Source organism: Streptomyces sp. ITFR-16 (assembly GCF_031844705.1).
GTDB lineage: Bacteria > Actinomycetota > Actinomycetes > Streptomycetales > Streptomycetaceae > Streptomyces.
This window is the reverse complement of the sequence record NZ_CP134609.1, coordinates 2,973,297-3,029,428: the sequence shown is the minus strand read 5'-3', so window position 1 is coordinate 3,029,428 and position 56,132 is coordinate 2,973,297. Positions and strand designations below refer to the sequence as shown.

Sequence of the window (56,132 nt, the reverse complement as noted above, 5' to 3'; positions counted from 1 at the left end):
CGTTGGCGATGACGATGTCGGGGTCCGTACGGCGCGCGGTGGCGAACGCGAGATCCATCGCGCCGGGCTCCTCCGGATTGGGGAAGGCCACGGTGGGGAACGCGGGGTCCGGCTCGGCCTGCTCGGCGACCAGGACCGGGGCGGGGAAGCCCGCCCGCTCGAAGGCGGCGGTCAGCACGGACGTGCCGACGCCGTGCATCGCCGTGTACGCGACGCGGGCGGTACGCGGCGAGTCCGCGTCCAGCACGGCGTCCGTACGCGCCAGATAGGCGTCCAGCACCTCGTCGCCGAGGGTCTCCCAGCCGTCCTCGGGACGGGGCACGCTCTCCAGCGGGCCGACCGCGTCGATGGCGGCGGCGATCTCGCCGTCCGCCGGCGGCACGATCTGCGAGCCGTCGCCGAGGTAGACCTTGTAGCCGTTGTCGCGCGGCGGGTTGTGGCTGGCGGTGACCTCGACGCCGGCGACGGCTCCCAGATGCCGTATGGCGTAGGCGAGTACGGGCGTGGGGAGCGGGCGGGGGAGTACCGCCGCCCGGAGGCCGGCGCCGGTCATCACGGCCGCCGTGTCCCGGGCGAAGTCGGTGGACTTGTAGCGGGCGTCGTACCCGATGACGACGAGGCCGCCCGCCCGGCCCTGGTCCTTGAGGTACGCGGCGAGCCCGGCGGCGGCGCGGATGACGACGGCGCGGTTCATGCGCATCGGTCCCGCGCCGATCTCGCCGCGGAGTCCGGCGGTGCCGAACTGGAGCGTGCCGGCGAAGCGGGCGGCGAGCTCGTCGAGGTCCTCGGACTCGATGAGCTTGGCCAGCTCTTCACGGGTCTCGGGGTCCGGATCCTCCGCGAGCCAGGTCCTGGCCCGGCCGATGAGCTCCTGCGTCGTCACGGTGTCCGCCTTTCCGGGGGTGTGGTGGTGGTACGGGGCAGGCCCCGGGGCGGAGCCCCGGGGGAGGGGCCGTCAGATGCGTTCCAGGACGCGGGCCAGCAGCGCGCCCATCCGCGTCGCCGAGTCCCGCCCCGCCTGCAACACCTCTTCGTGGTTCAGCGGCTCCCCGCTCAGCCCCGCCGCCAGGTTCGTCACCAGGGACAGGCCCAGCACCTCGGCGCCCGCCTCGCGCGCCGCGATCGCCTCCAGCACGGTGGACATGCCGACCAGGTCGCCGCCCATCACACGGACCATGTTGATCTCGGCCGGCGTCTCGTAGTGCGGGCCGGGGAACTGCACGTACACCCCCTCTTCGAGGGTCTCGTCGATCTCCTTGCACAGTGCGCGCAGCCGCGGCGAGTACAGGTCGGTGAGGTCGACGAAGTTGGCGCCGATGATCGGCGACGCCGCCGTGAGGTTGATGTGGTCGCTGATCAGGACCGGCTGACCGGGGCGCATGCCCTCGCGCAGACCGCCGCAGCCGTTCGTCAGGATGACGGTCTTGCAGCCCGCGGCGGCGGCGGTACGCACCCCGTGCGCCACGGCGGCCACGCCGCGGCCCTCGTAGAAGTGCGTACGGCCCAGGAAGACCAGGGCGCGCTTCTCGCCGATGCGGTACGAGCGGATCGTGCCGCCGTGGCCCTCGACGGCGGGGGCGGGGAAGCCCGGCAGGTCGGTCACCGGGAACTCGGCCTCCGGAGTGCCGAGCGCATCGCCGGCGGGCGCCCAGCCGGAGCCCATCACGAGGGCGACGTCGTGGGTCTCGGCACCGGTCAGCTCGCGCAGGCGGGCGGCGGCGTCGGCGGCGGCGGCGTGCGGGTCGCCCTGGATGTGGTCCGGAATAACTGATGCGTTCACGCGGATGAGCGTAACCGCTGATTCCCTACGCGCGTAGATGCTCCCGTACAGAGTCTCCGTGCGTCCGTTCGTGTGTTCCCACAACGGCCGCCGGGCGCGGGCGCGAAACGGCAGATCAGCGCCGTTCCCGGACGCTCAGCAGGGGCGCTTGCGGAGTTCCATCACATAGTCGTGCGGCGCGCCCGCGGAGTCGGCCGCGTCCGCGATCTCGCCGAGGTAGCGGGCGGAGGGCAGCCCGCCCTCGTACCCGTTCAGCACATACATCCAGGCCGGCTCCTCGCCGTCCAGGGTGTGCACCCGGACCCGCATGCGCCGGTAGATGTCCAGGCCGACGCCCTCCCAGCGGTCCATGGAGTCCTCGTCCATGGGGGCCAGGTCGTACAGGGCCACGAAGACCTGGGAGCGCGGCGCCTCGACCACGGTGGCCAGCGCGCCCTCCCAGCCCATCTGCTCCCCGCCGAAGGTCAGCCGCCAGCCGTTCAGCCAGCCCGTGCCGCGCAGCGGGGAGTGCGGTGCGCGGCGCGTCATCAGCCTCGCGTCGAGGTTGCCGGCGTACGCGGCGTAGAGCGACATGGGGTCGAGGGTACGGGAGGTGGCCCCGGGAGCGGCGATTCCTGTGAGGAAGGCCCCGTGAAGGGGGCGCGTTCGAGGCCCGCCGGCCGCGCCTCGGGCGCCCCGGCGCACGTATGGAGGGCCCCGGCGGGAAGCAGCTTGGCGCGTGCGGGACAATGAAGTACGTACTGCATTCCCCCGGGGCGTCCCCCCGGACCCCCGGCCGGGGCAGCAGACGGCCGCGGGACGAGAAACGCGAGGCGGACTTTTCGTGACCCGGATCGTGATCATCGGCGGCGGACCCGGCGGGTACGAGGCGGCATTGGTGGGCGCCCAGCTCGGCGCGGAGGTGACCGTCGTCGACTGTGACGGCCTCGGCGGCGCGTCCGTGCTCACCGACTGCGTGCCCTCGAAGACCCTGATCGCGACGGCAGAGGTGATGACCACCTTCGACTCCTCGTACGAGGAGCTCGGCATCATCGTCGCGGACGACACCCCGCACATAGAGCAGGCGGCGCGGGTGGTCGGCGTCGACCTCGGCAAGGTCAACCGGCGGGTGAAGCGCCTGGCGCTCGCCCAGTCCCACGACATCACCGCCTCCGTCACCCGTGCGGGCGCACGCGTGATGCGCGGACGCGGCCGGCTGGAGGGCCTCCAGGCCGCCGACGGCTCGCGCCAGGTCGTCGTCACGGCGGCCGACGGTACGGAGGAGACGCTCACCGCTGACGCCGTACTGATCGCGACCGGCGGCCACCCCCGGGAGATCCCGGACGCGCTGCCCGACGGCAAGCGCATCCTGAACTGGACCCAGGTCTACGACCTCGACGAGCTCCCCGAGGAGCTCATCGTGGTCGGCTCGGGTGTGACGGGCGCGGAGTTCGCCGGCGCCTACCAGGCGCTCGGCTCGCGCGTCACCCTCGTCTCCTCGCGCGACCGGGTGCTGCCGGGCGAGGACCCGGACGCGGCCGCCGTGCTGGAGGACGTCTTCCGGCGGCGCGGCATGAACGTGATGGCCCGCTCCCGCGCCCAGTCCGCCAAGCGGGTCGGCGACCGGGTCGAGGTGACGCTGGCCGACGGCCGCGTCATCACCGGCTCGCACTGCCTGATGGCGGTCGGCGCGATCCCCAACAGCGCCGGGATGGGCCTGGAGGAGGCCGGTGTCCGCCTCAAGGACTCCGGCCACATCTGGACCGACAAGGTCTCCCGCACCAGCGCGCCGGGCGTCTACGCGGCCGGTGACGTCACCGGGATCTTCGCGCTCGCCTCCGTCGCCGCGATGCAGGGCCGGATCGCGATGTACCACTTCCTCGGCGACGCGGTGGCCCCGCTGGACCTCAAGACGGTCTCATCGAACGTCTTCACCGACCCGGAGATCGCCACGGTCGGCTACAGCCAGGCCGACGTGGACGGCGGCAAGATCGACGCCCGGGTCGTCAAGCTGCCGCTGCTGCGCAACCCGCGCGCCAAGATGCAGGGCATCCGGGACGGCTTCGTCAAGATCTTCTGCCGGCCCGGCACCGGCATCGTGGTCGGCGGCTGTGTCGTCGCGCCCCGGGCGAGCGAGCTGATCCACCCCATCTCGATCGCGGTCGACAACAATCTGACGGTCGAGCAGATCGCAAACGCCTTCACTGTGTATCCGTCCCTGTCGGGTTCGATCGCGGAAGTGGCCCGTCAGTTGCACACCCGTAAGCGCGCGGGCGAGGCCTAGGCCCCCTCCAGGGCGGGGTTCCAACCCGGCATTCCCCGGCAACTCCCGGCAACTCCGGCGGTCCCGCGACCGCCGTTCGATCAGGACGGGACAACAACGGGGCCGCCTATACCACTTGGCGGCCCCTTGTATGTACAACTTCTGCTATTCGGCGCAAACTGCTGAAAACTCTCGGGCGGTCACGTTACTGTCAGTTTCGTGTTCGCTGCAGAACGTCGTCAGTTGATCCTCGAAATGGTGCGTGCCAACGGGGCGGTATCGCTCCGTGAGCTCGCCCGCGTCGTCCAGACCTCCGAAGTGACCGTACGGCGGGACGTGCGGGCACTGGAGGCAGAAGGACTCCTCGACCGCCGGCACGGCGGTGCGGTTTTGCCGGGCGGTTTTACGCGGGAGTCCGGCTTTCCGCAGAAATCCCATCTCGCCACCGCGGAGAAAACGGCCATCGCCGATCTGGCCGCAGGGCTCGTCGAAGAGGGCGAGGCCATTGTGGTCGGCGCCGGTACGACCACGCAGGAGCTGGCCCGCCGGCTCGCGCGGGTCCCCGGTCTGACCGTGGTCACCAACTCGCTGCTGGTCGCCCAGGCGTTGGCCCATGCCAACCGGGTGGAAGTGGTGATGACCGGGGGCACCCTGCGCGGTTCCAACTACGCCCTGGTGGGCAGTGGAGCCGAGCAGTCCCTCCAGGGGCTGCGGGTCTCGCGTGCCTTCCTGTCCGGGAGCGGTCTCACCGCCGAGCGCGGGCTCTCCACGTCCAACATGCTCTCCGCGAGCGTGGACCGGGCGCTGGTGCAGGCCGCGGCGGAGGTGGTGGTCCTCGCGGACCACACCAAGCTGGGCTCCGACACCATGTTCCAGACGGTGCCGACCGATCTCATCACGCGCCTCGTCACGGACGAACCTGCCGCGCACGACGACCGTGCGGCGGCGGAGCTGCAGGCTCTGGCGGACCAGGGTGTGCAGATCGCGGTGGCGGGTGCGGGGGGCGGGACTGCTGCCCCGGCCTCGTCCACCGAACCGGGGTCGGGCCGCTCGGGGCGCCGCGAGATGCCCTTGCCGGGGCAGCGGCGTACGCATGGGCAGGTGCGGGGGTCGGCGGTCCTGGCCGAGCCGGGCCCGGACCGAGCGAGAGTCGCAGACCTCCGCCGCCGCTGACCCTGCGGGGCGCGCCACCCCGGCTTGGCCGCAGCCGGTCCGGTTCGGGGGCAAGCCCCGAACCCGGCTTCGCCGCAGTCAATCCTGGCTCGGGGGCAAACCCGGCCTCGCCGCAGTCAATCCAGGCTCGGGGGCACACCCAGCCCCGCCGGCGTTTGAGGCGCGGGGTCCGGGGCGGAGCCCCGGGCGCTGCCCCCGAACCCCCGCTCCTCAATCGCCGGAGGGGCTGGGTGTGCGCCTCTCGTCCCTCAAACGCCTGAGGGGCTGGGTGTCGCCTCTCGCTCCTCAAACGCCGGAGGAGCTGGGTATGAGCGGGCGTTCTCGCGGGAGGAGCTGGATGTGGGCGTCGCTTCTCGGGGGCGAGGCGGATGTGGCCGTCGGCCGTTACGGGCGCAGGCCGCGCAGGGTCAGGGTCAGGAGGCGGTTTGCCAGGGCCGGGTCCTTGGGGGACTGTTCCGCGGCCAGGGCGATCGCGTTCGTCAGCTGCATCAGGTCGTCGATCGACACATCCCCCCGCACCGACCCGCTCGCCTGCGCCCGCGCCAACAACACCGAACCCGCCTCGCGCAACGGCACATTGCACGGTGCCAGTGCCGAATTCTCGTCCCGGCAGGTCGACATGAGCGCCTGGGCGAGCCCCCGGTACTCACCCGCATGAGTGACGATCGCGCCGAGCCACTCCATCAGCCCGGCGCACGGCCGCTCTGCGGCGGCCAGTTCGCGGGAGCGGGTGATCAGGGAGGCCACCGCCTCCTGGAAGACGGCGCTCATCAGCGCGTGCCGGGTCGGGAAGTGGCGGTACAGCGTGCCGATGCCCACCCCCGCACGCCGTGCGACGTCCTCCAGGGACGCGTCCGTGCCGTGCTCCGCGAAGGCGCCGCGCGCCTCGGTCAGCAGCCGGTCGTAGTTGCGGCGCGCGTCGGCTCGCATGGGCCGGGCCGGTGTCCGTGCCGTGCTCGTCGCCATGACGCTGTCCTCCCTGTTCTCCCCGGGAGTCCCAGGATGCCACCGCGCCACCGGAGCGACGGCGCCCCGGTCACGTCCGAGGACATGACCGGGGCGCCGGCGGTACGTACAGCGGGTGCGGGATCAGTCCTTGATCTCGCAGATGGCCGCGCCGGAGGAGACCGAGCTGCCGACCTCGGCGGCCAGGCCCTTGATCGTGCCCGCCCGGTGGGCGTTCAGCGGCTGTTCCATCTTCATGGCCTCCAGGACGACGATCAGGTCGCCCTCCTTGACCTCCTGGCCCTCCTCCACGGCGATCTTCACGATCGTGCCCTGCATCGGGGAGGCGAGCGTGTCGCCGGAGGCGGCCGAGCCGGACTTCTTCGCCGCGCGGCGCTTCGGCTTGGCACCGGCCGCGAGGCCCGTACGGGCCAGGCTCATGCCCAGCGAGGAGGGCAGCGAGACCTCCAGGCGCTTGCCGCCGACCTCGACGACGACCGTCTCGCGACCGGCCTCCTCGTCCGCGTCCGCCTCGGCGGGAGCGGCGAACGGCTTGATCTCGTTGACGAACTCCGTCTCGATCCAGCGGGTGTGGACGCGGAACGGGTCGGCCGTGAACGCCGGGTCCGTCACGACCGCGCGGTGGAACGGGATGGCGGTGGCCATGCCCTCGACGTGGAACTCGGCCAGGGCGCGGGCCGCGCGCTGGAGCGCCTGCTCACGCGTCGCACCGGTCACGATGAGCTTCGCCAGCAGCGAGTCCCAGGCGGGGCCGATGACCGAGCCGGACTCGACGCCCGCGTCGAGCCGGACGCCGGGGCCGGTGGGCGGGTCGAAGCGGGTGACGGTGCCCGGGGCCGGCAGGAAGCCGCGGCCCGGGTCCTCGCCGTTGATCCGGAACTCGATCGAGTGACCGCGCCCGGCGGGGTCGTCGTACCCCAGCTCCTCGCCGTCGGCGATGCGGAACATCTCGCGGACCAGGTCGATGCCGGAGACCTCCTCGGTCACCGGGTGCTCCACCTGGAGGCGGGTGTTGACCTCCAGGAAGGAGATCGTGCCGTCCAGGCCCACCAGGAACTCGACCGTGCCGGCGCCGACGTAGCCGGCCTCCTTCAGGATCGCCTTGGAGGCCGCGTACAGCTCCGCGTTCTGCGCCTCGGACAGGAAGGGGGCCGGGGCCTCCTCCACGAGCTTCTGGTGGCGGCGCTGGAGCGAGCAGTCACGGGTGGAGACGACGACCACGTTGCCGTGGGTGTCGGCCAGGCACTGGGTCTCCACGTGCCGGGGCTTGTCGAGGTAGCGCTCCACGAAGCACTCCCCGCGCCCGAACGCGGCCACGGCCTCGCGGACGGCGGAGTCGTACAGCTCCGGGATCTCCTCCAGCGTGCGCGCGACCTTCAGACCGCGGCCGCCACCACCGAAGGCGGCCTTGATCGCGATCGGCAGCCCGTGCTCCTCGGCGAAGGCGACGACCTCGGCGGAACCCTCGACCGGGTCCGGCGTACCGGCCACGAGCGGGGCGCCGGCGCGCTGGGCGATGTGGCGGGCGGCGACCTTGTCACCGAGGTCCCGGATCGCCTGCGGCGGCGGGCCGATCCAGGTGAGACCGGCGTCCAGTACGGCCTGGGCGAACTCGGCGTTCTCCGAGAGGAAGCCGTAACCCGGGTGGATCGCGTCCGCCCCGGAGTCCTTGGCAGCCTGGAGCACCTTGGCCATGTCCAGATAGCTGGCGGCCGGGGTGTCACCGCCCAGGGCGAATGCCTCGTCGGCCGCACGCACATGCAGAGCGTCGCGGTCGGGGTCGGCGTAGACGGCCACGCTCCCGATTCCCGCGTCCCGGCAGGCCCGAGCAACACGGACAGCAATTTCGCCACGGTTGGCGATGAGCACCTTGCGCACGATGGCTCCCTCCTTGAAACAAGCTGAGTTTAGGGACAACCGACACGGTCCTACGACCCGTCCCCAATGGTGAGCTTGCCCACACGGAGTGTGATTCGAGGCTTGCTCGAGTCGCGAAATCCCTTGTGCCACCACGGTACGCCGGGTTCTACGACCGCACAGTAGCCACGAGGTGTGGTCCAGGTCTCTGTCGGTACGGGCAGCGACTCCCGGTAATTCTTTGTGGAGTTTCCACTAACGCGCGGGCAATTCTTTGCCCGACGCACCTGGGGGTGAACAAGGGGGTGCCGTAGGGGTGTGCGAGCCGGTGCCGCGCACGGTAAACCGTGTCGCACCCCTTGTCGTGAGCATTACCCATGAGTAGGGTCCGCCCTATCGCACGTACTGCAGGTAACGGGGCCGGGTGACAAGGGGTGGGCGTCATGGTGCGCATGACGGTGGCTTGCACGGCCGCGCTCGTGCTGTTCGCGGAAGCCGTGGGCATCGTGATCATCAACGTGGTCCTGGGCACGGTGGTCAAGAACCAGGACATGTCCCTCGCGGGCACGGACCCCAAGATGATGGCCAACGGCACCCTGGTGCTGGGCGCGGTCTCCGGGCTGTTCCTGGTGCTGTGCGGGGTGCTGCTCCTGCTGGCCGGCATCCGCGACCGGGGCCCCGGCCGTGTCGCCCGGATCGTGCTCATCTGCTGCGCCGTCGTGCACGGCGTCCTGGGCGCCCTGACGGTGGGTCTGGTCGGCTGGACCGCGTTCGTGGCCATGATGGTGGTGCTGGGCCTGATCGTGCTGAGCCTGGTGGCGTACGGCCCCGCCGACGAGAAGCCCGCCGCCGGTGCGGCCGAGCCGGAGCAGCCGGCCGCCCCGGCCCCGGCCTGACGGACTTCCCCCGGACCCGGAGGCCCCGGGCCCCTGAGCCTCAGACCCAGAGGTCGGTGACCGGGATCCCCAGCTCGCCCAGCAGCCGTCGCAGCAGCGGCAGCGAGAGGCCGATGACATTGCCCGGGTCGCCGTCGACGGAGTCCACGAACGGCGCGGAGCGCCCGTCGAGGGTGAAGGCGCCCGCCACGTGCAGCGGCTCGCCGGTCGCCACGTAGGCGGCGATCTCGGCGTCCGACGGCTCACCGAAGCGGACCGTGGTGGAGGCGGTCGCCGACACGGTGCGGCCGCTCGTGGTGTCGGTCAGGCTGTGCCCCGTCCGCAGCACCCCGGCCCGCCCGCGCATGGACTTCCAGCGGGCGGTGGCCTCCTCGGCGTCGGCCGGCTTGCCGAGCGCCTCGCCGTCCAGCTCCAGCACCGAGTCGCAGCCGATGACCAGGGCCCCGGCGGCCGCCGGCAGCGCGGCCACCACCGCGGCCTTGGCCTCGGCGAGGACCAGGGCGAGTTCGGCCGGTGTGGGGGCGCTCAGCGCGTCCTCGTCGACCCCGCTGACGATCACCTCGGGCGCGAAGCCCGCCTGCCGCAGCAGGCCGAGCCGGGCGGGCGAGGCGGAGGCGAGCACGAGGCGGCGGGGTGCGGGATCAGTCATGGGCGCCATCGTACAAAGGCGGCCGGGCGCGCGGTCCGCGTCACCGGGTGCCCAGGACGAGCATCGCGACCACCATGGCCAGCGCGAGGACCAGCCCCGCGCGACGCATCATGTCCTGGGCGTCGCGCAGTTCCTTCGGCGGCTTGTTCTCGGGATCGGACCACAGCATGCGTCCGATCCTGCTGGGCGGACGCCGGCGGCGCCTGAGTACGCGTACTCAACCGCCGCCCCACGCGTCCCTGGCTAACCGGGCCAGTACGTGCGCGCCCAGGCGCGCGGTCCCGGCAGATGGCGGCCGCGCCGGGCCAGCCGGCTCGGGTGGGACCACTGGGCGGGCAGCTCCGGCGCGCCCGAGGACACGGCGGACACCGCGGCGGCGCGCGCCTGGACCACCGCCAGCGCGGCGGCCAGCTCCTCCGGGGTCGGGTTGCCCCGTACGACCTTGATCATGGCCAGGACCCTTTCTAGAGGGGGATGTTGCCGTGCTTCTTCGGGGGCAGCGACTCACGCTTGGTGCGCAGCTGCCGCAGTCCCTTGACCACGTGGGCGCGGGTCTCGGACGGCATGATCACCGCGTCCACGTAGCCGCGCTCGGCCGCCACGTACGGGTTGAGCAGCGCGTCCTCGTAGTCCGCCATCAGCTCCGCGCGGGTCGCCTCCCTCTCGTCGGCGTCCTCGACGGCGGCGATCGTGCGGCGGTGCAGGATGTTCACCGCGCCCTGTGCGCCCATGACGGCGATCTGCGCGGTCGGCCAGGCGACGTTGATGTCGGCGCCCAGGTGCTTGGAGCCCATGACGTCGTAGGCCCCGCCGAACGCCTTGCGGGTGATCACCGTGATGAGCGGGACGGTCGCCTCCGCGTACGCGTAGATCAGCTTGGCGCCGCGCCGGATGATGCCGCCGTACTCCTGGTCGACACCCGGCAGGAAGCCCGGCACGTCCACGAACGTCAGCACGGGCACGTTGAAGGCGTCACACGTGCGGACGAACCGTGCGGCCTTCTCGCTCGCGTTGATGTCCAGACAGCCGGCGAACTGCATCGGCTGGTTGGCGACGATCCCGACCGGGTAGCCCTCGACGCGGCCGAAGCCGGTGATGATGTTCGGCGCGAACAGGGCCTGGGTCTCCAGGAACTCGCCGTCGTCCAGCACGTGCTCGATCGCGGTGTGCATGTCGTACGGCTGGTTCGCGGAGTCCGGGATGAGGGTGTCCAGCTCGCGGTCCTGGTCGGTGACCGCGAGGTCGGCCTCCTCCGGGAAGGCCGGGGCCTCCGAGAGATTGTTCGAAGGCAGGTACGACAGCAGCGACTTGACGTACTCGATGGCGTCCTTCTCGTCGCCCGCCATGTGGTGCGCGACACCGGAGGTGGTGTTGTGCGTACGGGCGCCGCCCAGCTCCTCGAAGCCGACGTCCTCGCCGGTGACCGTCTTGATGACGTCGGGCCCGGTGATGAACATGTGCGAGGTCTGGTCGACCATCACCGTGAAGTCGGTGATCGCGGGGGAGTAGACCGCGCCGCCCGCGCACGGGCCGACGATCAGCGAGATCTGCGGGACCACACCCGAGGCGTGCACATTGCGCCGGAAGATCTCCGCGAACAGCCCGAGGGCGGCCACGCCTTCCTGGATGCGGGCGCCACCGCCGTCGTTGATGCCGATGACCGGACAGCCGGTCTTCAGCGCGAAGTCCATCACCTTGACGATTTTCTCACCGTAGACCTCGCCGAGCGAGCCGCCGAAGATGGTGAAGTCCTGCGAGTACACGCAGACGGGGCGGCCGTCGACCGTGCCGTAGCCGGTGACGACACCGTCCCCGTAGGGGCGGTTCTTCTCGATCCCGAAGTTCGTCGAGCGGTGCCGGGCGAATTCGTCGAGTTCCACGAAGGAACCCTCGTCGAGCAGGAGATCCACGCGCTCGCGTGCGGTCAGCTTGCCCTTCGCGTGCTGCTTCTCCACCGCGCGCGCGGACCCGGCATGGGTCGCCTCTTCGATACGGCGCTGCAGGTCCGCGAGCTTGCCCGCGGTGGTGTGGACGTCGATCTCTACCGGCTCGGACATCGGGTGGCGGCTCCCTGCCTGGTCACGGGGACGACTGTGCTGCTGATCAGCGGATGAACAGCTACTGACCCGTAGCGTATCGGCGCGGATACCGTTCGGCAGTGCGTCCTTTGACACACCTAGGGTGGCTTGCATGACACCTTCGGATGCGCCACACAGCCGCTGGTCGGACCTGGACCGGCCGCCCCTGAACGTCGCCGCGCTGCGCCGCGGTCTGCTGCGGCCCGGCGGGCTGTGGACCGCGCTCGACGTGGTGGGCTCCACCGGCTCCACCAACTCCGACCTCGCCGCGCGCGCGGGCTCCCTCACCGAGGGCACGGTCCTGGTCGCCGAGGAGCAGACGGCCGGCCGGGGACGCCTGGACCGGACGTGGACCGCCCCGGCGCGCTCCGGCCTGTTCTTCTCCGTCTACCTGGCCCCCGGCACCGTCCCGGTGCAGCGCTGGGGCTGGCTGCCGCTCCTGGCGGGCGTCGCGGCGGCGACCGGCCTGGCGAAGACCGCGGGTGTCGACATGGCACTGAAATGGCCCAACGACCTGCTGGTCACCATCCCCGAGGACTCCGGCAGGCTCCGTCCGGGGGAGACCCCGCCGGGCGAGGAGCGCAAGACGGGCGGCATCCTCGCCGAGCGGGCCGGCGAGGGCGTCGTCATCGGCATCGGCCTCAACGTCTCGCTGCGCGCCGACGAGCTTCCCGCACCCACCGCCGCCTCCCTGGCCCTGGCCGGCGCGGTCTCCACGGACCGCGAGACACTGCTCAGGGGCGTACTGCGGTCCCTGGAGCAGTGGTACGGGCAGTGGCGCGCGGCGGACGGCGACGCGGCGGCCAGTGGCCTCCAGGAGGCGTACGCGGCGGGCTGCGCGACCCTGGGCCGGACGGTACGGGCCCAGCTGCCCGGCGACCGCACCCTCACCGGTGAGGCGGTGGCCGTCGACGGCGACGGCCGGCTGATCCTGTCCGCGGGCGGCGGCCTCCAGGAGCCGGTGTCGGCGGGCGACATCGTCCACCTGCGGGGCGCGGAGGGCGGGCTGACCTGAGGTGCGGGGCGACGGTCGGCGCGGCCCGGTCACGGCCTGACGACGTGAGGTAGGGCACACCTGCCGTATCGTTGAGGCGATCCACCGACAGATCGGCAGGGCAGTGCGCAGGGAACGGGCAGGAGGCGGCTGGTGACCGTCGACGACACGACCTCCGGCGCGGGCACACAGCCCCCGTCGGACTCCTCGGTCCACGCGACACCGCATCACGAAGTCGACCACACGGCGGAACCGACCGACGATCCCCTCGCGATCCGGCTGGAACAGCTGATCCTGGGGGCCGACCGGCGGTACACCCCGTTCCAGGCGGCCAGGACCGCGGGCGTCTCCATGGACCTGGCGTCCCGCTTCTGGCGGGCCATGGGCTTCGCCGACATCGGCCAGGCCAAGGCGCTGACCGAGGCGGACGTGCTGGCGCTGCGGCGGCTGTCGGGTCTGGTCGAGGCCGGGCTGCTCAGCGAGCCGATGGCGATCCAGGTGGCCCGGTCGACCGGGCAGACCACCGCCCGGCTGGCGGAGTGGCAGATCGACTCGTTCCTGGAGGGCCTGACCGAGCCGCCCGAGCCCGGCATGACCCGTACCGAGGTCACCTACCCCCTGGTCGAGCTGCTGCTGCCGGAGCTGGAGGAATTCCTCGTCTACGTGTGGCGGCGCCAGCTCGCCGCCGCCACCGGCCGGGTCGTGCAGGCGGCCGACGACGAGGAGATGGTCGACCGGCGGCTCGCCGTCGGCTTCGCCGACCTCGTCGGGTTCACCCGGCTGACCCGCCGCCTGGAGGAGGAGGAGCTCGGCGAGCTCGTCGAGTCCTTCGAGACCACCTGCGCCGACCTGGTCGCCGCGCACGGCGGCCGGCTCATCAAGACCCTCGGCGACGAGGTCCTCTTCGCCGCCGACGACGCGGGCACCGCGTCCGAGATCGCGCTGCGGCTGATCGAGGCGATGACCCAGGACGAGACGATGCCCGCGCTGCGCGTCGGCATCGCGTTCGGCACGGTCACGACCCGGATGGGCGATGTCTTCGGCACCACGGTGAACCTCGCGAGCCGGCTGACCTCGATAGCGCCGAAGGACGCCGTCCTGGTGGACGGGGCGTTCGCCGAGGAGCTGACCCGGACCGGCGACGCGCCGGTCTCCGAGGCGCGGGCCGCCGAGGAGGCCGCGGCCGCCGTCGAGCGGGCCGCGAAGGAGGGCGCGGACGGCGAGGAGCCCCGGCCCGTGCCCAAGTACCGCTACGGCCTCCAGCCGATGTGGCAGCGCCCGGTCCGCGGTCTCGGGGTCGTCGAGCCCTGGCTGCTGGCCCGCCGCGGCGCCTCCTGACGCTCCCTCGCCCGGCCGCCCTCCGGGCGACGGCGCCGGTCGGACGGCACGCCCTAGGATCCCTCCGGTAACGCTCGTTAACCGGAGGGGTGCAGTCATGACCGTCACGTCCGAGCAGCGGTTCGGGGAGTTCGTCGTCGTACGGGGCCACGAGGGCCTGGAGCATGTCGCCGAGCTGGTCCTCGACCGGCCGGGGGCCATGAACGCGGTCTCCACCGACATGGCGCGCTCGATCGCCGCCGCCTGTGCCGCGCTCGCCGCCGACCCCGACGTCCGGGCCACCGTCCTCAGCTCCAGCCACGAGCGGGCCTTCTGCGTGGGTGCGGACCTCAAGGAGCGCAACTCCTTCACCGACGCCGAACTGGTGCGCCAGCGGCCCACCGCGCGGGCCGCCTACACCGGCGTGCTGGAGCTGCCGATGCCGACCGTCGCCGCCGTGCACGGCTTCGCGCTCGGCGGTGGCTTCGAGCTGGCCCTGTCCTGCGACCTGATCGTGGCCGACCCGACCGCGCTGGTGGGCCTGCCCGAGGTCTCCGTCGGGGTCATTCCGGGCGGCGGCGGCACCCAGCTGCTGCCGCGCCGGGTGGGGGCGGCGCGCGCCGCCGAGCTGATCTTCACCGCCCGCCGGGTGCAGGCCGCCGAGGCGCGGGAGCTGGGCCTGGTCGACGAACTGGTCGCGGAGGGCGAGGACCGGACCGAGGCGCTGGCACTGGCCGGCCGGATCGCCGCGAACTCGCCGGTGGGGCTGCGGGCCGCCAAGCGGGCGCTGCGGCTCGGGCACGGGCTGGACCTGCGGGCCGGCCTGGAGGTCGAGGACTCCGCGTGGCGGTCGGTGGCCTTCTCCGGGGACCGGGCGGAGGGCGTGGCCGCGTTCAACGAGAAGCGGAAGGCGGACTGGCCCGGGGAGTGACCCCGTGTAACACCGGAGGTCCCATTGGTGACGCTCCGGAGTTTTCCGGTGACGCATACCTCGCCTATCAACCTAAACTGGGGCAATGGGTGATGATGCACGGCTGCGGGCCGTGGTTTCGCTTGCGCAGACGATGGCGGCGGCGCACACCCCCCGGGGGTGCTGGCGGGCGGCCGCCCTGGGGGCGTGCGAGGCGCTGGGCGGCAGCTTCGCCGCGCTCTCGGTCTGGGAGCGCGGGCGCGGCAGGCTGCGGGTGCTGGTCAACGCCGGCGAGCGGGCCGAGGGGGAGGAGGAGTTCCCCGACGAGGAGGTCTACCCGGTCCATCAGTTCCCGGAGATCACCGAGTTCCTCCATGAGCGGTGGGCCGGCGGCGGCGAGCCGGACGCCTGGGTGGAGACCGCCGACGGCCCGGTGGAGCCGGAGTCCGGCGGCGAGGGGCGGGGGTCAGGGGCGGCGGGTGCGCACGGTTACGGGCACGGCTACTGCCATGAGCGGGTGGCGGCCCTGCGGCGGCGCGGGCGGGGCTGCTGCGTGGTCGCGCCGATCGTGCTGCACGGGCGTGCCTGGGGCGAGCTCTATGTGGCGCGGCGGGTGGGGGAGCCGGTGTTCGGGCGCCGGGACGCGGACTTCGCCACCGTGCTGGCCGCCGTGGTGGCCGCCGGGATCTCCCAGACCGAACGGCTGGAGGAGGTGCGCAAGCTCGCCTTCACCGATCCGCTGACCGGCCTCGCCAACCGGCGGGCGGTCGACATGCGGCTGGACGAGGCGGTGGAGCGGCACCGGGCGGACGGTGCCGTGGTCAGCCTGGTCGTCTGCGATCTCAACGGGCTCAAGTGGGTCAACGACACCCATGGCCACGCGGTCGGCGACCGCCTGCTGGAACGTTTCGGCTCGGTGCTCTCCCGGTGCGGGGCCATGCTGCCCGGGGCACTGGCGGCCCGGCTCGGCGGCGACGAGTTCTGCCTGCTGGCGGCGGGGCCGAGTGCGGACGAGGCGGTCGCGGTGGCCACGGAGCTCTGCGAGCGGGCGGCCGAGCTGGAGTTCGGCAACGGGGTGGCCTGCGGGATCGCCTCCACCGGCGACCCGATCGGGCCGGTGGTCTCCGCGCGGCGGCTGTTCCGGCTCGCGGACGCGGCCCAGTACCGGGCGAAGGCCGCCCGCTCCTCGCGGCCCGTGGTGGCGGGGCGCGACGGCGAGGTCATCCGGCTGGCCGACTCCCCGCCGAAGTCCGCCCACGACCGCCGCAGGCTGCGCGGGAACCGCCCCGAGGCGTGACCGGGTCGGGTAAGGGGTCAACCCGATGACCACTAGTGACATGAAGGCTTTCAATCCGTACGCTTCTGAATATGGATATGCATACAGTCGTGGTGGGGACGTCCGGTACCACCGCTCAGGACGTCATCGCCGTGGCCCGCGGCAACGCCCGTGTCGAGCTCTCCGCCGCCGCGGTGAGCGCCCTGGCCGCCGCGCGCGAGATCGTGGACGCGCTCGCCGCCAAGCCCGAGCCGGTCTACGGCGTCTCGACCGGATTCGGGGCTCTGGCCAGCCGCCACATCAGCCCGGAGCTGCGCGCCCAGCTCCAGCGCAACATCGTCCGCTCGCACGCCGCAGGCATGGGCCCGCGCGTCGAGCGCGAGGTCGTCAGGGCGCTGATGTTCCTGCGGCTGAAGACCGTCGCCTCCGGCCACACGGGCGTGCGGCCCGAGGTCGCGCAGACCATGGCCGACGTGCTGAACGCCGGGATCACCCCGGTCGTCCACGAGTACGGCTCGCTCGGCTGCTCCGGCGACCTGGCCCCGCTCTCGCACTGCGCGCTGACCCTGATGGGCGAGGGCGACGCGGAGGGCCCCGACGGGACCGTCCGCCCGGCCGGCGAACTGCTCGCCGCGCACGGCATCACCCCGGTCGAGCTGCGCGAGAAGGAGGGCCTCGCCCTCCTCAACGGCACCGACGGCATGCTCGGCATGCTCGTGATGGCCATCGCCGACCTGCAGAACCTCTACACCTCGGCCGACATCACCGCGGCCCTCTCCCTGGAGGCCCTGCTCGGCACCGAGAAGGTCCTCGCCCCCGAGCTGCACGCCATCCGCCCGCACCCGGGCCAGGGCGCCAGCGCCGGCAACATGGCGCGGGTGCTGGCCGGTTCGGGCCTGACCGGCCATCACCAGGACGACGCCCCGCGCGTCCAGGACGCCTACTCGGTGCGCTGCGCGCCCCAGGTCAACGGCGCAGGCCGGGACACCCTCGCGCACGCCCGCCTCGTCGCCGAACGCGAACTCGCCGCCGCCGTGGACAACCCCGTGGTGCTGCGAGGGGACACCTCCCGCTCGGACGGAGTTGAGAGTGGGGGAGGGCGGGTCGAGTCCAACGGCAACTTCCACGGGGCGCCGGTCGCGTACGTCCTGGACTTCCTGGCGATCGTCGCCGCCGACCTCGGCTCGATCACCGAGCGGCGCACCGACCGGCTGCTGGACAAGAACCGTTCGCACGGGCTGCCGCCGTTCCTCGCCGACGACGCCGGGGTGGACTCCGGTCTGATGATCGCCCAGTACACCCAGGCCGCCCTGGTCAGCGAGATGAAGCGGCTCGCCGTCCCCGCGTCGGCGGACTCGATCCCCTCGTCCGCGATGCAGGAGGACCACGTCTCGATGGGCTGGTCGGCGGCGCGCAAGCTCCGTACCGCCGTCGACAACCTCGCCCGGATCGTCGCCGTCGAGCTGTACGCGGCGACCCGCGCGATCGAGCTGCGGGCCGCGCAGGGGCTGACCCCGGCGCCCGCCTCGCTGGCCGCCGTCGAGGCGCTGCGGGCGGCCGGTGTCGAGGGCCCGGGGCCCGACCGCTTCCTCTCGCCCGACCTGGCCGCCGCGGACGCCTTCGTGCGCGCCGGCGGGCTGGTCTCCGCCGTGGAGCCGGTCACGGGCCCGCTGGCCTGACCGCACCCGTCGTACGCGAGCGGACCGGTCATACGGCCGTCCGCGGACCTCCGCGACGGGCCGAGCAGGTGACGAAACCGGCCCCGATGCCCAGGAACGCCACCCCGCCGAGCAGATACGGCGTGGTGTCGATGCCCGTCCCCGTCTCGGCGAGCGCGGTGGCTCCCGGACCGGCGCCGGAGGCGGTGGCCGCGGCGGGGGCCGAGCCCTGGGCCGTGCCCGTCCCGCCCGTCGCGTTGGCCGACGGGACGAACCACAGGGCGCACAGCAGTGTCCCGGCGGCGGTGGCGGTCAGGAGCGGGCGGCGGGTGATGGCCACGGAATCGATCCCCCTTGTGACAGCCGTGAGTTAGGCCTGTGCGGCCGATGCTAGTGAAAGCAGCGGGTCGCGGGAAAGCCGCGGCGGCCGGGAGCTTACGCTCCGCCTCATGAGCACTTCCGAGTCATCACGTTTTGTTCGCCTCAGGGTTGAAATGGTGCTGGAGATCACGGACCCCGACGCCCTGAGCGGAACCGCCCTGGAGAGCCTCGCGGCCGAGTACGGGGAGCCCGGCGGGGAGTCCGCCGAGGAGCGCACGCATGCCGAGACCGCGGTACGGGAAGACGGTGCGGAGGCCCTCGCCTCGCTGATCGACCCGTTCGACCTGGTGGGCGAGGTGCCCGGGGTCGAGCTGACCCAGGCCTCCTGGAGCAGCGAGAGCATCGACTACGACCCCGAGGACCCGGACGGATGGGACCTCGACGACGGCGACGACGAGGCCGCCGAGGAGTACGACGACGAGGACGGCAGCGGAAGGGGCGCCTCCGGCGTCCCGCACAATGGGGAGGAGGACGACCAGGACGGCGGCACGGTGCGGCGGGTCTAGCGGGCGGGAACACCGGCCCCGGCCCCGTTCGCGGCGGACCGGGGCCGGTGTGTGTGACGACCGGCCGCCCGATGCGCGAACGTGCTGTTCAACCCGGTCGTGCGCCGGCGGACAGAGACATGACGAACGGCGGGAACCGCCGCCGTCACCACCGCGTCGATGAGTGTTGTTCCCCACATCCCCGACGGATGTGGAACGGGAGGCCCTTTCCGGGTGTTCTTGGAACATTGACGGGGTAGCGCCGGTCGACGGCCTTGCTCGGGGTTTTTGGGGATTTCGGCAACGATGGAGAAGCGTGTGATGACGGACAGCAAGCGGCGCAGGGGCCTCATGGCCGCGTCCGCACTGCTCGGCGGCGTGCTGGTGCTCACGGCCTGCAGCGACGACGGCGACAAGGGCGGTCCCAGCCCCGAGAGCTCGAAGTCCCAGGCAGCCGATGTGGACAAGGCGGCGGCCCAGGAGACCTCGGAGGCGCAGATAGCGATCGCGCCGAAGAACGGGGCGACCAACGCGAGCATCAACAACGCGGCCAAGGTCACCGTCACCAAGGGCAAGCTGACCGTCGTCACGATGACCACCGCGGCCGGGGAGAGCGTCAAGGGCACCCTCTCCGCCGACGGCACCAGCTGGAAGCCGGACGCCCAGCTGGAGCGCTCGACGACGTACAAGATCAGCGCGACGGCACAGGACTCCAAGGGCCGCGAGGCCCACGAGAACTCCTCCTTCACCACCGTCTCGCCCGCCAACAGCTTCATCGGGAACTTCACCCCCGAGGACGGCTCCACCGTCGGCGTCGGCATGCCCGTCTCGATCAACTTCAACAAGGCGATCACGGACAAGAAGGCCGTCCAGGACGGCATCACCGTGACCTCCAGCAGCGGCCAGCAGGTCGTCGGCCACTGGTTCAACGCACAGCGTCTCGACCTGCGCCCCGAGGACTACTGGCAGGGCGGCTCCACCGTCACGCTGAAGCTGGCCCTCGACGGCGTCGAGGGCGCCGACGGCGTCTACGGCGTGCAGCAGAAGACGGTCACCTTCAAGATCGGCCGCAACCAGGTCTCGACGGTGGACGCCAAGACGCACACCATGACCGTCACCCGGGACGGCAAGACGATCAAGACCATCCCGATCTCGGCCGGTTCGTCGGACAACCCGACGTACAACGGCCAGATGGTGATCTCCGAGAAGTTCAAGGAGACCCGGATGGACGGATCGACGGTCGGCTTCACGGACGACGACGGCAAGGGCGAGTACGACATCAAGGACGTGCCGCACGCCATGCGGCTGTCCACGTCGGGCACCTTCATCCACGGCAACTACTGGGGCGCCAAGTCGATCTTCGGCAGCGCCAACACCAGCCACGGCTGCGTCGGCCTCTCCGACACCAAGGGCGCCGGTGACCCCAACGCCCCGGCCGCGTGGTTCTACAACAACTCCATGATCGGCGACGTGGTCATCGTCAAGAACTCCCCGGACAAGACCATCCAGCCCGACAACGGCCTCAACGGCTGGAACCTCAGCTGGGCCCAGTGGACGGCCCCCGCGGCCTGATCCCACCGACCGCGTCCTCCTCACCCCGGGCAGGACCACCGGCCGGCAGCGAGTCCCGTACGCCGAAGGCGGCGGCACCCGGTCCCCACGGACCGCGGCGCCGCCGCCTTCGGCGTACGTGCGCGTTCTCATCGGGCTCTCATGGTGGCCTTAACCCACCATCACAAGCGGTCCATAACCTCGCGCCATGTTCTTCACCTACCTCCGGCGCGAGCTGCGCCGCCGCAGAAAGGCGGCGCTCGTCGTCGCCTCGGGGCTCGCCCTCGGCATTGCGCTGGTCATCATCGTCAGCTCGGTCTCCTCGGGCATGAGCAAGGCCCAGGACAAGGTCCTGGAATCGCTGTACGGCCTGGGCACGGACATGACCGTGACCAAGGCGGCCGCCGCACCCGGATCCGGCACCGAGCGGCCCCGGTTCGAGTTCGACGCCAAGGACAGCGACGACGACGCCACCCAGAGCACGGACCGGGTCATGGTCCAGGGCTTCCAGACCCTGGCCGCCACCACCGTGGCCGAGGTGGACGGGCAGGACGGCGTCGCCGACGCCGTCGGCGGGCTCAGCCTGACCGTCATGAAGGTGGACGGGCAGTTCAAGCGCGGCGAGTTCAAGCAGGAGGGCGGTACGTCCCAGGGCGGCGGCCGGGGCGGATTCGGCGGCGGCAGCGGGCAGCCGCAGGGCGAGGTCCGGGGCGGCGGCGCCTCGTTCGACGTCAACTCCTACACGGTGTACGGCACCGACGTCACCAAGCAGGACCTCGGACCGCTGACCTCCTCGAAGATCACCGCAGGGCGTGCCTTCAGGACCACCGAGACCAACGGCAAGGTGGCCGTCGTGGACGCCGCCTACGCCAAGGAGAAGAAGCTCTCGGTCGGCAAGACGGTGACCGTCCACGGCACCAAGTTCTCCATCGTCGGCGTCTCGACGGCCGACAGCGGCGACGCGGCGGCCAACCTCTACATCCCGCTCCAGCGGGCGCAGACCCTCGCCGACGCGAAGGACAAGGTCACCACCGTCTACGTCAAGGCGGCGGACTCGCAGCAGATCGACAGCGTCAAGTCGGCCATCCAGAAGAACATCGCGGGCACGACCGTCACCACCTCGGCCGACCTCGCGGACACCGTGTCCGGCTCCCTGTCCACCGCGTCCGATCTGGCCTCCAGCGTCGGCAAGTGGCTCTCCGTCGCCGTCCTGATCGCCGCCTTCCTGGTGGCCGGACTCCTCACCTCCTCCGCCGTCAGCCGCCGCGTCAGGGAGTTCGGGACCCTCAAGGCCCTCGGCTGGAAGAGCGGCCGGGTCACCCGCCAGGTCATCGGCGAGGCCCTCGTCAACGGCCTGATGGGCGGCGTCCTCGGCATCGCGGTCGGCCTCGCCGGTGCCTACGCCGTCACCGCCGTCAGCCCCACGCTCACCGCCCAGCTCGGCTCCTCGGCCGGCGGCTTCGGCGGCGGGATGCGCGGCGGCACGGCGGGCGGTCCCGGCCGGCAGACCGCCGCCAAGGCCCTCGACATCGCGCTGACCGCGCCCGTCTCCCTCTCCATCATCCTGATCGCCGTCGCCCTGGCCGTGGCGGGCGGGCTGATCGCGGGCGCCTTCGGCGGCTGGCGCGCCTCCCGGCTGCGCCCCGCCGACGCGCTGCGCCGCGTCGAATAAGTCCGTCCGCCCCACCCGCCAGAAGGAGTTGACCCATGTACACGCTTCAGGGCGTCACCAAGCACTACACCCGCGGCAAGTCCACCGTCCACGCGCTCGCCGGCGTCGATCTGACCATCGAGGACGGCGGCCGGCTCGTCATCCAGGGCCCCACCGGCGGCGGCAAGTCCACACTGCTCCAGATGCTCGGAGGCCTGGACCGCCCCACGGCCGGCAGCGTCGAACTCGACGGCGTGGACCTCGCGAAGCTCAGCGAGGCCAAGCTCACCAAGGTGCGCGCCGAGAACATCGGCTTCGTCTTCCAGAGCTTCAACCTCATCCCGACGCTCACCGCCCAGGAGAACGTCGAGACCGCCCTCGTACCGCTCGGCGGCAAGGCGTCCGAGCGGCGCAGACGGGCCGCCGAGGCGCTCGACTCGGTCGGTCTCGGCGAACGCCTCGGCCATCTGCCCGGCGAGATGTCCGGCGGCCAGCAGCAGCGCGTCGCCATTGCCAGGGCCCTGGTCAAGCGGCCCAAGGTACTGCTCGCGGACGAGCCCACCGGCAACCTCGACGAGTCGATGCGCGACGAGATCATGGAGGTGCTGGAGACCCTGTGGAAGGAGCACGGGCTCACCTTCATCATGGTCACCCACGACAGCTCGATCGCCCGCCGCGCCCCGCGCCTCGCCACCATCCGCAAGGGCAAGGTCACCATCACGGAGAACGCCCCGGCCTGACCGCGTGCGGCCCCCTGAGTCCCCGACGCCCCCGTCGGGGACTCAGGCCGCCCGGCCGGCGACCGCCCGGCGGTGCGCCAGCAGATCACTGCGCCGGACCTGGCGCAGCCCGACCGGGTCCGCGTGCAGCACGCCCTCCTCGCAGACCCGGGCCACCGGGCCGGCGCCCCGCGCGTGGGCGAGCCGGGCGCGCAGCCCGTACCAGGGCTGCATCGGCAGCCAGCACAGCCCGTACAGCCAGCGCCGCACCAGCCGCACCAGGCACGGGCGTCCCACATCAGGCACGCTCACCACCCGGATCCCCATGATCAGCTTCCCCGCGCCCGCACCGACGAGCGCGGTCAGCACCACCTGGTTGAGGAACGACAGGACGAGCACCGGACCGACCAGCAGCGCCACGGCCTCGGGAACGGTCGCGGAGTCCACATAGGGCCGCACCAGCAGCCCGGCGGTGACCAGGCACAGATAGCAGTCGAGCCCCACGGCCAGGTACCGGCGCATCTCCCCGGCCCTCGGCGGCGTACGCGGCCCGGGCGGCCGGTATCCGGGTAACGGGGGCGGGGCCGGCTCCTGCCGGCCGCGAGGAGGGCGGACTCTGCGGTTCCCCCGTGAAGACGTCATGACGGAATCATGGCTGATTACCCGTCACCGCGGGCCGAGTCCGGGTACAGCGCCCGCATGACCCCGGAGGTAATCGACGCTCCCCGCCACCCCCGGCAGCATGGTGCACACCAGCCGCGCAGGACCGGAAGCCGGAGGACGAGACCATGACCGCGTACGCCGTCGCGCACCTGTACCCCGAGGGACCGCCCAGCGAGGAGGTGCTCGACTACATCGAGCGCGTCCAGTCGACGATGGATCCGTACGGGGGCCGGTTCCTGGTCCACAACACCCCGGTCGAGCTCCTGGAGGGCGACTGGCCCGGCGGCCTGGTCGTCATCGCGTTTCCCGGCATGGAGGCCGCCCGCGCCTGGTACGCCTCGCCCGCCTACCGGGAGCTGCTGCCGCTGCGCACCCGGAACATGGCGGGCGACGTCGTCCTCGTGGACGGGGTCGCACCGGACTACGACGCCTCCGCGACGGCGGGCCGGATGCGGGCGGCGGCGCTGCGGGAGACCGAGGAGACCAAGGAGACCAAGGAGTGGGACACCCGCCAGGGGTGATGTCTGCGGGACCCCCGTGATGGGAAGGTGGCACCTGGCGTCGCTCGGGACAGGGACGCCAGCTGTACGAGCCGCCCCACGGAAGGTCTTGATCAGATGCCGGCCACCCCCGACTCCGCCGTTGCGCACGCCGCCGCGAACCGCGTCATCGAGCCGTTGTACGCGGAGATCCTCCGCCGCAACCAGGGCGAGAAGGAGTTCCACCAGGCCGTGCGGGAGGTCCTGGAGACGCTCGGCCCGGTGCTGGCCCGGCGGCCGGAGTTCGTGGACGCCCGGATCATCGAGCGCATATGCGAGCCGGAGCGCCAGCTCATCTTCCGGGTGCCGTGGGCGGACGACGCGGGCGACATCCACGTCAACCGGGGCTTCCGCGTCGAGTTCTCCAGCTCGCTCGGACCGTACAAGGGCGGGCTGCGCTTCCACCCGTCGGTCAACCTCGGCATCGTGAAGTTCCTCGGCTTCGAGCAGATCTTCAAGAACGCCCTCACCGGCATGCCGATCGGCGGCGGGAAGGGCGGCGCCGACTTCGACCCCAAGGGCCGCACGGACGCCGAGATCATGCGGTTCTGCCAGTCGTTCATGACCGAACTCCACCGCCACCTCGGCGAGTACACCGACGTCCCCGCCGGTGACATCGGCGTGGGCGGCCGCGAGATCGGCTACCTCTTCGGCCAGTACAAGCGGATCACCAACCGCTACGAGTCCGGCGTCCTCACCGGCAAGGGCCTCGGCTGGGGCGGTGCCCAGGCGCGTACCGAGGCCACCGGCTACGGCTGTGTCCTGTTCACCGCCGAGATGCTGCGCAGCCGGGGCGAGTCGCTCGACGGCCAGCGCATCGCCGTCTCCGGCTCGGGCAACGTCGCGATCTACGCCATCGAGAAGGCCCAGCAGCTCGGCGCGACGGTGGTGACCTGCTCCGACTCCGACGGCTACGTCGTGGACGAGAAGGGCGTCGACCTCGCCCTGCTCAAGGAGATCAAGGAGGCCGGGCGCGGCCGTGTCGCCGAGTACGCGGAACGCCGTCCCGAGGCCGTCTTCGTGCCCGGCACCGGCGTCTGGAGCGTGCCCTGCGACGTGGCGCTGCCGTGCGCCACGCAGAACGAACTCCACGAGGCCGACGCCCTGGCCCTCGTACGCCACGGGGTGAAGGCGGTCGCCGAGGGCGCCAACATGCCCACCACCCCCGAGGCCGTGCGCGTCCTCCAGGAGGCGGGTGTGGCCTTCGCCCCCGGCAAGGCGGCGAACGCCGGCGGGGTCGCCACCAGCGCCCTGGAGATGCAGCAGAACGCCTCGCGCGACTCCTGGACCTTCTCCCACACGGAGGAGCGCCTCGCGGAGATCATGCGCCACATCCACGACTCCTGCTACACCACGGCCGAGCGCTACGGCAGCCCCGGCAACTATGTGGCCGGCGCCAACATCGCGGGCTTCGAGCTGGTCGCGGACGCGATGCTGGCCCAGGGGCTGATCTGATCCGACCCGTTCGGAGCCGGTCCGGTCCGGGGCTCCCCGGACCGGATCAGGACCCGATCAGGACCGGGCCGGGACCGGGTTCAGGCGGCGGGCGAGCGCCGGAAGGTCTCCGCCAGCGCCGTGTTCGCCACCATCACCGCGGCCAGCGCCACCGCCACGACCGGACGGCCCAGCCCGTACACCGCGAGCGCCCCGCCGCCGAGCACCACGGCCTTGACCGCCAGTACGCCCGCCAGCGGCAGCCGGACGCGGGCGCGGGGCGCGGCGAAGGCGCCCCACAGGGCGATGGCGGCGGCGGGCAGCCCGATCCCGAGCAGCAGACGAAGGGCGAGGCCGTCGCCGGCGGTGAAACCCCACCGGCACAGGCAGCCGATGGCCACCAGCTCCAGGACGAACGCCAGGCCCTCGTTGGCGGCCCACCAGGGGCGGCCGCTCAACGAAGGGATCGCCGGCCGGTCCGTACGGTTCTCGCCCATGGTGCCCCCACCCTCGCCGTTCACGTTCCGGCGTTCGCGCCGGGGGGTGAGGGTAACGGCTCAGCCCTCGGCCGGGGCCACGCCGATCGGGCACGAGACGCCCGTGCCGCCGATGCCGCAGTAGCCGGCCGGGTTCTTGTCGAGGTACTGCTGGTGCGCGGCCTCGGCCGGCCAGAACGTGCGGCCCTCGGCCGGGAGGATCTCCGTGGTGATCTCGCCGTGGCCGGAGGCCGTCAGGACCTTCTGGTACGCCTCGCGGGACGCCTTGACGGCCGCCTCCTGCTCGGGGGAGTGGGTGTAGACGGCCGAGCGGTACTGCGTACCCACGTCGTTGCCCTGGCGGAAGCCCTGGGTCGGGTCGTGCGACTCCCAGAAGAGCTTCAGCAGCTCGTTGTACGTGACCGCCTTCGGGTCGTACACGACGCGGACGGCCTCGGTGTGGCCGGTCAGCCCCGAGCAGACCTCCTCGTAGGCGGGGTTCTCCGTGTAGCCGCCCTGGTAGCCGACGAGCGTCGTCCAGACGCCCTCCGTCTCCCAGAACTTGCGCTCGGCACCCCAGAAACAGCCCAGCGCGAAATCGGCGACCTCCAGACCCTCCGGATACGGGCCCAGCAGGGCGTTGCCCAGGACCGTGTGGCGGGACGGGACGGTGAATTCCGGGGTCGGACGCCCGCGCAGGGCCTCCTCCGGGGTGGGGAGCTGAGGGGTACGGCGTTGCAGGAACATGCGGGGGCTCCTCCTGGGGTCGGCGTGCTGTCCGTACAACGCGCCGGGGCCGCCATGGATTCCGCCGCCCGCCCTCAGCGGCGGGGCACGCCGCTCTCCGACTCGGCGTCCTCGACATAGGCGGCGGCCCGCTTGCGGGCCTTGAACCAGAAGTAGAGGCCGAGGCCGATCAGGATCAGGGGTATCAGGCGTGCCACGGGAACACCGGTCCTTGTGGTGGGTGGGGCATGGATACGGGGCGTGCGCTCCCACGGTCGCACACCGGGCGACAGGCCCTAGGGCGTGTCGTCAAACTGGCGTCTGCCGGGCGACGCCATGCACGCACTCTCGCCGCACCGGCCCCAGACCCCGGTACGCCCAGTACAGGGGCCTGGGGCCGGCACGCCGAGAGCACGCACCTGACGCCGCCCGGCCGCCCTTCGGGCAACGACACCAGTTTGACGACACGCCCTAGCGCGGCAGCGTCGCCGGGCTGCCGCCGTTCGCCTCGTAGCCGGCGACCGCCAGGGCCCGGTAGACGGTGTACTCGGCGGCCGGGTCGGAGTTCTCCGTCCACGGCAGCGCGCCCACGTGCCCGTCGATGTGGACCAGCTGGTTCATCGCCTCCGACCAGCGCTCCATCCGTACCAGGAACAGCACCAGCAGATGCCGGACGTGGGCGAGCATCGGGTCGTCGGCGCGGGCCGAGTGGACCGCGAACATCGCGCCCTCCACGGCCCGGGTCACCACCTGGCTGCGGTAGAAGCCCTGCACGAGGTTGACCTCGGGCAGGTGCTCGTACACCGCGAAGAGCGGCAGCGCGGCCAGCAGCGAGCCCTGCGGGGCGCGGGCGGCCGCCGCGGTGGCGAAGCGGTCGGCGTCCTCGCGGGAGCCGTGCCACTTCTCGCACCAGAAGTGCAGCGCCGCGATGTGCGCGCCCATGTGCGCGGGCGCCCGGTCGATGATCTTCGCCCAGAGCCGGTCGAACTCCTCGGGGGAGTAGCCGAGTCCGCGTGCCACGGCCAGCTCGACGATGTACGGCACCGGGTCGCCGGGGGCCAGCAGGGCCGCCTCGCCGACGACCGTACGGGCCTCCTCCAGGATGATCCGGAAGTCGTCCGTCCCCGCCGTGGACGAGCGCCACGCCTGCTGGACCAGGAACTCCGCGTGCACGGCCGCGGCGCCCGCGTCCTTCGGCGCCTCCGCCCGCCACTTGCGCAGCCAGGACCCGCCGACGCCCGGCTGTCGCAGCAGCTCCAGCGAGGCTGCCCCGGCGAACGCCTGTACCCGCTGCCACCGCACCTCGCCGTCCTTCGGCGTCCCGGACAGCAGCTGGGAGGCGGCCCGCCACTCCTGGGTGTGCTGGACGACCTCCAGAACGTCCAGGAGGTCCTGGTCGGGGCCCGGGGTGCGGACGTCCAGCTCCTCCTGGCGCACAAAGCCGTAGTCCTCCGGGTCGGCCGCGTCGGGGGAGCCCGGCGCCACCTGCCGGATGCCCCCGCGCCGGCGCAGCACATAGGGGCCGACGACCGCGGTGAGCATGCACAGCGCGAGCAGGATCCACAGAATCTCCATGCCCCCATTGTCACCGGACGGCCCGGTGCTCCGTGCGGGGCCTCGGGACGAACTACGCTCGGGACCCATGAGCGACCAGCACAGCTTCGAGACTCTCGCGATCCACGCGGGAAACACCGCCGATCCCCTCACCGGCGCGGTGGTTCCGCCCATTTACCAGGTGTCCACGTACAAGCAGGACGGTGTGGGCGGGCTCCGCAACGGCTACGAGTACAGCCGCAGCGCCAACCCCACGCGCACCGCGCTGGAGGAGAACCTCGCCGCCCTGGAGGGCGGCCGCCGAGGGCTCGCCTTCGCGTCGGGCCTCGCCGCCGAGGACTGCCTGCTCCGTACGCTGCTGACCCCCGGCGACCACGTGGTCATCCCGAACGACGCCTACGGCGGCACGTTCCGGCTGTTCGCGAAGGTCGCCTCGCGCTGGGGCGTGGAGTTCTCGGTCGCCGACACCTCGGACGTGGCGGCGGTGCGCGCGGCGATCACCCCGCGCACCAAGGCGGTGTGGGTGGAGACCCCGTCCAACCCGCTGCTCGGCATCACCGACATCGCGGCCGTCGCCGGGGTGGCGCGGGCGGCCGGCGCGCGCCTGGTCGTCGACAACACCTTCGCCAGCCCCTACCTCCAGCAGCCGCTGGCGCTCGGCGCCGATGTGGTGGTGCACTCCACCACCAAGTACATGGGCGGCCACTCGGACGTCGTCGGCGGCGGTCTGATCGCCAACGACGCGGACCTGGCGGAGGAGTTGGCGTACCACCAGAACGCGATGGGCGCCGTCGCCGGGCCGTTCGACGCCTGGCTGGTGCTGCGCGGCATCAAGACCCTCGCCGTCCGGATGGACCGGCACACCGAGAACGCGACCAAGGTCGCCGAGCTGCTGACCCGCCACCCCAAGGTCACCCAGGTCCTCTACCCGGGCCTGCCCGAGCACCCCGGCCACGAGGTCGCCGCCAAGCAGATGAAGTCCTTCGGCGGCATGGTCTCCTTCCGGGTCGCGGGCGGCGAGGAGGCGGCGGTCGAGCTCTGCAACCGCACCAGGGTCTTCACGCTGGGCGAGTCGCTCGGCGGTGTCGAGTCGCTGCTGGAGCACCCGGGCCGGATGACGCACGCCTCGGTGGCCGGATCGGCCCTGGAGGTCCCCGCCGACCTGGTCCGGCTCTCCGTCGGCATCGAGAACATCGACGACCTGCTGGCCGACCTGACGCAGGCGCTCGGCTAGGACACGTCCCGGGGGCGGGACCGGAGCACCGGTCCCGCCCCCGGCGCGTGCGGCCGTCTCAGACGGCTGCCTTCTCGTCCTCCAGCGTGGCCCTGATCTGCTCCCGCAGCTCGGGGCCATCGGTGTGTTCATGGACGGAGACGGCGTGTTCGGCCGCGGCCCGCAGGACTTCGTCCTCCTCGCCGGAGATCGTCAGCGAGCAGTTGGACACGCTCGGATACTTGCGGCAGTCAGCGACTTTCCTGGTCATCACAGCCTCCCGGCCACTCCTCTCCAGGATAGATGCGCAGGGGCCGGGACACCGGTGCCGCCGAGGAGCCGCTACCAGCCGTCCAGCGGCGGTGTGATCTCGGCGGGCGGGGCCTGCCAGGGCTGGACCAGCAGCGCCCACACGGTGAACGCCGTGACCGCGGTGATCAGCGCGAGCACGCCCAGCCGGCGCAGCACCCGGCGGCGGCGCAGCAGCCGTCCCCCGTGCTCCGCCGCCCGCGCGGCCAGCTCGGCGGGCACCTGCGGATGCGGGGTCTCCAGCATCCGCCGGACCTCCTCCTCCTTGCGCCCGGTGCCGCTCACGGCGCGGCCCCCAGGAGCCGGGCGGGACCCCGTCGCACGGTCGGGCTGCGGGTGCCGCGCATGGTGGCGACCGCCCGGTTGCAGACCGCCCGGACCCGGTCGCCCGAGAGGCCGAGCAGCGCGGCGGTCTGCTCCTCGGGCACCCCTTCGTACAGCCGCAGGACCAGGATCAGCCGTTCCTGCGGGGTCAGCCGGTCCAGCAGTCCGCCGCGCGGGCGGTGGTGGCGCCAGGCCTCCCGTGCGAACCGGGTGGCGAGATCCTGCCGGGTGCGGTCGTACGGATCCTCGCCGTGCAGCCGGTCCCAGCCCGCGTACGTACGGGCCAGCGCGGCCGTCAGGAGCCGCTGGGCGAGGGGGTTGGCACCGGGCGGGACGGCGGGTTCGGCGGTGAGCAGGGTCGCGGTGTGCAGCAGCCGGCCCGCCGCGCCCGCCACGAAGGCCTCGAACTCCTGGGCGCGGCCCCGCTGTCGGCCCGCATGGCGCTCTCGCACGAGGTCAATCCGAGCGCGCCCGGGGCCCCGGGTCAACCCCTGCGGCCCGGGGCGGGCCGCGCTATCCGGGCTGGGGCGGCTGGTGCGCGGCCTGCCGGGCCGCCAGGGCCGCGTTGAAGCGGGTGAGCAGGGCGCAGAAGGTGTCGCGCTCCTCCTCGTTCCAGTCGTCCGTCACCTGGGAAATCAACTCCCGCCGCGAGGCCCGGACCTCGTCCAGCCGGGCCTGGCCGCGCGGGGACAGCTGGAGCACGACGGCACGGCCGTCCTCCGGGTGCGAGGTGCGCTTGACGAGACCGGTGTCCACGAGCGGCGCGACCTGCCGGGTCACTGTCGACGAGTCGATCCCCATCCCGGCGGCCAGTGCCTTGACCCCCATCGGCCCTTCCCGGTCCAGCCGGTTGAGCAGCAGGTAGGCGGCCCGGTCCATGGAGTTGCGCACCTGGCCGACACCGCCGAGGCGGGTCTGCTCGGCACGGCGGGCAAACACCGCCACCTGGTGCTGAAGGGCGTCAAGGAGGTGGTCGGGACCCGGGTTCTCCGGGGTGGCGCCCCCGGAAGGAGACGCGGCAGTCGTCATGTCCTGAGGGGGCATGGCCGGGGGCTCTCTTCGTGCGGTGTCGGATGGGTGGGGGACAGAGTACGCGGCCCCGGGTCAACGCGTACCAGTGCCGCACAAACCTGCGGACGTGGACGCAGGACGCCATCTCGGGCGGCGGCCACAACCTCTTCGAGGCCGACCGGAGGCAGCTGCAAGACTTGCGGTATGAACTTCCCGCCGCCCGCCCGTTTCCCCTCCCTGATCCTCGACGATGTGCGGGGGGCGCAGAAGATGCTTTCCGGGGTCTCCAGGGTCACCCCGCTGGAGGGCAGCCGCCATTTGTCCGCGCTGGTGGGCGCGCCCGTCCAGTTCAAGTGCGAGAACCTCCAGCGGACGGGCTCCTTCAAGCTGCGGGGCGCGTACGTACGCATCTCTGGTCTGTCCCCCGTCGAACGGGCGGCCGGTGTCGTCGCCGCGAGCGCCGGAAACCATGCGCAGGGTGTCGCGCTCGCGTCCGCGCTGCTCGGCGTACGGTCGACGGTCTTCATGCCGGTCGGCGCCCCGCTGCCGAAGGTCGCGGCCACGCGTGAGTACGGGGCCGAGGTGCGGCTGCACGGCCAGGTCGTCGACGAGACGCTCGCCGCCGCGCAGGAGTACGCGCAGCGCACGGGCGCGGTCTTCATCCACCCCTTCGACCACCCGGACATCATCGCCGGGCAGGGCACGGTGGGCCTGGAGATCCTGGAGCAGTGCCCCGAGGTGCGCACCATCGTCGTCGGGATCGGCGGCGGCGGGCTCGCGGCCGGGATCGCGGTCGCGGTGAAGGCGGTCCGGCCCGATGTGCGGATCGTCGGTGTGCAGGCGGCGGGCGCGGCCTGCTACCCGCCGTCGCTGGCGGCCGGCCGGCCCGTGTCGATCGGCTCGCTCCAGACGATGGCGGACGGCATCAAGGTGGGACGGCCGGGCGATGTGCCGTTCGCGCTGGTCAGGGAGCTGGTCGACGAGGTCCGCACGGTCTCCGAGGACGAGCTGTCCAGCGCGCTGCTGCTCTGCCTGGAGCGGGCGAAGATGGTGGTGGAGCCGGCCGGGGCGAGCCCGGTGGCCGCGCTGCTCAGCGACCCGAAGGCGTTCCGGGGGCCGGTGGTGGCGCTGCTCTCCGGCGGCAATGTGGACCCGCTGCTGATGCAGCGCATCCTGACCCACGGCATGTCGGCGGCGGGCCGCTATCTGAGCCTGCGGCTGCGGCTCACGGACCGGCCGGGCGCCCTGGCGACCATGCTCGGTGTCCTCTCGCAGGCGGATGCCAACGTCCTGGACGTCAGCCATGTGCGCACCGACCCCCGGCTCGGCCTCACCGAGGCGGAGGTGGAACTCCACCTGGAGACCAAGGGGCCCGAGCACTGCGAGGAGGTCGCCGCGACGCTGCGCGAGGCGGGCTATCTCGTGATCGGCTGACCCCTTGTCAGTCGCGATATATCGCGTTATCTTGTTCCTGTCCGGCCCCGGTGCACAGCCGCACGCGCTCGTCTCGTGTGTTCACCGGGCGCGGCACCACGGGCAAATCTAGGATCTGTGAGGAAGTCACCCGATCGCACTGGGGGAATCCCATATGCCAGGCGCCATCTACGCCGAAGGTCTGGTGAAGACCTTCGGCGACGTACGAGCACTCGGCGGCGTCGATCTCGACGTGCCGGAAGGCACCGTCCTCGGACTTCTCGGCCCCAACGGGGCCGGCAAGACGACCGCCGTACGCGTCCTGACGACGCTGCTCAGGCCCGACAGCGGCAGCGCCTTCGTCGCGGGTATCGACGTACTGAAGAATCCCAACGAGGTACGGCGGTCGATCGGGCTCTCCGGCCAGTTCGCCGCCGTCGACGAGTATCTGACCGGCCGCGAGAACCTCCGCATGGTCGGCCGGCTCTACCAGATGGGCGGACGCGAGGCGAAGGCCAGGGCGGGGGAGCTGCTGGAGCGGTTCAACCTCGCCGACGCGGCCGACCGCCCCGCCAAGACGTACTCCGGCGGCATGCGCCGCCGTCTCGACCTGGCGGCCGCGCTCGTCGTCTCCCCGCCGGTCATGTTCATGGACGAGCCGACCACCGGCCTCGACCCGCGCAACCGCCAGCAGCTCTGGGAGGTCATCGAGGAGCTCGTCGCCGGCGGGACGACGCTGCTGCTGACCACGCAGTACCTGGAGGAGGCCGACCGCCTCGCCCACGACATCTGCGTGATCGACCACGGACGGGTCATCGCGCGCGGCACATCCGACCAGCTCAAGGCCCGCACGGGCGGCGAGCGCGTCGAGGTCGTCGTCCACCAGACCGACCAGATCGAGCCCGCCCGCGCGGTCCTCGGCCAGCTGGGCAAGGGCGAGGTCGCCGTCGTCCCGCACATGCGCAAACTGACCGTCCCGGTCGACGGCGGGGCCAAGCTCCTCGCCGAGATCATCCGCGACCTCGACACCCGGGGCGTGGAGATCGACGACATCGGGCTGCGCCGCCCCACCCTCGACGACGTGTTCATCTCCCTCACCGGCCACGCCGCCGAGCAGGAGAAGAACGAAGGCAGCGAGGCGGACGGACAGCCGGCCGCCGCCGGATCGGAGGCAGAGAAGTGAGCGCCCTCAGCGACACGGCCCCCACGCGCGCCCCCCGGTCGGGCGGCGGCATCGGCCAGTCCGTCCGGGACTCGCTGGTCATCGCCCAGCGGAATCTGATCCGGATGACCCGGATTCCGGAGATGATCCTTTTCGGGGTCATCCAGCCGGTCATGTTCGTGGTGCTGTTCACGTACGTCTTCGGCGGCTCGATCGCCATTCCGGGCGCGGGCGTCAGTTCGAGCGCCTACAAGGAATTCCTGATGGCGGGCATCTTCGCGCAGACCGTCACCTTCGCCACCGCGGGGGCCGGCGCGGGCATCGCGGACGACATGCACAAGGGGCTCATCGACCGGTTCCGGTCGCTGCCCATGGCCCGGGGCGCGGTGCTCACCGGGCGGACCCTGGCCGACCTGGTGCAGACGGCCATCACCCTCGCGGTCCTCGCGGCCGTCGCCCTGCTGGTGGGCTGGCGCACCCACGAGAACATCGGCAAGGTGCTCGCGGGATTCGGTCTGCTCCTGCTGCTCGGCTACGCGTTCACCTGGATCGGCGCGCTGATCGGCCTCTCCGTCCGCACCCCGGAGGCTGCCACCTCGGGCGGGCTGATCTGGCTGTTCCCGCTGACCTTCATCTCGAACGCGTTCGTGCCGGTCAACGGCATGCCGAGGTTCCTGCAGTACGTCGCCGAGTGGAACCCGTTCAGTGCCACGGTGGCGGCGGCCCGCGAACTGTTCGGCAACACGATCGAGGGCGTGCCGAAGTCCGTGACGGGCGCCTGGCCGATGGAGCACCCCATCTGGGCCTCACTGATCTGGTCCGTGCTGATCATCGTGTTCTTCCGGACCCTTGCGGTACGCAAGTACCGCTCGGTCGCCGTCTGAGCACAACGGGAAGGCAGAGAGCCCCGGCCGCGACGCGGCCGGGGCTCTCCGTCTGCTGTGCGGCTCAGCCCGTGTACGGCTTGGCCGAAAGGATCTTGACCGTCGCGGTCCTGCCGTTCGGCAGCTCGTACTCCGCGTCCTCACCCGTCTTCTTGCCGTTCACGCCCTTGCCGAGCGGTGACTGCGGGGAGTAGGTCTCGATGTCCGCGCTCGCGTACTCACGGGAGGCCAGAAGGAAGGTCGTCGTGTCGTCCTCGTCGCCGTCGAAGGCGATCGTCACGACCATGCCGGGCTCGACCACACCGTCGTCGGCCGGTGCCTCGCCGACCTTCGCGTGCTCGAGGAGCTGGGTCAGCTGGCGCACCCGGAGCTCCATCTTGCCCTGCTCCTCCTTGGCCGCGTGGTACCCGCCGTTCTCACGCAGGTCCCCCTCCTCACGGGCCGCCGCGATCTTGACGGCGATCTCCGTGCGCGCGGGACCAGACAGGTACTCCAGCTCGGCCTTGAGCTGGTTGTACGCCTCCTGCGTGAGCCAGGTGACGTTTTCGCTGGTCTGGGTCACAGGGTGCTCCTCGTCGGTACTGGGAATACAAAGCAACGCCCTACCCGGAAGCATGCGCTCCTACGGGTGGGCGAAACCACGAGCCTAACAATTCACCGGGAAAAGGGGGAGAAGGTAAAAGGATGGTCCTGCGAATCCGCAGGTCAGCGCGGGTAGGGGCGAGTCAGGACGCGCGTGCGGCGGTCAACGTGACGCCCCGCCGTCGTCCGTGCACCCCAGCAGCTCGACGCTGGTCGCCCGGGACGTCGTACGCAGCGACAGGACGCGGTCGATCCTGTCCGTGTCCTCGTCGAAGCGGAAGTCCTTGCGGGCCACGTCCGTGCCGTCCTTGCGCTGCGAGCGCAGGGTGCAGTAGCCCTTGGCGTCCCGGTCCTTGCGGACCTCGAGATGGACCTCGACCTTCTCGTCCGAGACGACCTTGAACTTGATCACCTCGGCGCTCAGGCCCTGGCCGCTCACATAGCTGTAGCCGATCCAGCCGATCACACCCAGCACCACGGCCCCCAGGACCGCGCCGATGATCTTGAGCTTGCGGTCCGCGCGCTGGTCGGCCGAGCGGCCGTAGCGGTTCTCGGGAAGCGCCTCGCGCACCGCGGTCATGATCGTTCCTCCCGTGCCGGGGATCGAGGAATTTTCCACCCCCGCCTTCGGTCACTATAGAAGCCCCCGCCCGCCACACGACCGCCACCCCACACCGACGTCCCTGCGGGACGGCACCCTTTGACGGCGACCAATCACTGAGGATCGAGTCTTGACTGAGCAGCTTCGACTGATGGCCGTACACGCCCACCCCGACGACGAGTCGAGCAAGGGCGCGGCCACCATGGCCAAGTATGTGTCCGAGGGGGTGGACGTGCTGGTCGTGACCTGCACGGGAGGCGAGCGTGGCTCCATCCTCAACCCGAAACTCCAGGGCGACGCGTACATCGAGGAGAACATCCACGAGGTGCGCAAGAAGGAGATGGACGAGGCCCGGGAGATCCTGGGCGTCAAGCAGGAGTGGCTCGGCTTCGTCGACTCGGGGCTGCCCGAGGGCGACCCGCTGCCGCCGCTGCCCGAGGGCTGCTTCGCGCTGGAGGACGAGCAGGTGGCGGCCGGCCGGCTGGTCGCCAAGATCCGCGCGTTCCGGCCGCAGGTCATCACCACGTACGACGAGAACGGGGGCTACCCGCACCCCGACCACATCATGACCCACACGATCTCGATGATCGCCTTCGACGGAGCCGCGGACACCGAGAAGTTCCCCGAGGACGAGTTCGGCCCCGCGTGGACGCCGCAGAAGCTCTACTACAACCAGGGCTTCAACCGGCCGCGCACGGTGGCCCTGCACGAGGCGCTGCTGGCGCGCGGCATGGAGTCGCCGTACGCGGAGTGGCTGGAGCGCTGGAAGGAGTTCGAGCGCGCCGAACGCACGCTGACCACGCACGTTCCCTGCGCGGACTTCTTCGAGATCCGGGACAAGGCGCTGATCGCGCACGCCACGCAGATCGACCCGGACGGCGGCTGGTTCCGGGTGCCGATGGACATCCAGCGCGAGGTCTGGCCGACGGAGGAGTACGAGCTGGCGAAGTCGCTCGTCGATACCTCCCTCCCCGAGAGCGACCTCTTCGCGGGCATCCGCGACAATGCCTGATATGTACGCGACTCAGGCACTGACGCACCTCGTCCCGCTCGCCGAGGAACTCGACAAGAACAAGGTGACCCCGGGGGTCCTCGGCTTCATCGTCTTCGCGGCGCTCGCCGCGGGCGTGTGGCTGCTGATGAAGTCGATGAACCGGCACATGGGCCGGGTCGACTTCGAGGAGGCGCCGGACCCGGACGCGGTGGCGTCCGGCGACGCGGGGGCCAAGGGCGTGGCGGCGGGCTCCGCGCAGCGGAAGTAGCGGGTGCGGCGGTAGCCGCGGGCGGGGGCAGAGCGGACGGGAGGTGCGGACACCACCGCCGGGCGCTGTGCCCCCGCGTTGTCGTGTCCGCGGGTCCTCCCGCCCCGGAGTTCCGCCGGACGGCTCCTCTTGCCGTGCGAAGGGCGGCGGGGCTAACGTCTGCCCTGGCATGTAAGCGCATACAGGAAGCGCGTACGCGGGACAGCGGGACGGCACAGTGACGGACACCGGGCACGGCCTGCGGGTCATGACGTTCAACCTCCAGGTCGACTGGGACGGCGCGCCGCACCCCTGGTCCGGGCGGCGCGGCCCCGCCGTGGACGCCGTGCGGAGCGAGCGGCCCCATCTGCTCGGTACGCAGGAGGGGCTGCACGCCCAGGTGCGGGATCTGGCGGCCGGGCTCGGGCCCGAGTACGTCTGGACCGGCCAGGGCCGCGAGGGCGGCACCCGCGGCGAGTTCATGGCCCTGTTCCACGACCGGCGCCGCCTGGCCCTCCTGGCGCACGGGGACTTCTGGCTCTCCGACACCCCCGAGGTGCCCGGCTCCAACACCTGGGGCGGCGGCTGCCCCCGCATGGCCACCTGGGCCCGCTTCCGCGATCGGGCCACCGGCGGCGAGCTGTGCGCCGTCAACACCCACTTCGACCACCTGAGCGACCACGCCCGGCTGCGCTCGGCCCGGCTGCTCGCCGAGTGGCTGACCACGCGGTGCGCGGACATCCCGTACCTCGTGACCGGCGACTTCAACGCCCCGGCCGGGCGCAGCGCCGCGTACGACACCCTGCTCGCCGGGGCGGACCTGCTGGACACCTGGGACACGGCCGAGGCGCGCGGCCCGGCCTACGGCACCTTCCACGACCACGCGCCGCCCGTCCCGGACGGCGACCGCATCGACTGGATCCTCGCCCCGCGCGGCAGCCGTATCCCCTCGGCGGGCGTCGACACGGTGCGCGGTGACGGCCCCCGCCCGAGCGACCACCTGCCCGTCCACGCCGTCGTGGACCTCGCGCCCCTCGCACACCGACCGTCCCCGTCCCCGTCCCCGGAGGTTCCCGCCCCATGACCTCGTCCCGTCCCGCCCGCGAGTGGCTGGCCGACGCCGTCCTCTACCAGATCTATCCGCAGAGCTTCGCCGACTCCGACGGCGACGGCATCGGGGACTTCGCCGGGATCGAGGCCAGGCTCGACCACCTCGCCTGGCTCGGTGTGAACACCGTCTGGTTCAACCCCTGCTTCGCCTCGCCGTTCGACGACGCGGGCTACGACGTGAGCGACTACTTCACGGTCGCGCCCCGCTACGGCACCAACGACGACCTCGCCCGGCTGGTCGAGGCGGCGGGCCGACGCGGCATCCGGGTCCTCCTGGACCTGGTGGCGGGGCACACCTCGGACCGGCACCCCTGGTTCACCGCCTCGGCCGGCGACCCCGGCGACCACCGCTACATCTGGGCCGGTCCCGGCGAGCGGCCGGAGGGTTTCGTCGCCTCGCCCGGAACCCGCCCCGGCTTCTACAAGCCGAACTTCTTCGAGTCGCAGCCCGCTCTCAACTTCGGCTACGCGCGCATGGACCCGGCCGAGCCGTGGCGGCAGCCCGTCGACGCCGAGGGCCCGCGCGCCAACCGGCAGGCCCTGTACGAGATCATGGACCACTGGCTGTCCCTCGGCCTGTCCGGCTTCCGCGTGGACATGGCCGCCTCGCTGGTCAAGGACGACCCGGGCCACGCCGAGACCGTCGGGCTCTGGCGCGAACTGCGCGCCCGGCTCGACGCCGAGCACCCCCACGCGGCGCTGCTGTCGGAGTGGGGCGACCCGGCGGTCTCCGTACCGGCGGGCTTCCACGCGGACTTCTTCCTGCAGTTCGGCGCCGAGGACGACGGTCTGGCGCTGCGCTCGCTGTGGAACAACTTCGAGGGCACGGTCAGCGAGCAGTGGGAGCCGCGGGCCCCCTACTTCGACGCCGGCGGCCAGGGCTCCCCGGGGACCTTCCTGGACGGCTGGCGCCGGGCCACCGAGACCATCGCAGACGCCGGGCTCATCGTGCTGCCCACCGCCAACCACGACTTCTCCCGGCTCGCGTGCGGGCCGCGCACCGCCGAACAGCTCCCGGCGGCCTTCGCGTTCCAGCTCACCTGGCCGACGCTGCCGGCGATCTACTACGGGGACGAGATCGGCATGCGGTACGTCCCCGGGCTGCCGGAGCGCGAGGGCAGCCGGCTCGGCCCGCGCTACAACCGCGCCGGCTCCCGTACGCCCATGCAGTGGGACGACTCGCCCAACGCCGGGTTCTCCACGGCCCCGGCCGACGCGCTCTACCTGCCCGTCGACCCGGACCCGGGCCGCCCGACGGTCGCCGCGCAGCGCGCCGACACCGGATCGCTGCTGCACCTGGTCCGACGGCTGATCGCCCTGCGCAAGGAGACCCCGGAGCTGGGGCCCGCGGGGAGCACGGAGGTCCTGCACGCCGGCTACCCCCTGGTCCATGTGCGGGGCGGGCGCTACCTGGTGGTGGTCAACCCCCGCAGCGAGCCCGGGGAGGCGGCGGCCCCGGCGGACACCGCCACGCCGCTGGAGGTCTCGGGTGTCACGGTGCGCGCGGGCCGGATCCGGGCGGAGGGCTTCGGGTACGGGATCTTCCGGCTCTGAGGCGCCGGGAGGCCCCCTCCGTCGGTGGGTGCGGGCGGCTCAGTCCACCACGTTCCCGGTGGCCTTCTGGAGCTTCGCCGCAGCGGCGGCGGGGGCGGTGCCCGTGGCGACCTTCTCCAGGGCGCTGTCCATCTGGGCCGCGAACTCCTCCCACTTGGACATCGGCGGGATGTCCTTCGCGGTGGCGAGCGACTCCTTGAAGACGGCCAGGGAGTCACCGCCGTTCTTGAGCGCGGGCAGGTCCCAGGCGGCCTTGTTGGCGGGCAGCGCCTTGGAGGTCTCGTACCAGTGCGCCTGCATCTCGGGCGTGGTCAGGTACTTCGTGAACTCCTGGGCCGCCGCCTTGTGCCCGCTGTCCTTGAACGTCACCAGCGAGGCGCCGCCGACCCAGGACGCGGAGGTCCTGCCGGCCGGGACCGGGGCGACCTTCCACTTGCCCTTCAGCTGGGGCTGCTGCTCCGCGAGGTTCTGGACGATCCAGGGGCCGGAGACGAACATCGGCATCCGGTCGGCGGCGAAGTCCTTCACGACGTCCTGGCCCGGCACGAAGTTCTTCTTGGCGAGGCCCGCGTCGAAGTAGTGCTGGAACTCGGTGAGCGCCCGCACCAACTGGGGGGAGTTCAGGGCCGGCTTGCCGTCCTTGCCGAGCAGCGAACCGCCGGCGGAGAAGAGGTAGGGCGCCCAGCCCTGCCAGGCGCCGGCGCCGCCCGGCTGGAGGGACAGGCCCCACTCGGTCCCGGCCTTGTTCTTGTACGCGGCGGCGAGGGCGCGCATGTCCTTCCAGGTGGCCGGCGCCCTGTCGATGCCGGCCTTCTCGGCGAGGTCGGTGCGGTAGTAGAGCGCCCGTGTGTCGGCGTACCAGGGGACGCCGTAGGCGGTGCCGTCCACGACGTTGCCGTTCCAGGTGGCCGGGAAGAAGTCGTTCTTGTCGAAGACCTTGGTGTCCACCGGTTCCAGGGAGCCGAGTTCGATGAACTCGCCCATCATCGTGGAGCCCATCTGCGCCATGTCCGGCAGCGTGCCGGCGGCCGCGGCGGACAGCAGCTTCTGGTGCACGACGTCCCAGCCGACCGGGGTCACCTTGATGGTGATGTTGGGGTGCTTCGCGGTGAACTCCTTGGCGACCGTCTGGATCCGGTTGCCCTCCTCGCCCATGGCCCACACGGTGAGGGTCTGCTTGGCGTCCGCCTTCGCCTGATCGGAACCGCTGCCCCCGCAGCCGGTCAGGGCGAGGGCCGTCACCAGCGTGACAGCGATGCCGGCGGACCTGGCGGTCCTGACGGTGCGGGTCATGCGGCTCCTCCAAGAATTCATGTATGCGCATTCCGTAAGCGCATACATGACCTTGCGGGATGGGGTGGGGAGACTCAGGGGCGTACGGATAACGCTTTGGCAAACGGGGCCCGCTCGCGCGGGCGGGCTGCGGGCGGGGTGCGGCGGGGCGCGGGCGGAGGCGTGTGTGCGCCGGAGCCGGGCGCGGGTGGGTCCCCTCGGGCGCCGGGCGGGCCGGAATGCGGCGTCCCTGGTGGGGCCGGGTGCCGGCCGTCGGTGGGTTGTCCGGGCGCGGGCTGCCATGAGCCGCTGGGCGGGGCCGGCCGGCGGGCCCCTGCGTGCCCTCAAGGGCCGGGCGGGCCGGAATGCCGCCGGGGCCGGTCCGTACGGCGGGGCATGTGCGGTGTGCCCTCAGGCGCCGGGCGGGCCCGCTCGGCCCGCCCGGCTCGGGTGGGGCGGGGGCTACGGCCTTGCCGGGACCCTGACGCCCATGACCTCCCGGGCGTGACGGGTCGGGGTCAGGCCCAGGTGCCAGGCCTGCCAGCCGTCCTCCAGGGTCACGCCCCGGTTCAGGATCACGCGGAACGCCTCCGCGCAGTCCTCGACCTTCGCGTCCCGGGTCGGATGACCCGCCGCGATCAGGTCGGCCAGCTCCTGCTGGGCCACCACTGTCCCCACCTCGATGCCGCCCGGCGAGGCGTACGGCAGCAGGGTGCAGCGCAGGAAGCGGGCCCAGTCGCCGCCGCGCGCGTCGCCGTACGAGTCGAACAGCTCCGCCGCCTCCCCGCACAGCTCCAGCGCCTGAGGGGCGCGCTGGTTGCCCGCGTCGATCAGGGCCAGCTCCAGACAGGTCCAGGCCTCGCCGTGGGCGACCTTGATACGCCGGAAGTCGGCCCGCGCGTCCACCAGGAGCTGGCGGGCGAAACCGGAGTTGCGCAGGTTGCCCGTCTGCGCGGCCCGCTGGTCACGGGTGACCCGGCCCGAGTGGTGGCGGGCGCACGCCAGCCCGTACACGTCCCGCATCCGGGAGAACATCGTGCGGGCCCGCTCCAGCTGACGCACCGCCCGGTCGGTGTCGCCGGCCTCCTCCAGCGCCTGGCCCAGGTAGTACAGCGTCCAGGCCTCGCCGCGCGCGTCCTCGTTGTCGCGGTGCCGGGACAGCGCCGCGTTCAGCTGCTCGACCGCCGGGGCCGGGTCGCCGTCCAGCAGCCGGGCGCGGGCCAGCTGGGTCAGCGCCCAGGCCTCGCCGCGCTCGTCCCGGGTGCGCCCGTACAGATCCAGGGCCGTGCGCAGCGCGGTCTCGGCCCGCGTCACATCGCCCATGCGCAGCAGCACCTGGCCCAGCTGGAACCGTGTCCACGCCTCCCCGTGCAGCGACTCGCCCTCGCGGTGCAGGGCCAGCGCGGTGTCCAGCAGTTCCACCGCCTCGGCCAGGGCGCCCCGGTCGCGCTCCACGGCCGCCAGCGCGTGCATCGACCAGGCGCGGTCCTCGTCCTGCCCCGCCGAGGACTGGAGCGCGATCGCCTCGCGCAGCCGGGCCGCCGCCTCCGTCAGATTGCCCTGGTGGTGCAGGGTGATGCCGAGCGAACACAGCGCCAGCGCCGTACCCGAGTCGTTCTGCGCCTCGCGGTACAGGCCGACCACGGAGGACAGCGTGGTGCGGGCCTTGTCCAGCTCGCCGAGCTGGCGGGCCGCGATACCGGTGCGCCACTGCACCGACCGCTCCAGCAGCCCCTGGTCTATGGCCTGCGTCAACTCGCTGATCTCGCCCAGCCGGTAGAGGTCGCCGCGCAGCAGGCAGTAGTCGCACAGCGCGCCCAGCAGGGCGAGCACCGCGGCCTGGTCGACACCCTCGGCGTGCCGCAGCGCGGACGTGATGAAGCTCGACTCGTCGTCCAGCCAGCGCAGCGCCGCGTCCAGCGAACGGAAGCCGTGCGAGCCGAACTGCCCGGCCCGGGTGGACATCTTGCCGTCCACCATCCGGATCACCGCACCGGCCAGCTCCGCGTAGTTCGCGATGAGGCGCTCCTGCGCGGCCGTGCGCTCGGCCGGCTCCTCCTCGTCGAGCAGCCGGGCCAGGGCGAAGCCCCGTACGAGAGTGTGCAGCCGGTAGCGCGAACCGCGCACATGGTCCAGCAGCCCGGCCTCGGACAGGGCCGTCAGCAGCCGGTCCGCCTCCTGCTCGTCGGCCGACAGCAGGGCGGCCGCCGCCGCGCCGAGGCTCGCCCGCCCGGCCAGCGCGAGCCGTCGCAGCAGCCGCCTGGCCTGCTCGGGCTGGTCGGTGTAGCGCAGCCACAGGGCCCGCTCGACCGGCGGGACCGGACCGTACGCGGCGAGATCGGCGGCCAGGGCGCTCGGGGTACGCGCCCCGAGCGAGGACCCCGCCACCCGCAGCGCCAGCGGCAGCCCGCCGCACAGCTCGGCGATCGCCTCGCTCGACGGATAGCCGTACGGCCCCGGCTCCGTCTCCTGGGAGACCGCGCGCAGCAGCTCCTCCGCGCCCGCCGGGTCCAGCGCCCCGACCTCCAGCCGGTGCACCCAGGCCGGCAGGGACTCGGGCAGTTCGAGCGGCTCGCGGGCGGTGACCAGGACCAGGCTGTCAGTGCGGCCGCCGGTGCGGCGAGGCACCGGTGGCCGGCAGGTCACCCGCCTTCGACCGCGAGGGATACAAGCAGCGCAACGCCGTCGAACGCTGCATCAACCGCATTCCGTGACGTATCCCTCTGTCCAGTGGTCCTCATCGATCACTGCTTCCTCGATGTAGAAGCAGTTGGGTTCGTCGGCGAATCCGGGGAGGCTGCGCGCGCGTTCAATGCGTTCCTGTGCCCGTTCCCGGCTTGAATAGGTGCCGAGCTGTTTGACATCGTCTCCTGCTTCTTCGTCGGACCAGAAGTCGTCGGGGTGGGTGAAGTGCCTCGCGTCTGCGTCCTCTTCGGCCTGGTGGTGCACGTGCCAGAGCAGGTAGACCTTGGCGGGTCCGCTCATGATCTTCCCATCCTTTCCTTTTCTTCTTTGAGAAGTGGGCCCGGGCGGCCGGTCGGTGGACCGGCCGCCCGGGGCAACTGATCGCAGTGGGTGCGACTAATTGCGGGAGAGGTACTTTCTCACCTTGTTATAGACGGAGCCGGGCCCCTTCTTGTAGGGCGGGTGATATTTGCCGTGCTTCATCACCCGGTCTGTCGCATGATCCAGCGATTCACCGGAGTGCCTGCGCTGGCCCTTCGCGAAGTTGGGGACATCGTTCCCCTTGGCCTTGCCGGACTTCTTGGCTTCCTTCCAGAGGACCTGGACCTTGTGGATCGCCCAGCTCTTGCCCTTCCACCAGATGAGCGCGATGATCGCCAGGACGGCAGCGACCCCGATGATCGCGAGCACCGTACTGGCGCTGACGCCGCCCACGGCGAGCCCGACAAGGGCGATCGCGGCCATTCTTCCGTCGATGTCGACCATGTTGACCGGGTCGCCGCACACGTAGTCGTAGCTGTTGCAGCTGCCGCCGGCGACGGGGTCGACCTGGAGGAACCGGCCGGCTGTCGGGTCGTACAGGCGGACGCCCATCAGGGTGAGGCCGGTGAGGGTTTCGGCGGAGCGCTGCTCATCGCCCAGCCACTCGTAACGGGTCGCCGCTTGGCCCGCGCGCGGGTTGCCGTACTCGTCGGTGTCCAGGACGGTCGGCGCCAGGCTGGTGTCGGTCGGCAGGGCGAGCGTGATGTCGCCGTGCAAATTCGCCAGCAGCAGGACCGTGTTGCCGGTCTTGCTGGTGGTGGCGGCGAGTTTGCCGTCGAGGCCGTCGACGTTGCGCGTCAGAGCCCCGGTGGGGGTGTTCTCCACGATCCAGCGCGGGTTGTCCCCGTCGGAGTCGTAGTGGTTGAGCTTGGATCCGGTCTGGGTCCAGGTGCCAGAGGTGTTGGACTCGGTGATCCAGGAGCGGAACCGGAGGTTGGAGTCCAGGGCCCAGGTCTGGCGCTGGGCGCCGGCGGTCTGCTGCTGGGCGAGGTCGTTGGCGTAGTAGGCCATCGTGGTGCCCGGCAGCGTGGTGGTGCGACCGAAGGCGTCGTAGGTGTAGCCGGTGTTCACCAGGCGGTCGGCGCTGTCGTAGGTGTAGCTGCGGGTGGTGCCGCCCGTGGTGGTGCAGACGGCGTTGGGCGCGGCGGTGGCGGTCGCGAGTGCCTTGCGATTGCTGTTCTTGTCGAAGGTGTAGGAGCGGGTCGTGCAGACCGCGTCGGTACCGGTGTCCTGCACCTGGGTTAGGTGGCCGACCTTGTCGTAGGAGTAGGACTGGGAGGCCGTCACACCGGGGGTGCCGGTATGGGTGGCCACCTGGCCCTGCACCGTGGCGGTGATGCTGTCGGAGACCAGCACGGTGCCGTCGATGTTCCGGGTGTAGGTACGGGCGACGGGTGTTCCGGCCGGGTCCTGGTCCTGCTTCATGGTGTATCCGCCAGGCAGGCCCTGGCTCGTGACGGTGCCGTCGGCGTCGTAGCGGGCGGAGAAGGCGCCGGCTACGGAGTCGGTGACCGAGGTGGCCATGCCTCGGGGGTCGCTGCTGGTGTCGTAGGTGTAGTTGGTGGTCGACGGCACGCTGTCGGTGACGACGGTGGGCCTGTCGAGTGCGTCGTACTTGGTGGTGGTGGTCGCGCCGTCAGCGTCGGTGTAGGACATCTGCCGGTCGAGTTGGTCGTACGACTTGGTAATGGTGCCGCCGGTAAAGGAGGTCTGCTTGACCTCCTCGCCGGTGGCGGCGTCGTAGGACGTGGTCGTTGCCGGGACGGCCGCACCGAGCCCGCCGGAGGTGGTGACCGTAGTCGGTCGGCCGGCGGTGTCATAGTCGGTGGTGGTAGTGCGGGTGACGCCGTTGGCGGTCTCGATGACCTTGGTGGTCTGTCCGAACGCGCCGTACTGGACGGTCTGGACGGGCAGCTGCGTCGGGTTGGCGCCGCCGCCGGTGATAGCCGTGGCCGGGCCGGTCTGGCAGACGGCGTCCGCCCACTCCGGACGTCCGCCGCAGGTGCCGGTTCCGTCACCGGTGTAGTAGCTGGTGACGGTGGTTCCGGCGTCGGCACCGGTCGAGGCGGGCTTGGCGGTCTTGGTGACCCGGCCCTGGCTGTCGTAGGCAGTGGTCGCCGTGATCGCCTGGCCACCGGGGTCGCTAGTCACGTTGGTGGGCAGACCCATCGACCAGTCGAAGCCGGTGGCGACGGCGCGGGGGTCGGCGAGGAGATCAGGCCAGGAGCGCGGCTGGGCGCCGACGCTCTGCTTGGTGATCTGGTCCTTCACGACGGCGGTGCCGTCGGTGGGACGGCCGTTGTCGTAGTCCTTGATCGTGTGCTGGCGGGCTATGAGCTGGCTTCCCGCAGCGGCCAGGGTGGTGGTACCGCTGGTCAGGTTGGCTGCGAGGGTGATCTGGTGCAGCGGGCCGTAGCTGTCCAGCTCTCGGACGCCATTGACGTCGTAGACCGAGGCAGTGGACAGCAACTGGGCTCGCTCGCCGGTGGACAAGGCGTTGATGCCCAGGTCGGTGAGCTCGTCCTTTTGCGCCTGGGTGGCGCCCAGGGCGAGTTCGCGGTTGGACGCGGTCAGAGTGCGGACGGTGTTGCCGAACTGGTCGTATTCGGTCACCGCGATGTGGTGGCCGGGGTTTGCGGTGTCGACTTCGCGGCCGGAGGCGTTGAGGTAGTGCAGGGTGGCGCGGGTGTATGCGCTGGACGCCAGGGCGGTCCCGTCGTTGGAGGCGGGTACCTGGTCGGCGGGGAAGACGGCGGTGGCGTCGGTGGGCAGGTCGCTCTGCCCCCAAGAGGCAACCGCGCTCGTACCCAGATCCTCGGGTGCGTTGCTTCCGCTGACCGGGACGCCGTAGACGACGGTGCTGGTGGCGGTGCCGTTGGTCTGGCTCGCGCTGCCGGGGGTGAGGGTGGCGCGGGACACCTTCAGCAGCATGCCGTCGCCGGTAGCCGGGTTGGAGCCCGCCTTGCCATAGGTAAAGCCCCAGGGCAGCTGTCCGGGCGGGGTCAGCGTGTTGACGCGTCCGGCGCTGTCGTAGGCGTAGGCGGTCTTCAGCGCAGGGCTGATGCGTGGGTCCCACTGCTGGCGCAGTCGGCCGGCGTCGTCGTAGGCATACTGGGCGACAGCGACGGCCGTGGCGGCGGAGGCGCCCGGGGCGGTGGACCACAGCTTGATCTGGCTCACCTGGCCGGCATAGTCACCGAAAGCAGTGGAGCTGGCGGTGGTGGTCGACGGGTAGACGAACTCCAGCACCCGGCAGCCCTTGGCCGACGGGGCGGCCTCACACGCGGCCGGCGTGGTCGCGGTGGTCGCGGCAATGACCCGCTTCGGGCGGGCCAGGCTCTTGCCGCCGACGGTGACGGCCTCGGAGACGACCTTGGTGGTGGAGTTGGCCAGGCCATCGGCCAGCGAGCTGGTCACCGTCCACGTCGTGGCTGCGGGGTTCACCTTGGAGAAGGTGGTCACCGTGCCGTCGGTGTCGGACAGAGCGAAATCGCCGGAGGTGAAGGAGCCCTTCAGGGTGAGGTCCTCGGAGCCTGTCTCCGGCACCCATCCGGTCTTGGCCGCGTTCGAGGTGAACTTGATTGTTCCGCCGTCGACGGTGGCCACGTTCAGCGAGGTGGCGGAGGTCTTCACGATCTGCGTGTAGTCGGAGTCGACGGCCTCGGCGACCGTGCCGGACAGCCACTCCTTGCCGAAGATCGGCGCCTGCCCCTCCTGAGCAGCACCGGCCTGCGGGGTACGAGAGGAAGCCGTGCGGGTCACCGTCATGCCGTAGAAGGACGCGTCGGTGTCGGAGAGGGCGTAGTCGCCGGTCAGCAGGTTCACCGAACCCGGCCCGACGTTGTCCGTGGCCGCGCCGTCGGCAGCGCGGTCCACGATCACGCTGATCGGGTCCGACGAGGTGGCCGCGTTGTTGGGGCCGGTGAAGTCGGCACGCACTTGCACGCTGCCGGCCGGGTCCACGGTGGAGGTGGCGTTCCAGGTGAGCTTCGGGCTCTTGCCGCCGGTCAGAGCCAGGGGCCATGAGGTGACGGGCTGTCCGGCGTTGGTGACGTCAGCTGCCGGGATGGGGGTCCAGGTGTCGGCGTCGCCGCGTCGCCAGGAGAAGGTGACCTTGTCGTACTTGGCTGCGTCGGCTTCCGCGGCCAGTGGGACGCGGGCGGCGGTGCGGGTGCCGTCGTCGGGAGCGGTGACGCCGCCAGGTCCGACGTGGAAGGTGTACGACACGGCTTCGGACTTGTTGTCCGCCCTGTCGGTGGCCCGCACCTGGAGGGTGTTGGTGCCTGCCTTGGCGGGGATGGCGTCGAAGGTCACCGGGGTGGTGCCTGCGGTGGCGACCTTGGTCCAGGTGGTGCCGTCCAGCGACCACTCGATGCCGTTCTGGTCACCGGCGGGCGGGGTGACGGTGAACTTGCCCGCCTTGCCCGCGCCCTTGACCCATTGGTCGGCCGGGTAGTCGGTGGAGGTCACCGACGCCGGAGCGGAGGGGGCGGTGGTGTCGACCGTGAAGACCGCGTACGGGGACCACTCGAGGTTGTAGCTGGTGCCGTCATACGGGGTGGTGCGGAACTTGTACGTCTTGCCGTTGGTCAGCAGCCCCGTCGGCACCTTCACCGACGTCGGCTGCCCGGCCGGCGCGAACGCCGAGGTGATGTTGGAGCCGACCTGCGTGCCCGTGGTGTTGTCGGCTATCTGGAAGAAGCCCTGGACCTTGTCGTTGTTCGGGTCGGCGAAGGTGTCTCGCAGAGTCGGGGTGAGGGTGTTGACGTACCAGGTGCCCTTGGAGTCCTTGAAGAACGGCGGGCCTGCCTGCTGGTCCGTGCCCGTGCGGGGGCGGTAGTTGTACGTCACTGTCAGCTTGGGCGGATTGGAGGCCGCGTTCGCGGAGTTCACCCGCTTCCACGGCATGCTCGACGTCTCGTCCGCGGCCCGCAGACCCATGTTCGACGTCGCGTTCTTCGCCGACGCCCACGTCTGAGCGAGCGTGGTGACATCGGCGCTGATCCAGCCGTCCGGCTGCGTCGAGCAGCCCGGGTTGCCGGTGGTCGAGGTCGACGTAGCGAACCTCTCGTTCCACGCGGGCTGCGCGGATCCGGCCCAGCGCGAGGCGGTCGAGGGCTTGGCGGTGTCCCACACCTCCCACGGATAAGCCTTGCAGTCGGTGTTGCCCGAGTGGAAGTCCCACAGCGACAGCTTCGCTGAGGAGACCAGCGCGTCGGCGAACGGCGCGGTGTTCCACGTGATGAACGACCGGGCGGTGCGTGCACTGCCGTCGGTGTTCTTCGTGCCGGGGTTCCCGAAGTCGAGTTCGGTGTCTGCGGACCAGTCGACCGTCTCGCCCTGCTGAACGTAGGTGTCGAAGACGTTGCTCAGCGCCGTGGTGGAGGGGTCCACCGTGACCGGGAAAGTCGTCGCCCCGTCGGCTAGGAAGGCGGCGTCCGGGGTGAAGACCAGGTCAATGCCGGAGCCATGCTGGACGACCTTCAAAGCGACCTTCGCCCGGTGGGTGTGCTCACCGGAGACCGGGTCCACGGTGGCGTCCCACATCACCGGAGCAGGCATCACCGCGCGCTTCTTACCCGACTTGGTGTCGGTGAACACCACACTGCCGTCGGCCTGCTGCGCCGCTTTGAGACCCTTAGCCTTGAGTGGCATCGTGTAGGCGTAACCGCCCGCGGAAGGGCGTTGCTTGATGGTCACGTACTGCTCGAACCCGGACCGGGTGGCTTCCACGACCACGTCCGCGCCGGGCACCGCATCACGGTAGGTCGCCTTCGGACCGTCCAGGACGGGGGTGGGCAGGCCGCCCTTCCATTGCAGTTCGACCTGCTCCTGGCCCTGGCCGAGAGTGACCAGGGTGCGCCCTGCGGCCTTGCCCGCCGCCTTCAGCGAGGCTGGCCTGCTGCCGCCCTTGCCCCCCAGGACCAGACCCTCGGGGTGGGCGGCAGGAGAGACCGTGCCGTCGGCGCGGGCCGCCAGGTCCAGGTCCACGTCGGTCCACTGTCCGCCGCGCTTGAACCGCACCGGGCCGGCCGCGAGCTCTGTGGTCAGCGACCCGTTCGGGTTCACCCACGTCGTGGACGTCTCCGAACGCTCCGACAGCGCCTCGACCCGCTTGCCCGACAACCGCGCGGCCACCCGCGCCGATGCCAAGTCGGCAGCCTGCGTCGCCCAGTGCTGCTCAGCCTTGCCCGCCGCGGCATGAGGTGCGGCGAAGGCCGGCTCGCTTCCCTGAAGCAGCGAGACGGATACAGCCAGAGCGAGTGAACCGGCTATGGGCACGGCCACTCTTCGAAAAAGCCCCCGCCGCCATGTGGGCGACGAGGGAAGGTGCTGATGCACGCTCAACCTCCATGTGAAGAACCTGTGATGGGTCGAAGGGTGAGCATAGGGTGAGCGCGCGACAGGACGGGGCGCCGGATATCGCTCAAAGTGGACTGTTTGATTCCTTAACGTGCACACGAAGCCCAGTAGCTTGGTGAGAACTTGACTCGCCGCCGGGAACTCGTAACGGTCTCGTCCGATTGCGTGTGTCTCGTGAAGATCGCCGAGGTGATCGCCGAGCCCGGCTGCGACTCTGCAGTAGAGGTGATCTTCGTCTCCTGTGCACAAGCGGCACGGCGTGAACGTGCAGGTCGTCACCGACCCGGTCGAAAAGATCCTTTGGTTGTCGCCGACGCTGCCCGGCAGGACCCACGACCTGACCGCCGCCCGCACCCACAAGATCCTCCGAATCTGCGAGCGCCAAGGCGTCCCGGTCCTAGCCGACATGGCCTACATCGGCGTCGGCGACTGGGTCACCAGCGCCACGCGCCGACCGTCGGGCGGTGAACTCGCGGGTGCCGCCTGCTGAGTCGTGCCGATCAGCGTCTGGCGTCCGCGACGCTACTTTCTCGGCAGTTACGCCAGGCGAGTTGCGCGGTGGTGATGTGGTCGGCGGCGGTGTTGCTGCCCGCGGTGGCCGGCCTGAGCAGGCCGGCCACCGGCTCACCGCTCCCGCCGCTTCCGTGATCGACGAAGGCCATCAGAGGATGGTGTCCGAACGTCTTCCTCCAGGTCGAGGTGGCGTCCTGCTTCTCGGAGTGGGCCAGCACGAGCATCCAGTCCACGTCCACGATCACCTGCCCGCGGCATCCGGCGCCGGAGTGCCGGCCAGCTTCCAGACGTGCTCACGCGCTGCGGCCCGAGCGGCCCGTATCGCGGACAGGGCCTTCGGCCCGGCTGCGGCAAGAGGGCCGTGCGGTAGCCGGACAGCCACGAGACCGTCCGCTCCATCACCTCCCTGCGGCGGCCCAACCGTTCGCTGGACTCGGCGGCTGAGCAAGCCACCCGAGCCACGGACCTGGGCGCCGGTTCGACTGGGCGCACGGCTCGCAAAGTCGCGGATGCCGTAGGCCAGGCGGGCCGGATCATGGGACGATGCCGGTATGAACCGACTGGCTAACGAGCAGTCGCCCTACCTACTCCAGCATGCCTCCAATCCAGTGGACTGGTGGCCATGGGGAGAGGGGGCGATGGAAGAAGCTAAGCGGCGGGACGTGCCCATCCTCTTGAGTGTGGGCTATGCGTCCTGCCACTTATGTTTCTGCTGATTCACTGGTGTCACGTCATGGCCCACGAGTCGTTCGAGGACGACGAGGTCGCGGCCTATCTGAATGCGCACTTCGTGCCGGTCAAGGTCGACCGGGAGGAGCGGCCCGATGTCGATGCCGTGTACATGGAGGCGGTGCAGGGGGCCACCGGGCAGGGTGGGTGGCCGATGACCGTGTTTCTCACCGCTGATGCCGAGCCGTTCTACTTCGGTACGTACTTCCCGCCCGAGTCCCGGCACGGGCTGCCCTCCTTCCGGCAGGTGCTGGAGGGGGTCGTGGCCGCCTGGACCGACCGGCGCGACGAGGTGGGGGAGGTGGCCGGGCGGATCGTGCGCGATCTGTCCGAGCGCAGCCTCGCCCATGGCGGTGACGGGCCGCCCGGGGAGTCGGAGCAGGCGCAGGCGCTGCTGGGGCTGACGCGGGAGTACGACGAGAAGTACGGGGGGTTCGGCGGGGCGCCGAAGTTCCCGCCGTCGATGGCCGTCGAGTTCCTGCTGCGCCACCATGCGCGGACCGGGGCCGACGGGGCGTTGCAGATGGCGGCCGGCACCTGTGAGGCGATGGCCAGGGGCGGGATCTACGACCAGCTCGGCGGCGGGTTCGCCCGCTACTCGGTGGACCGGGAGTGGGTCGTGCCCCACTTCGAGAAGATGCTGTACGACAACGCGCTGCTCTGCCGTGTGTACGCCCACCTGTGGCGCTCCACCGGGTCGGAGCAGGCCCGCCGGGTGGCCCTGGAGACCGCCGACTTCATGGTCCGCGAACTGCGTACCGCCGAGGGCGGCTTCGCCTCCGCGCTGGACGCGGACAGCGAGGACGCGGACGGGAGGCATGTCGAGGGCGCGTACTACGTCTGGACTCCGGCGCAGTTGAGGGAGGTGCTGGGGGAGGACGATGCCGCGTTCGCCGCTGAGTACTTCGGGGTGACGGAGGAGGGCACCTTCGAGGAGGGGTCCTCCGTGCTTCAGCTTCCGGAGCTCCCGCGCGAGGACGATCCGCGCAGGGCCGCCGATGTGCGGGCCCGGCTGCTCGCCGCCCGTGAGCTGCGCGCGCGGCCGGGGCGGGACGACAAGGTGGTCGCCGCCTGGAACGGGCTGGCCATCGCCGCGCTCGCCGAGGCCGGCGCCTACTTCGACCGGCCCGATCTGATCGAGCGCGCCACCGAGGCCGCCGACCTGCTGGTGCGGCTGCACATGGGGCCCGTCGCCCGGCTGGTGCGGACGTCCAAGGACGGGCGCGCCGGGGAGCACGCGGGCGTGCTGGAGGACTACGGCGATGTCGCGGAGGGCTTCCTCGCGCTGGCGGCCGTCACCGGCGAGGGCGTCTGGCTGGAGTTCGCCGGCTTCCTGCTGGACATCGTGCTGGAGCACTTCACCGGCGAGGGCGGTCAGCTGTACGACACCGCGAACGACGCCGAGCAGCTGATCCGCCGCCCGCAGGACCCCACGGACAGCGCCACCCCGGCGGGCTGGACGGCTGCGGCGGGGGCGCTGCTGTCGTACGCCGCGTACACGGGTTCGGAGCCCCACCGCACGGGGGCGGAGGGCGCGTTGGGGGTCGTGAAGGCGCTCGGGCCGCGCGCGCCCCGGTTCATCGGCTGGGGGCTCGCGGTGGCGGAGGCGCTGATCGACGGGCCGCGCGAGGTGGCGGTCGCCGGGCCGGTCGGCGGGGAGCTGCACCGTACGGCGCTGCTCGGGCGGGCGCCCGGTGCGGTGGTCGCGGCAGGGGAGACGGCCGGCACGGAGTTCCCGCTGCTGGCGGACCGTCCGATGGTGGACGGCGAGCCGACGGCCTATGTGTGCAGGCACTTCGTCTGCGACGCGCCGACGACGGACCCGGGGGTGCTGGCCCGTACGATCGGCGGCGCCGGGGCCTGACCGGCGCGGAGGGCGGCCCCGGTCAGAGCCGCAGGCCGCTCTCCAGCGTGTCCATCGCGCGGTCGAGCATCGCCCTGAGGTCGCCCTCCTGGCCGTGCTCGCTCCAGTACAGCGTGACCTCGCGCACCGAGCTCAGCACCGCCGCGACGAACACCCGGATCCGCAGGTCGTCCGGGGAGCCGCCGGTGCGGTCGGCGAGCACCTGGGAGAGCACCTTGCCCGTGTCCGACATGGACTCCGTCAGCCGGGCGCGGACGGCGGGGACCTCCGCCATCAGCCGGGTGCGCTGGCGCAGTTCCTCGTCCTCGGCGGTGAGAACCGTCGTCAGCGCCTCCCGGATCATCAGCCGGACGGACTCCAGCGGGGGTTCGTCCAGCGGACGGTCGCGGAGCATGGCCTCCAGGACCGGGTCGTACTCGTCGGTGAGGACGATGTCCTCCTTGGTCGCGAAGTACCGGAACACCGTGCTCGGCGACACCTCCGCCGCCTCCGCGATCTGCTCGATCGTCGTCGCGTCGTACCCCTGCTCCTGGATGAGGCGGTACGTCGCCTGCCGGATCGCGACCCGGGTCTTGAGCTTCTTGCGCTCGCGCAGCCCCATCGTGGGCTGTGTCTCGGGTGCGGTGAAGGAGGGGATGCGGGAGGTGGCGGCCATGGTCTCCATTGTCAGGCATCGACCGGGGCCGGGGCCACGTCCGCGGCGGCCTCCGGCCGCTTGGGCTCCGTCGTCAGGAACGCCCCCACCAGCAGGGCGCTGACCAGGGCCGTCGCGCCGATGACCAGCAGCACCAGGCTCATGCCGTGCACATACGCCGCGTCGGCGGAGTCCGCGAGCCGCTGCGCGCCGAGCCGCGCGGCCACCGCGTGGGCGGCGACGACGGAGTCCCCGGCGGTGTCCGCGGCGGCGGCCGGCAGGCCCGCGGTGTCGAGCCGGTTCGTGTAGGCGCCCGCGAGCAGGCTGCCCAGCAGCGCGATCCCGAGGGCGCTGCCCGTCTGCCGTACGGTCATGAGCAGTCCCGAACCGCTGCCCGCCCGGTCGGCGGGCAGCGCGGCGAGTGCCGCGTCCATGGCGGGCACGACCGCGAAGCCGAAGCCGATCCCGGCGATGGAGAGCCACAGCGCCGTGAATCCGTAGCCGCTGTCCACCGTCGTACGGCTGCCGAGCAGTGCGGCGAAGGCGAGGACGACGAGCCCCGCCGACATCGTGGCGCGGGCCCCGAACCGCGCGGTGACCGGGCCGCCGGCCCGAGCGGCGATGATCAGGCCGCCCATCATCGGCAGCATCCGCAGCCCCGTGCCGAAGGCGTCGTGGCCCAGCACGGCCTGGAGGTAGCCGGGCAGGATGAACATCAGCCCGGCCATCACGAACATCACCAGCGTGGCGGCGAGCGCGCTGAGCAGGAACGGGCGCCGGCGCAACAGGCCCATGTCGAGCATCGGGCGGGCGGCCCGGCGATCGCGGACGACGAGGGCGGCGATCAGGGCCGCGCCGCCGGCCAGCACGGCGAGGACCAGCGGGTCGCCCCAGCCCCGGCCCGGGGCCTCGATGATCGCGTAGATCAGCGCGCCGAGGCCGGTCGCGGCCAGCGCGGTGGAGATCACGTCGACCTCAGGGGCCGCGGGGTCCCGGGTCTCGGGGAGCAGGAACACACAGGCGGCGATCCCGATGCCGACCATCGGCACGTTGACCAGGAAGATCGAGCCCCACCAGAAGTGGTCGAGCAGCCAGCCGCCGAGGATCGGGCCGAGCGGCATGCCGAGCGCGGATGCGGCCGAGACGATGCCGATGGCCTTGATCCGGTCCTTCGGCTCACCGAAGAGCGACGGCAGGACGGCGAGGGCCAGCGGCATGACCAGCGCGCCTCCGACGCCCATCACACAGCGGGCGGCGACCACGGCGGGCACTCCGCCGGCGAGCGCGCCGACGACCGAGCCGGCCAGGAAGACGCCGAGGCCGGTGATCAGCATCGCTCGGCGGCCGAACCGGTCGCCGAGCAGCCCCGCCGGAAGCATCAGCGCGGCGAACACGACGACATAGGCGTCGGCCATCCACTGCTGCTGGCCGGTGGTGGCGCCGAGGTCGCCGGCCATGGTCGGCAGCGCCACGTTGAGGATCGTCATGTCGAAGCCGAGGACGAGCATGCTCGCCACCAGCGCGCCCAGGGCCCACCAGCGTCGGTTCACGGCCCACTCCTTTGATAGTCGCAGTCAAGTGAAGTTCTCACTCAAGTGGCAGTAACTCTCAAAAGGTGGTCGGTGTCAATGTGATGGGGCGCGGTGGTGTCCCGACGGCATGCGAAAGGGCCGCGGCTCGTAAGCCGCGGCCCTGGAGGGGAGGAGGTCGGTCGGGGTCAGTTGTGGTTGTAGGCCACCAGGGAGATGCCGACGTAGTGCACGACGAACGCGGCCAGCGTCAGCGAGTGGAAGACCTCGTGGAAGCCGAACCAGCGCGGTGAGGGGTTCGGCCGCTTGATGCCGTAGATGACGCCGCCCGCGCTGTAGAGCACCCCGCCGACGACGACCAGGACCAGCACCGCGATGCCGCCGGTGCGCATGAAGTCCGGCAGGAAGAAGACCGCCGCCCAGCCCATCGCGATGTAGCAGGGGGTGTAGAGCCAGCGCGGGGCGCCGACCCAGAAGACCCGGAAGGCGATGCCCGCGAGCGCCGCGGCCCAGACCGCCCACAGCAGCGGGGTGCCGGTGGACTCGGGCAGCAGGAGCAGGGTCAGCGGGGTGTAGGTGCCCGCGATGATCAGGAAGATGTTGGCGTGGTCCAGCCGGCGCAGTACCGCCTCGCCGCGCGGTCCCCACGTACCGCGGTGGTAGACCGCGCTCACGCCGAAGAGCAGGCACGCGGTCAGGATGTAGATCCCGCAGGCGATCCGGCCGCGGGTGCTGTCCGAGAGCGCGATGAGCACGATGCCCGCGATCAGGACGGCCGGGAACATTCCGGCGTGCAGCCAGCCGCGCATGCGTGGCTTCAGCGGGACGTCGTCGGTCCCGGCT

At 71.6% G+C, this 56,132-nt stretch carries 49 protein-coding genes and 5 pseudogenes (2 of these 54 cut by a window edge); 24 read left to right on the top strand and 30 right to left on the bottom strand.

Going from position 1 to position 56,132, the window contains the following annotated elements; genetic code table 11:
• The 3 genes from RLT58_RS13320 to RLT58_RS13310 all read right to left on the bottom strand — a co-directional run.
• Positions 1–883 carry the 5' portion of a phospho-sugar mutase gene (locus RLT58_RS13320; protein WP_311310617.1) on the bottom strand. 761 nt of this gene lie to the left of the window's left edge, so only the first 883 of its 1,644 coding nucleotides appear in the window; its start codon is at positions 881–883; the stop codon falls past the left edge of the window.
• A gap of 72 nt (positions 884–955) precedes the next feature.
• A complete protein-coding gene (locus RLT58_RS13315; protein WP_311310616.1) occupies positions 956–1,780 on the bottom strand; it encodes a purine-nucleoside phosphorylase in 825 nt (274 codons plus the stop codon).
• A 135-nt stretch (positions 1,781–1,915) separates the two neighbouring features.
• Positions 1,916–2,353, bottom strand: coding sequence for a gamma-glutamylcyclotransferase family protein (locus tag RLT58_RS13310; protein ID WP_024490113.1), 438 nt, complete (start codon positions 2,351–2,353; stop codon positions 1,916–1,918).
• A gap of 250 nt (positions 2,354–2,603) precedes the next feature.
• Here RLT58_RS13310 and RLT58_RS13305 point away from each other — a divergent pair, with 250 nt between their 5' ends.
• On the top strand, positions 2,604–4,043 hold the full coding sequence (locus RLT58_RS13305; protein ID WP_311310615.1) for an NAD(P)H-quinone dehydrogenase: 1,440 nt from the start codon (positions 2,604–2,606) through the stop codon (positions 4,041–4,043).
• A gap of 198 nt (positions 4,044–4,241) precedes the next feature.
• Entirely contained in the window at positions 4,242–5,195 is a 954-nt protein-coding gene (locus RLT58_RS13300; RefSeq protein ID WP_311310614.1) for a DeoR/GlpR family DNA-binding transcription regulator, read from the top strand.
• 384 nt (positions 5,196–5,579) lie between these two features.
• Here the strand turns inward: RLT58_RS13300 and RLT58_RS13295 are convergent, their stop codons facing one another.
• Positions 5,580–6,161: a TetR/AcrR family transcriptional regulator gene (locus RLT58_RS13295; RefSeq protein ID WP_311310613.1), complete on the bottom strand. Its 582-nt coding sequence runs from the start codon at positions 6,159–6,161 to the stop codon at positions 5,580–5,582.
• A gap of 123 nt (positions 6,162–6,284) precedes the next feature.
• Positions 6,285–8,039 carry an acetyl/propionyl/methylcrotonyl-CoA carboxylase subunit alpha gene (locus RLT58_RS13290; protein WP_311310612.1) on the bottom strand — a complete coding sequence of 585 codons (1,755 nt, stop codon included), beginning with the start codon at positions 8,037–8,039 and terminating at the stop codon, positions 6,285–6,287.
• A 422-nt stretch (positions 8,040–8,461) separates the two neighbouring features.
• On the opposite strand from RLT58_RS13290, the gene RLT58_RS13285 reads away from it, so the two are divergent.
• Positions 8,462–8,914 carry a hypothetical protein gene (locus RLT58_RS13285; protein ID WP_311310611.1) on the top strand — a complete coding sequence of 151 codons (453 nt, stop codon included), beginning with the start codon at positions 8,462–8,464 and terminating at the stop codon, positions 8,912–8,914.
• Between the two features lie 40 nt (positions 8,915–8,954).
• Here the strand turns inward: RLT58_RS13285 and RLT58_RS13280 are convergent, their stop codons facing one another.
• The 4 genes from RLT58_RS13280 to RLT58_RS13265 all read right to left on the bottom strand — a co-directional run bounded on the left by RLT58_RS13280 (position 8,955) and on the right by RLT58_RS13265 (position 11,620).
• Complete coding sequence (locus tag RLT58_RS13280) at positions 8,955–9,572, bottom strand: nucleoside triphosphate pyrophosphatase (protein ID WP_311310610.1); 618 nt, start codon at positions 9,570–9,572, stop codon at positions 8,955–8,957.
• A 31-nt stretch (positions 9,573–9,603) separates the two neighbouring features.
• The gene (mmpB, locus tag RLT58_RS13275) at positions 9,604–9,732 is read right to left on the bottom strand and encodes a morphogenic membrane protein MmpB (protein WP_018519111.1); all 129 of its coding nucleotides are present in this window, start codon (positions 9,730–9,732) and stop codon (positions 9,604–9,606) included.
• Positions 9,733–9,806: 74 nt separating this feature from the next.
• Positions 9,807–10,013, bottom strand: a complete 207-nt coding sequence (locus RLT58_RS13270; RefSeq protein ID WP_311310609.1) for an acyl-CoA carboxylase epsilon subunit — start codon at positions 10,011–10,013, stop codon at positions 9,807–9,809.
• Between the two features lie 14 nt (positions 10,014–10,027).
• Positions 10,028–11,620, bottom strand: coding sequence for an acyl-CoA carboxylase subunit beta (locus RLT58_RS13265; RefSeq protein WP_311310608.1), 1,593 nt, complete (start codon positions 11,618–11,620; stop codon positions 10,028–10,030).
• A gap of 133 nt (positions 11,621–11,753) precedes the next feature.
• On the opposite strand from RLT58_RS13265, the gene RLT58_RS13260 reads away from it, so the two are divergent.
• The 5 genes from RLT58_RS13260 (at position 11,754) to hutH (ending at position 17,817) form a co-directional block, all read left to right on the top strand.
• A complete protein-coding gene (locus RLT58_RS13260; RefSeq protein ID WP_311310607.1) occupies positions 11,754–12,656 on the top strand; it encodes a biotin--[acetyl-CoA-carboxylase] ligase in 903 nt (300 codons plus the stop codon).
• Between the two features lie 132 nt (positions 12,657–12,788).
• Entirely contained in the window at positions 12,789–13,973 is a 1,185-nt protein-coding gene (locus RLT58_RS13255) for an adenylate/guanylate cyclase domain-containing protein (protein ID WP_311310606.1), read from the top strand.
• Between the two features lie 97 nt (positions 13,974–14,070).
• Positions 14,071–14,883: an enoyl-CoA hydratase/isomerase family protein gene (locus RLT58_RS13250; protein WP_311310605.1), complete on the top strand. Its 813-nt coding sequence runs from the start codon at positions 14,071–14,073 to the stop codon at positions 14,881–14,883.
• 133 nt (positions 14,884–15,016) lie between these two features.
• A complete protein-coding gene (locus tag RLT58_RS13245; RefSeq protein WP_399131880.1) occupies positions 15,017–16,159 on the top strand; it encodes a GGDEF domain-containing protein in 1,143 nt (380 codons plus the stop codon).
• Positions 16,160–16,230: 71 nt separating this feature from the next.
• Positions 16,231–17,817 (top strand): histidine ammonia-lyase, encoded by a 1,587-nt coding sequence (gene hutH, locus RLT58_RS13240; RefSeq protein WP_311310603.1) that lies wholly within the window; start codon positions 16,231–16,233, stop codon positions 17,815–17,817.
• Positions 17,818–17,845: 28 nt separating this feature from the next.
• On the opposite strand, the gene RLT58_RS13235 is transcribed toward hutH, so the two are convergent.
• Positions 17,846–18,136, bottom strand: a complete 291-nt coding sequence (locus RLT58_RS13235; protein ID WP_311310602.1) for a hypothetical protein — start codon at positions 18,134–18,136, stop codon at positions 17,846–17,848.
• A 109-nt stretch (positions 18,137–18,245) separates the two neighbouring features.
• Here RLT58_RS13235 and RLT58_RS13230 point away from each other — a divergent pair, with 109 nt between their 5' ends.
• From RLT58_RS13230 to RLT58_RS13215, 4 genes are all read left to right on the top strand, one after another.
• Positions 18,246–18,683, top strand: coding sequence for a hypothetical protein (locus RLT58_RS13230; RefSeq protein ID WP_311310601.1), 438 nt, complete (start codon positions 18,246–18,248; stop codon positions 18,681–18,683).
• Positions 18,684–18,968: 285 nt separating this feature from the next.
• Positions 18,969–20,234: a L,D-transpeptidase gene (locus tag RLT58_RS13225; protein ID WP_311310600.1), complete on the top strand. Its 1,266-nt coding sequence runs from the start codon at positions 18,969–18,971 to the stop codon at positions 20,232–20,234.
• Between the two features lie 187 nt (positions 20,235–20,421).
• Complete coding sequence (locus RLT58_RS13220) at positions 20,422–21,885, top strand: ABC transporter permease (protein WP_311310599.1); 1,464 nt, start codon at positions 20,422–20,424, stop codon at positions 21,883–21,885.
• A 35-nt stretch (positions 21,886–21,920) separates the two neighbouring features.
• On the top strand, positions 21,921–22,604 hold the full coding sequence (locus RLT58_RS13215) for an ABC transporter ATP-binding protein (RefSeq protein WP_311310598.1): 684 nt from the start codon (positions 21,921–21,923) through the stop codon (positions 22,602–22,604).
• 42 nt (positions 22,605–22,646) lie between these two features.
• Here RLT58_RS13215 and RLT58_RS13210 read toward each other — a convergent pair whose 3' ends face one another.
• On the bottom strand, positions 22,647–23,105 hold the full coding sequence (locus RLT58_RS13210) for an RDD family protein (RefSeq protein ID WP_311310597.1): 459 nt from the start codon (positions 23,103–23,105) through the stop codon (positions 22,647–22,649).
• A 266-nt stretch (positions 23,106–23,371) separates the two neighbouring features.
• Here RLT58_RS13210 and RLT58_RS13205 point away from each other — a divergent pair, with 266 nt between their 5' ends.
• Together RLT58_RS13205 and gdhA are read left to right on the top strand one after the other, a co-directional pair.
• Positions 23,372–23,767, top strand: a complete 396-nt coding sequence (locus RLT58_RS13205) for a DUF1330 domain-containing protein (RefSeq protein ID WP_311310596.1) — start codon at positions 23,372–23,374, stop codon at positions 23,765–23,767.
• 96 nt (positions 23,768–23,863) lie between these two features.
• Positions 23,864–25,240 (top strand): NADP-specific glutamate dehydrogenase, encoded by a 1,377-nt coding sequence (gene gdhA / locus RLT58_RS13200; RefSeq protein ID WP_311310595.1) that lies wholly within the window; start codon positions 23,864–23,866, stop codon positions 25,238–25,240.
• Between the two features lie 80 nt (positions 25,241–25,320).
• Here the strand turns inward: gdhA and RLT58_RS13195 are convergent, their stop codons facing one another.
• From RLT58_RS13195 to RLT58_RS13180, 4 genes are all read right to left on the bottom strand, one after another.
• Complete coding sequence (locus tag RLT58_RS13195; protein ID WP_311310594.1) at positions 25,321–25,716, bottom strand: YrdB family protein; 396 nt, start codon at positions 25,714–25,716, stop codon at positions 25,321–25,323.
• Between the two features lie 60 nt (positions 25,717–25,776).
• The gene (gene msrA, locus RLT58_RS13190; protein ID WP_311310593.1) at positions 25,777–26,442 is read right to left on the bottom strand and encodes a peptide-methionine (S)-S-oxide reductase MsrA; all 666 of its coding nucleotides are present in this window, start codon (positions 26,440–26,442) and stop codon (positions 25,777–25,779) included.
• A 74-nt stretch (positions 26,443–26,516) separates the two neighbouring features.
• On the bottom strand, positions 26,517–26,639 hold the full coding sequence (locus tag RLT58_RS13185) for a hypothetical protein (RefSeq protein ID WP_311310592.1): 123 nt from the start codon (positions 26,637–26,639) through the stop codon (positions 26,517–26,519).
• A gap of 253 nt (positions 26,640–26,892) precedes the next feature.
• Positions 26,893–27,996 carry a hypothetical protein gene (locus tag RLT58_RS13180; RefSeq protein ID WP_311310591.1) on the bottom strand — a complete coding sequence of 368 codons (1,104 nt, stop codon included), beginning with the start codon at positions 27,994–27,996 and terminating at the stop codon, positions 26,893–26,895.
• A gap of 67 nt (positions 27,997–28,063) precedes the next feature.
• Between RLT58_RS13180 and RLT58_RS13175 the strand changes: the two genes are divergently transcribed.
• Positions 28,064–29,209, top strand: a complete 1,146-nt coding sequence (locus tag RLT58_RS13175; RefSeq protein ID WP_311310590.1) for a cystathionine gamma-synthase — start codon at positions 28,064–28,066, stop codon at positions 29,207–29,209.
• 58 nt (positions 29,210–29,267) lie between these two features.
• Here RLT58_RS13175 and RLT58_RS13170 read toward each other — a convergent pair whose 3' ends face one another.
• From RLT58_RS13170 to RLT58_RS13155, 4 genes are all read right to left on the bottom strand, one after another.
• Positions 29,268–29,459, bottom strand: a complete 192-nt coding sequence (locus tag RLT58_RS13170) for a DUF1059 domain-containing protein (RefSeq protein ID WP_311310589.1) — start codon at positions 29,457–29,459, stop codon at positions 29,268–29,270.
• Positions 29,460–29,530: 71 nt separating this feature from the next.
• Positions 29,531–29,782, bottom strand: coding sequence for a hypothetical protein (locus RLT58_RS13165; RefSeq protein ID WP_311310588.1), 252 nt, complete (start codon positions 29,780–29,782; stop codon positions 29,531–29,533).
• Entirely contained in the window at positions 29,779–30,273 is a 495-nt protein-coding gene (locus RLT58_RS13160) for a sigma factor-like helix-turn-helix DNA-binding protein (protein WP_311310587.1), read from the bottom strand. Before RLT58_RS13160 ends, RLT58_RS13165 begins: the two co-directional genes overlap by 4 nt.
• 61 nt (positions 30,274–30,334) lie before the next feature.
• Entirely contained in the window at positions 30,335–30,865 is a 531-nt protein-coding gene (locus tag RLT58_RS13155) for a MarR family winged helix-turn-helix transcriptional regulator (RefSeq protein ID WP_311310586.1), read from the bottom strand.
• Between the two features lie 171 nt (positions 30,866–31,036).
• Here RLT58_RS13155 and ilvA point away from each other — a divergent pair, with 171 nt between their 5' ends.
• From ilvA to RLT58_RS13140, 3 genes are all read left to right on the top strand, one after another.
• Entirely contained in the window at positions 31,037–32,266 is a 1,230-nt protein-coding gene (gene ilvA / locus RLT58_RS13150; protein WP_311310585.1) for a threonine ammonia-lyase, read from the top strand.
• A gap of 154 nt (positions 32,267–32,420) precedes the next feature.
• Entirely contained in the window at positions 32,421–33,428 is a 1,008-nt protein-coding gene (locus RLT58_RS13145) for an efflux ABC transporter ATPase subunit, DrrA-related (RefSeq protein WP_311310584.1), read from the top strand.
• Positions 33,425–34,291, top strand: a complete 867-nt coding sequence (locus RLT58_RS13140; protein WP_311310583.1) for an ABC transporter permease — start codon at positions 33,425–33,427, stop codon at positions 34,289–34,291. The genes RLT58_RS13145 and RLT58_RS13140 overlap by 4 nt, the downstream gene beginning before the upstream one ends.
• 64 nt (positions 34,292–34,355) lie before the next feature.
• On the opposite strand, the gene greA is transcribed toward RLT58_RS13140, so the two are convergent.
• Both greA and RLT58_RS13130 read right to left on the bottom strand, forming a co-directional pair.
• Positions 34,356–34,853 carry a transcription elongation factor GreA gene (greA, locus tag RLT58_RS13135; RefSeq protein ID WP_311310582.1) on the bottom strand — a complete coding sequence of 166 codons (498 nt, stop codon included), beginning with the start codon at positions 34,851–34,853 and terminating at the stop codon, positions 34,356–34,358.
• A gap of 183 nt (positions 34,854–35,036) precedes the next feature.
• Positions 35,037–35,453: a DUF4307 domain-containing protein gene (locus RLT58_RS13130; RefSeq protein WP_311310581.1), complete on the bottom strand. Its 417-nt coding sequence runs from the start codon at positions 35,451–35,453 to the stop codon at positions 35,037–35,039.
• A gap of 151 nt (positions 35,454–35,604) precedes the next feature.
• Here RLT58_RS13130 and mca point away from each other — a divergent pair, with 151 nt between their 5' ends.
• The 4 genes from mca (at position 35,605) to RLT58_RS13110 (ending at position 39,379) form a co-directional block, all read left to right on the top strand.
• Positions 35,605–36,486, top strand: coding sequence for a mycothiol conjugate amidase Mca (gene mca, locus RLT58_RS13125; protein WP_311310580.1), 882 nt, complete (start codon positions 35,605–35,607; stop codon positions 36,484–36,486).
• A 1-nt stretch (position 36,487) separates the two neighbouring features.
• A complete protein-coding gene (locus tag RLT58_RS13120; protein ID WP_311310579.1) occupies positions 36,488–36,736 on the top strand; it encodes a hypothetical protein in 249 nt (82 codons plus the stop codon).
• 217 nt (positions 36,737–36,953) lie between these two features.
• Positions 36,954–37,799, top strand: a complete 846-nt coding sequence (locus RLT58_RS13115) for an endonuclease/exonuclease/phosphatase family protein (RefSeq protein WP_311310578.1) — start codon at positions 36,954–36,956, stop codon at positions 37,797–37,799.
• Entirely contained in the window at positions 37,796–39,379 is a 1,584-nt protein-coding gene (locus RLT58_RS13110; protein WP_311310577.1) for an alpha-amylase family glycosyl hydrolase, read from the top strand. Before RLT58_RS13115 ends, RLT58_RS13110 begins: the two co-directional genes overlap by 4 nt.
• Before the next feature lie 39 nt (positions 39,380–39,418).
• Here RLT58_RS13110 and RLT58_RS13105 read toward each other — a convergent pair whose 3' ends face one another.
• From RLT58_RS13105 to RLT58_RS13090, 4 genes and pseudogenes are all read right to left on the bottom strand, one after another.
• Positions 39,419–40,672 carry a sugar ABC transporter substrate-binding protein gene (locus tag RLT58_RS13105; RefSeq protein WP_311310576.1) on the bottom strand — a complete coding sequence of 418 codons (1,254 nt, stop codon included), beginning with the start codon at positions 40,670–40,672 and terminating at the stop codon, positions 39,419–39,421.
• A gap of 441 nt (positions 40,673–41,113) precedes the next feature.
• Positions 41,114–43,258, bottom strand: a pseudogene (locus RLT58_RS13100) (tetratricopeptide repeat protein); the annotation flags it as partial.
• A gap of 90 nt (positions 43,259–43,348) precedes the next feature.
• Positions 43,349–43,636: a DUF7336 domain-containing protein gene (locus tag RLT58_RS13095; RefSeq protein WP_311310575.1), complete on the bottom strand. Its 288-nt coding sequence runs from the start codon at positions 43,634–43,636 to the stop codon at positions 43,349–43,351.
• Between the two features lie 96 nt (positions 43,637–43,732).
• Positions 43,733–49,939: an RHS repeat-associated core domain-containing protein gene (locus tag RLT58_RS13090; RefSeq protein ID WP_399131435.1), complete on the bottom strand. Its 6,207-nt coding sequence runs from the start codon at positions 49,937–49,939 to the stop codon at positions 43,733–43,735.
• A 325-nt stretch (positions 49,940–50,264) separates the two neighbouring features.
• On the opposite strand from RLT58_RS13090, the pseudogene RLT58_RS13085 reads away from it, so the two are divergent.
• A pseudogene (locus RLT58_RS13085) lies at positions 50,265–50,474 on the top strand (transposase family protein); the annotation flags it as partial.
• Here the strand turns inward: RLT58_RS13085 and RLT58_RS13080 are convergent.
• Positions 50,463–50,888: pseudogene (locus RLT58_RS13080) on the bottom strand (transposase); the annotation flags it as partial. The pseudogenes RLT58_RS13085 and RLT58_RS13080 sit on opposite strands and share 12 nt — an antisense overlap.
• Positions 50,864–50,989, bottom strand: a pseudogene (locus RLT58_RS36105) (IS5/IS1182 family transposase); the annotation flags it as partial. The pseudogenes RLT58_RS36105 and RLT58_RS13080, both read right to left, overlap by 25 nt.
• 95 nt (positions 50,990–51,084) lie before the next feature.
• Between RLT58_RS36105 and RLT58_RS13075 the strand changes: the two are divergent.
• Positions 51,085–53,126: pseudogene (locus tag RLT58_RS13075) on the top strand (thioredoxin domain-containing protein).
• Positions 53,127–53,148: 22 nt separating this feature from the next.
• Here the strand turns inward: RLT58_RS13075 and RLT58_RS13070 are convergent.
• From RLT58_RS13070 to RLT58_RS13060, 3 genes are all read right to left on the bottom strand, one after another.
• Positions 53,149–53,781 carry a TetR/AcrR family transcriptional regulator gene (locus RLT58_RS13070; protein WP_311310574.1) on the bottom strand — a complete coding sequence of 211 codons (633 nt, stop codon included), beginning with the start codon at positions 53,779–53,781 and terminating at the stop codon, positions 53,149–53,151.
• 11 nt (positions 53,782–53,792) lie between these two features.
• A complete protein-coding gene (locus RLT58_RS13065) occupies positions 53,793–55,268 on the bottom strand; it encodes an MFS transporter (protein WP_311314503.1) in 1,476 nt (491 codons plus the stop codon).
• Between the two features lie 209 nt (positions 55,269–55,477).
• A protein-coding gene (locus RLT58_RS13060; RefSeq protein WP_311310573.1) for a PAQR family membrane homeostasis protein TrhA crosses the window boundary here: on the bottom strand, positions 55,478–56,132 show its 3' portion. Its footprint extends 44 nt past the window's final position; 655 of the gene's 699 nt are visible here — the last part of the coding sequence; its start codon lies off the right edge, out of view; the stop codon is at positions 55,478–55,480.

Coding starts and splice junctions, on each gene's coding strand:
- RLT58_RS13310 (WP_024490113.1), bottom strand. CDS start 2,353: ATGTCGCTCTACGCCGCGTACGCCGGCAACCTCGACGCGAGGCTGATG.
- RLT58_RS13295 (WP_311310613.1), bottom strand. CDS start 6,161: ATGGCGACGAGCACGGCACGGACACCGGCCCGGCCCATGCGAGCCGAC.
- RLT58_RS13285 (WP_311310611.1), top strand. CDS start 8,462: ATGGTGCGCATGACGGTGGCTTGCACGGCCGCGCTCGTGCTGTTCGCG.
- RLT58_RS13280 (WP_311310610.1), bottom strand. CDS start 9,572: ATGGCGCCCATGACTGATCCCGCACCCCGCCGCCTCGTGCTCGCCTCC.
- mmpB (WP_018519111.1), bottom strand. CDS start 9,732: ATGCTGTGGTCCGATCCCGAGAACAAGCCGCCGAAGGAACTGCGCGAC.
- RLT58_RS13270 (WP_311310609.1), bottom strand. CDS start 10,013: ATGATCAAGGTCGTACGGGGCAACCCGACCCCGGAGGAGCTGGCCGCC.
- RLT58_RS13265 (WP_311310608.1), bottom strand. CDS start 11,620: ATGTCCGAGCCGGTAGAGATCGACGTCCACACCACCGCGGGCAAGCTC.
- RLT58_RS13260 (WP_311310607.1), top strand. CDS start 11,754: ATGACACCTTCGGATGCGCCACACAGCCGCTGGTCGGACCTGGACCGG.
- RLT58_RS13250 (WP_311310605.1), top strand. CDS start 14,071: ATGACCGTCACGTCCGAGCAGCGGTTCGGGGAGTTCGTCGTCGTACGG.
- RLT58_RS13245 (WP_399131880.1), top strand. CDS start 15,017: ATGGCGGCGGCGCACACCCCCCGGGGGTGCTGGCGGGCGGCCGCCCTG.
- hutH (WP_311310603.1), top strand. CDS start 16,231: ATGGATATGCATACAGTCGTGGTGGGGACGTCCGGTACCACCGCTCAG.
- RLT58_RS13230 (WP_311310601.1), top strand. CDS start 18,246: ATGAGCACTTCCGAGTCATCACGTTTTGTTCGCCTCAGGGTTGAAATG.
- RLT58_RS13225 (WP_311310600.1), top strand. CDS start 18,969: ATGGAGAAGCGTGTGATGACGGACAGCAAGCGGCGCAGGGGCCTCATG.
- RLT58_RS13220 (WP_311310599.1), top strand. CDS start 20,422: ATGTTCTTCACCTACCTCCGGCGCGAGCTGCGCCGCCGCAGAAAGGCG.
- RLT58_RS13215 (WP_311310598.1), top strand. CDS start 21,921: ATGTACACGCTTCAGGGCGTCACCAAGCACTACACCCGCGGCAAGTCC.
- RLT58_RS13210 (WP_311310597.1), bottom strand. CDS start 23,105: ATGCGCCGGTACCTGGCCGTGGGGCTCGACTGCTATCTGTGCCTGGTC.
- RLT58_RS13205 (WP_311310596.1), top strand. CDS start 23,372: ATGACCGCGTACGCCGTCGCGCACCTGTACCCCGAGGGACCGCCCAGC.
- gdhA (WP_311310595.1), top strand. CDS start 23,864: ATGCCGGCCACCCCCGACTCCGCCGTTGCGCACGCCGCCGCGAACCGC.
- RLT58_RS13195 (WP_311310594.1), bottom strand. CDS start 25,716: ATGGGCGAGAACCGTACGGACCGGCCGGCGATCCCTTCGTTGAGCGGC.
- msrA (WP_311310593.1), bottom strand. CDS start 26,442: ATGTTCCTGCAACGCCGTACCCCTCAGCTCCCCACCCCGGAGGAGGCC.
- RLT58_RS13180 (WP_311310591.1), bottom strand. CDS start 27,996: ATGGAGATTCTGTGGATCCTGCTCGCGCTGTGCATGCTCACCGCGGTC.
- RLT58_RS13175 (WP_311310590.1), top strand. CDS start 28,064: ATGAGCGACCAGCACAGCTTCGAGACTCTCGCGATCCACGCGGGAAAC.
- RLT58_RS13170 (WP_311310589.1), bottom strand. CDS start 29,459: ATGACCAGGAAAGTCGCTGACTGCCGCAAGTATCCGAGCGTGTCCAAC.
- RLT58_RS13155 (WP_311310586.1), bottom strand. CDS start 30,865: ATGCCCCCTCAGGACATGACGACTGCCGCGTCTCCTTCCGGGGGCGCC.
- ilvA (WP_311310585.1), top strand. CDS start 31,037: ATGAACTTCCCGCCGCCCGCCCGTTTCCCCTCCCTGATCCTCGACGAT.
- RLT58_RS13145 (WP_311310584.1), top strand. CDS start 32,421: ATGCCAGGCGCCATCTACGCCGAAGGTCTGGTGAAGACCTTCGGCGAC.
- RLT58_RS13130 (WP_311310581.1), bottom strand. CDS start 35,453: ATGACCGCGGTGCGCGAGGCGCTTCCCGAGAACCGCTACGGCCGCTCG.
- RLT58_RS13120 (WP_311310579.1), top strand. CDS start 36,488: ATGTACGCGACTCAGGCACTGACGCACCTCGTCCCGCTCGCCGAGGAA.
- RLT58_RS13110 (WP_311310577.1), top strand. CDS start 37,796: ATGACCTCGTCCCGTCCCGCCCGCGAGTGGCTGGCCGACGCCGTCCTC.
- RLT58_RS13105 (WP_311310576.1), bottom strand. CDS start 40,672: ATGACCCGCACCGTCAGGACCGCCAGGTCCGCCGGCATCGCTGTCACG.
- RLT58_RS13095 (WP_311310575.1), bottom strand. CDS start 43,636: ATGAGCGGACCCGCCAAGGTCTACCTGCTCTGGCACGTGCACCACCAG.
- RLT58_RS13070 (WP_311310574.1), bottom strand. CDS start 53,781: ATGGCCGCCACCTCCCGCATCCCCTCCTTCACCGCACCCGAGACACAG.
- RLT58_RS13065 (WP_311314503.1), bottom strand. CDS start 55,268: ATGCTCGTCCTCGGCTTCGACATGACGATCCTCAACGTGGCGCTGCCG.